Source organism: Aurantimonas sp. A3-2-R12 (assembly GCF_036016755.1).
Lineage (GTDB): Bacteria > Pseudomonadota > Alphaproteobacteria > Rhizobiales > Rhizobiaceae > Aurantimonas > Aurantimonas coralicida_A.
Window position 1 is genome coordinate 1 of sequence record NZ_JAYXIH010000022.1, and the last position, 57671, is coordinate 57671.

Annotated in this window: 50 protein-coding genes (1 of these 50 running past the window's edge); 28 read left to right on the forward strand and 22 right to left on the reverse strand. The window is 63.7% G+C overall.

Translation table 11 applies throughout. The features are described 5' to 3' along the window. Window positions 1-162 precede the first annotated feature (162 nt). Complete coding sequence (locus VSX60_RS12705) at window positions 163-2274, reverse strand: molybdopterin oxidoreductase family protein (protein WP_327624579.1); 2112 nt, start codon at window positions 2272-2274, stop codon at window positions 163-165. Window positions 2275-2437: 163 nt separating this feature from the next. After that, a complete protein-coding gene (locus VSX60_RS12710) occupies window positions 2438-3550 on the reverse strand; it encodes an alkene reductase (protein WP_327624580.1) in 1113 nt (370 codons plus the stop codon). A gap of 164 nt (window positions 3551-3714) precedes the next feature. On the opposite strand from VSX60_RS12710, the gene VSX60_RS12715 reads away from it, so the two are divergent. The 3 genes from VSX60_RS12715 (at window position 3715) to VSX60_RS12725 (ending at window position 5810) form a co-directional block, all read left to right on the forward strand. Beyond that, window positions 3715-4593, forward strand: a complete 879-nt coding sequence (locus tag VSX60_RS12715; RefSeq protein ID WP_327624581.1) for a 23S rRNA (adenine(2030)-N(6))-methyltransferase RlmJ — start codon at window positions 3715-3717, stop codon at window positions 4591-4593. Window positions 4594-4658: 65 nt separating this feature from the next. Beyond that, complete coding sequence (locus VSX60_RS12720) at window positions 4659-5195, forward strand: hypothetical protein (RefSeq protein ID WP_327624582.1); 537 nt, start codon at window positions 4659-4661, stop codon at window positions 5193-5195. A 15-nt stretch (window positions 5196-5210) separates the two neighbouring features. Continuing rightward, on the forward strand, window positions 5211-5810 hold the full coding sequence (locus tag VSX60_RS12725; RefSeq protein WP_327624583.1) for a glutathione S-transferase family protein: 600 nt from the start codon (window positions 5211-5213) through the stop codon (window positions 5808-5810). A 37-nt stretch (window positions 5811-5847) separates the two neighbouring features. Here the strand turns inward: VSX60_RS12725 and VSX60_RS12730 are convergent, their stop codons facing one another. Continuing rightward, window positions 5848-6510 carry an outer membrane protein gene (locus tag VSX60_RS12730; protein ID WP_327624584.1) on the reverse strand — a complete coding sequence of 221 codons (663 nt, stop codon included), beginning with the start codon at window positions 6508-6510 and terminating at the stop codon, window positions 5848-5850. A gap of 392 nt (window positions 6511-6902) precedes the next feature. Between VSX60_RS12730 and uvrC the strand changes: the two genes are divergently transcribed. From uvrC to VSX60_RS12750, 4 genes are all read left to right on the forward strand, one after another. After that, the gene (gene uvrC, locus VSX60_RS12735; RefSeq protein WP_327624585.1) at window positions 6903-8948 is read left to right on the forward strand and encodes an excinuclease ABC subunit UvrC; all 2046 of its coding nucleotides are present in this window, start codon (window positions 6903-6905) and stop codon (window positions 8946-8948) included. A gap of 92 nt (window positions 8949-9040) precedes the next feature. Next, on the forward strand, window positions 9041-9622 hold the full coding sequence (pgsA, locus tag VSX60_RS12740; protein WP_327624586.1) for a CDP-diacylglycerol--glycerol-3-phosphate 3-phosphatidyltransferase: 582 nt from the start codon (window positions 9041-9043) through the stop codon (window positions 9620-9622). 72 nt (window positions 9623-9694) lie between these two features. Next, complete coding sequence (moaD, locus tag VSX60_RS12745) at window positions 9695-9946, forward strand: molybdopterin converting factor subunit 1 (protein ID WP_327624587.1); 252 nt, start codon at window positions 9695-9697, stop codon at window positions 9944-9946. 2 nt (window positions 9947-9948) lie between these two features. Next, on the forward strand, window positions 9949-10461 hold the full coding sequence (locus tag VSX60_RS12750; protein ID WP_327624588.1) for a molybdenum cofactor biosynthesis protein MoaE: 513 nt from the start codon (window positions 9949-9951) through the stop codon (window positions 10459-10461). Between the two features lie 126 nt (window positions 10462-10587). Here VSX60_RS12750 and ndk read toward each other — a convergent pair whose 3' ends face one another. After that, on the reverse strand, window positions 10588-11010 hold the full coding sequence (gene ndk / locus VSX60_RS12755; protein WP_327624589.1) for a nucleoside-diphosphate kinase: 423 nt from the start codon (window positions 11008-11010) through the stop codon (window positions 10588-10590). Window positions 11011-11205: 195 nt separating this feature from the next. On the opposite strand from ndk, the gene VSX60_RS12760 reads away from it, so the two are divergent. Continuing rightward, a complete protein-coding gene (locus VSX60_RS12760) occupies window positions 11206-13113 on the forward strand; it encodes an ABC-F family ATP-binding cassette domain-containing protein (RefSeq protein ID WP_327624590.1) in 1908 nt (635 codons plus the stop codon). Between the two features lie 51 nt (window positions 13114-13164). Here VSX60_RS12760 and VSX60_RS12765 read toward each other — a convergent pair whose 3' ends face one another. After that, window positions 13165-13617, reverse strand: a complete 453-nt coding sequence (locus tag VSX60_RS12765) for a DNA polymerase III subunit chi (protein ID WP_327624591.1) — start codon at window positions 13615-13617, stop codon at window positions 13165-13167. 15 nt (window positions 13618-13632) lie between these two features. Continuing rightward, the gene (locus VSX60_RS12770; RefSeq protein ID WP_327624592.1) at window positions 13633-15138 is read right to left on the reverse strand and encodes a leucyl aminopeptidase; all 1506 of its coding nucleotides are present in this window, start codon (window positions 15136-15138) and stop codon (window positions 13633-13635) included. A gap of 255 nt (window positions 15139-15393) precedes the next feature. On the opposite strand from VSX60_RS12770, the gene VSX60_RS12775 reads away from it, so the two are divergent. The 6 genes from VSX60_RS12775 (at window position 15394) to rsmA (ending at window position 23112) form a co-directional block, all read left to right on the forward strand. After that, window positions 15394-16587 (forward strand): LptF/LptG family permease, encoded by a 1194-nt coding sequence (locus VSX60_RS12775; RefSeq protein WP_327624593.1) that lies wholly within the window; start codon window positions 15394-15396, stop codon window positions 16585-16587. Continuing rightward, the gene (gene lptG, locus VSX60_RS12780; RefSeq protein WP_327624594.1) at window positions 16584-17666 is read left to right on the forward strand and encodes an LPS export ABC transporter permease LptG; all 1083 of its coding nucleotides are present in this window, start codon (window positions 16584-16586) and stop codon (window positions 17664-17666) included. Before VSX60_RS12775 ends, lptG begins: the two co-directional genes overlap by 4 nt. A 168-nt stretch (window positions 17667-17834) precedes the next feature. Next, complete coding sequence (locus VSX60_RS12785) at window positions 17835-20087, forward strand: LPS-assembly protein LptD (protein WP_327624595.1); 2253 nt, start codon at window positions 17835-17837, stop codon at window positions 20085-20087. Between the two features lie 147 nt (window positions 20088-20234). Further along, a complete protein-coding gene (locus VSX60_RS12790) occupies window positions 20235-21179 on the forward strand; it encodes a peptidylprolyl isomerase (RefSeq protein WP_327624596.1) in 945 nt (314 codons plus the stop codon). Beyond that, on the forward strand, window positions 21176-22234 hold the full coding sequence (pdxA, locus tag VSX60_RS12795) for a 4-hydroxythreonine-4-phosphate dehydrogenase PdxA (RefSeq protein WP_327624597.1): 1059 nt from the start codon (window positions 21176-21178) through the stop codon (window positions 22232-22234). The genes VSX60_RS12790 and pdxA overlap by 4 nt, the downstream gene beginning before the upstream one ends. 35 nt (window positions 22235-22269) lie before the next feature. Continuing rightward, window positions 22270-23112: a 16S rRNA (adenine(1518)-N(6)/adenine(1519)-N(6))-dimethyltransferase RsmA gene (rsmA, locus tag VSX60_RS12800; RefSeq protein WP_442873095.1), complete on the forward strand. Its 843-nt coding sequence runs from the start codon at window positions 22270-22272 to the stop codon at window positions 23110-23112. A 50-nt stretch (window positions 23113-23162) separates the two neighbouring features. Here rsmA and gmk read toward each other — a convergent pair whose 3' ends face one another. The 7 genes from gmk to fabD form a co-directional block, all read right to left on the reverse strand. Then, window positions 23163-23828, reverse strand: coding sequence for a guanylate kinase (gmk, locus tag VSX60_RS12805; RefSeq protein ID WP_327624599.1), 666 nt, complete (start codon window positions 23826-23828; stop codon window positions 23163-23165). Further along, entirely contained in the window at window positions 23825-24712 is an 888-nt protein-coding gene (locus tag VSX60_RS12810; protein WP_327624600.1) for a YicC/YloC family endoribonuclease, read from the reverse strand. Before VSX60_RS12810 ends, gmk begins: the two co-directional genes overlap by 4 nt. Before the next feature lie 37 nt (window positions 24713-24749). Then, window positions 24750-25865 (reverse strand): endolytic transglycosylase MltG, encoded by a 1116-nt coding sequence (mltG, locus tag VSX60_RS12815; RefSeq protein WP_327624601.1) that lies wholly within the window; start codon window positions 25863-25865, stop codon window positions 24750-24752. 103 nt (window positions 25866-25968) lie between these two features. After that, window positions 25969-27234: a beta-ketoacyl-ACP synthase II gene (fabF, locus tag VSX60_RS12820; RefSeq protein WP_327624602.1), complete on the reverse strand. Its 1266-nt coding sequence runs from the start codon at window positions 27232-27234 to the stop codon at window positions 25969-25971. Window positions 27235-27274: 40 nt separating this feature from the next. Then, complete coding sequence (locus VSX60_RS12825; protein WP_026358398.1) at window positions 27275-27511, reverse strand: acyl carrier protein; 237 nt, start codon at window positions 27509-27511, stop codon at window positions 27275-27277. A gap of 178 nt (window positions 27512-27689) precedes the next feature. Further along, on the reverse strand, window positions 27690-28427 hold the full coding sequence (gene fabG / locus VSX60_RS12830) for a 3-oxoacyl-[acyl-carrier-protein] reductase (RefSeq protein ID WP_327624604.1): 738 nt from the start codon (window positions 28425-28427) through the stop codon (window positions 27690-27692). Window positions 28428-28468: 41 nt separating this feature from the next. Beyond that, entirely contained in the window at window positions 28469-29404 is a 936-nt protein-coding gene (fabD, locus tag VSX60_RS12835) for an ACP S-malonyltransferase (RefSeq protein WP_327624605.1), read from the reverse strand. A 234-nt stretch (window positions 29405-29638) separates the two neighbouring features. Here fabD and VSX60_RS12840 point away from each other — a divergent pair, with 234 nt between their 5' ends. The 8 genes from VSX60_RS12840 (at window position 29639) to alr (ending at window position 38942) form a co-directional block, all read left to right on the forward strand. After that, window positions 29639-31732, forward strand: a complete 2094-nt coding sequence (locus VSX60_RS12840; protein ID WP_327624606.1) for a putative bifunctional diguanylate cyclase/phosphodiesterase — start codon at window positions 29639-29641, stop codon at window positions 31730-31732. A 390-nt stretch (window positions 31733-32122) separates the two neighbouring features. After that, window positions 32123-32560 (forward strand): 30S ribosomal protein S6, encoded by a 438-nt coding sequence (gene rpsF, locus VSX60_RS12845; protein ID WP_327624607.1) that lies wholly within the window; start codon window positions 32123-32125, stop codon window positions 32558-32560. A gap of 6 nt (window positions 32561-32566) precedes the next feature. Further along, the gene (gene rpsR / locus VSX60_RS12850; RefSeq protein ID WP_206455025.1) at window positions 32567-32815 is read left to right on the forward strand and encodes a 30S ribosomal protein S18; all 249 of its coding nucleotides are present in this window, start codon (window positions 32567-32569) and stop codon (window positions 32813-32815) included. Between the two features lie 136 nt (window positions 32816-32951). Next, entirely contained in the window at window positions 32952-33923 is a 972-nt protein-coding gene (locus tag VSX60_RS12855; RefSeq protein WP_327624608.1) for a hypothetical protein, read from the forward strand. A 32-nt stretch (window positions 33924-33955) separates the two neighbouring features. Continuing rightward, window positions 33956-34585 carry a 50S ribosomal protein L9 gene (gene rplI / locus VSX60_RS12860; RefSeq protein ID WP_327624609.1) on the forward strand — a complete coding sequence of 210 codons (630 nt, stop codon included), beginning with the start codon at window positions 33956-33958 and terminating at the stop codon, window positions 34583-34585. 198 nt (window positions 34586-34783) lie between these two features. Continuing rightward, a complete protein-coding gene (locus VSX60_RS12865) occupies window positions 34784-36070 on the forward strand; it encodes a cyclopropane-fatty-acyl-phospholipid synthase family protein (protein ID WP_327624610.1) in 1287 nt (428 codons plus the stop codon). 186 nt (window positions 36071-36256) lie between these two features. Beyond that, window positions 36257-37741 carry a replicative DNA helicase gene (locus VSX60_RS12870; RefSeq protein ID WP_327624611.1) on the forward strand — a complete coding sequence of 495 codons (1485 nt, stop codon included), beginning with the start codon at window positions 36257-36259 and terminating at the stop codon, window positions 37739-37741. Between the two features lie 10 nt (window positions 37742-37751). Beyond that, window positions 37752-38942 (forward strand): alanine racemase, encoded by a 1191-nt coding sequence (gene alr / locus VSX60_RS12875; RefSeq protein ID WP_327624612.1) that lies wholly within the window; start codon window positions 37752-37754, stop codon window positions 38940-38942. Here alr and VSX60_RS12880 read toward each other — a convergent pair. Further along, window positions 38935-39255: a DUF1294 domain-containing protein gene (locus VSX60_RS12880; protein WP_327624613.1), complete on the reverse strand. Its 321-nt coding sequence runs from the start codon at window positions 39253-39255 to the stop codon at window positions 38935-38937. The genes alr and VSX60_RS12880 overlap by 8 nt on opposite strands. A gap of 210 nt (window positions 39256-39465) precedes the next feature. Between VSX60_RS12880 and radA the strand changes: the two genes are divergently transcribed. The 4 genes from radA to VSX60_RS12900 all read left to right on the forward strand — a co-directional run bounded on the left by radA (window position 39466) and on the right by VSX60_RS12900 (window position 44039). Then, complete coding sequence (radA, locus tag VSX60_RS12885; protein WP_327624614.1) at window positions 39466-40854, forward strand: DNA repair protein RadA; 1389 nt, start codon at window positions 39466-39468, stop codon at window positions 40852-40854. A 119-nt stretch (window positions 40855-40973) separates the two neighbouring features. Then, the gene (locus VSX60_RS12890) at window positions 40974-41588 is read left to right on the forward strand and encodes a CvpA family protein (protein WP_327624616.1); all 615 of its coding nucleotides are present in this window, start codon (window positions 40974-40976) and stop codon (window positions 41586-41588) included. A gap of 120 nt (window positions 41589-41708) precedes the next feature. Further along, window positions 41709-43163, forward strand: a complete 1455-nt coding sequence (gene purF / locus VSX60_RS12895; protein WP_327624617.1) for an amidophosphoribosyltransferase — start codon at window positions 41709-41711, stop codon at window positions 43161-43163. Between the two features lie 135 nt (window positions 43164-43298). Next, window positions 43299-44039, forward strand: a complete 741-nt coding sequence (locus VSX60_RS12900) for an SDR family NAD(P)-dependent oxidoreductase (RefSeq protein ID WP_327624618.1) — start codon at window positions 43299-43301, stop codon at window positions 44037-44039. Here the strand turns inward: VSX60_RS12900 and VSX60_RS12905 are convergent. The 4 genes from VSX60_RS12905 to VSX60_RS12920 form a co-directional block, all read right to left on the reverse strand. Continuing rightward, entirely contained in the window at window positions 44021-44857 is an 837-nt protein-coding gene (locus tag VSX60_RS12905; RefSeq protein WP_327624641.1) for a CDP-alcohol phosphatidyltransferase family protein, read from the reverse strand. The two genes, VSX60_RS12900 and VSX60_RS12905, sit on opposite strands and share 19 nt — an antisense overlap. A 5-nt stretch (window positions 44858-44862) precedes the next feature. Continuing rightward, entirely contained in the window at window positions 44863-45561 is a 699-nt protein-coding gene (locus VSX60_RS12910; RefSeq protein WP_327624620.1) for a phosphatidylserine decarboxylase, read from the reverse strand. A 196-nt stretch (window positions 45562-45757) separates the two neighbouring features. Then, entirely contained in the window at window positions 45758-47650 is a 1893-nt protein-coding gene (locus tag VSX60_RS12915; RefSeq protein ID WP_327624621.1) for an ABCB family ABC transporter ATP-binding protein/permease, read from the reverse strand. 239 nt (window positions 47651-47889) lie between these two features. Beyond that, complete coding sequence (locus VSX60_RS12920; RefSeq protein ID WP_327624622.1) at window positions 47890-50013, reverse strand: LysM peptidoglycan-binding domain-containing protein; 2124 nt, start codon at window positions 50011-50013, stop codon at window positions 47890-47892. Window positions 50014-50383: 370 nt separating this feature from the next. Between VSX60_RS12920 and VSX60_RS12925 the strand changes: the two genes are divergently transcribed. Further along, window positions 50384-50605 carry an acetyl-CoA carboxylase biotin carboxyl carrier protein subunit gene (locus tag VSX60_RS12925; RefSeq protein ID WP_327624623.1) on the forward strand — a complete coding sequence of 74 codons (222 nt, stop codon included), beginning with the start codon at window positions 50384-50386 and terminating at the stop codon, window positions 50603-50605. A gap of 2 nt (window positions 50606-50607) precedes the next feature. Continuing rightward, window positions 50608-51978 (forward strand): acetyl-CoA carboxylase biotin carboxylase subunit, encoded by a 1371-nt coding sequence (locus VSX60_RS12930; protein WP_327624624.1) that lies wholly within the window; start codon window positions 50608-50610, stop codon window positions 51976-51978. A gap of 76 nt (window positions 51979-52054) precedes the next feature. On the opposite strand, the gene VSX60_RS12935 is transcribed toward VSX60_RS12930, so the two are convergent. The 4 genes from VSX60_RS12935 to VSX60_RS12950 form a co-directional block, all read right to left on the reverse strand. Beyond that, window positions 52055-54265 (reverse strand): acetate--CoA ligase family protein, encoded by a 2211-nt coding sequence (locus tag VSX60_RS12935; RefSeq protein ID WP_327624625.1) that lies wholly within the window; start codon window positions 54263-54265, stop codon window positions 52055-52057. A 13-nt stretch (window positions 54266-54278) separates the two neighbouring features. Further along, window positions 54279-55811, reverse strand: coding sequence for an acyl-CoA carboxylase subunit beta (locus VSX60_RS12940; protein WP_327624626.1), 1533 nt, complete (start codon window positions 55809-55811; stop codon window positions 54279-54281). A 26-nt stretch (window positions 55812-55837) separates the two neighbouring features. Next, a complete protein-coding gene (locus tag VSX60_RS12945; protein WP_327624627.1) occupies window positions 55838-56911 on the reverse strand; it encodes a mandelate racemase/muconate lactonizing enzyme family protein in 1074 nt (357 codons plus the stop codon). A gap of 286 nt (window positions 56912-57197) precedes the next feature. Beyond that, a protein-coding gene (locus tag VSX60_RS12950; protein WP_327624628.1) for a TrmB family transcriptional regulator crosses the window boundary here: on the reverse strand, window positions 57198-57671 show its 3' portion. 345 nt of this gene lie beyond the right edge of the window; only the last 474 of its 819 coding nucleotides appear in the window; the start codon falls outside the window, past its right edge — the gene reads right to left on this strand; the stop codon is at window positions 57198-57200.

Genomic DNA, 57671 nt, shown 5'->3' on the forward strand with positions numbered 1-57671 from the left:
GTGTGAAGGGGAACCGGTGCTGCCATGACAAACCTCCGTTTGTCACAGTGATTCAGAATTCTGTCAGCTTGGGAATCCCCGAAGAGTCGGCCTTCGCTCCCGTTGGTATGACGCATTGGTTTTAAGACCCTTTTCCCGTCGCAAGCGGCATAAGATCACCCTTTACGCGCTGGTTTTCAACCACACCCGATTGTCATGAAACGCCGCGCCGCCGAAGGGCGCCACCGGATCGGCACCGGTGAGCGTGTTGATCCCCTCCTCGTCGAGGAAATCGGTATTCGCCCAGAGCCCTTCATGGACGAGCACGCCCGGCTTGACGGTCTCGGTGATGGTCAGCGCCAGCCGAACCTCGCCCCGCTCATTGCCGATCGTCACGATATCGCCCGCGACCAGCCCCTCACGCGCCGCGTCTTCGGGATGAATCATCAGGTCCGGCGCCCCTTCCCGCGACCGCGAACCGGTCGTTTCGGCGAAAGTGGAATTCAGGAACTGCCGCGCCGGCGACGTCGCGAGCCGGTAAGGATGCGACGCGTCGGCCGCCTCGATCAGCTCGGCGTGATCCGGAAAGACCGGCAGACCCGTGACCGGCCCCTGTGGCCCTAGGCTGTCCGGCGGTCGGTTCGGCGCATGGCCGCCGATCCAGTCGGGCTTGAACCGGAACTTGCCGTCGGGCCAGGCAAAACCGTTCAGGAAATGCGCGTCCTCGAAGGGCGGCTGACAGTCGATCCAACGGTCGCGTTTCAGCCCGTCGTAACCCTCGGTGTGGCCAGCGGCCTTCACCATGTTGTCGACGAGCTGGCGTTCGCTGAGGCCGAAACCCGGCCGGTCGGCGACACCGAGGCGTTTGGCCAGCTCCTCGAAGACGAAATGGTTTGTCCGCACGGTTTGCGGCGGCTCGACCAGCTTCGGCCCCAGGACAATGTGGTTCTGGCCGCCGCCCCGATAGATGTCGTCGTGCTCCAGGAACATCGTCGCCGGCAGCACCAGGTCGGCGAGCTTGGCCGTGTCGGTCATGAACTGCTCGTGGACGCAGGTGAACAGGTCGTCCCGCGCGAAACCCCGTCGCACCAGTCGCTGCTCCGGGCAGACATTGGCCGGGTTGGTGTTCTGGATCAGCATCGCGGTGACAGGCGGCCCACCGGACAGCGCCTCCGCATCGCCGGTCAGCGCAGCCCCGATCCGGCACTGGTCGATAAAGCGGATCGACGGGTCGCGATAGGCGGTGCCCATGATCTCGCTCTTGTCGAGGCCGAAGATGTCCGAGTTCGAGTGGAATGCGCCGCCACCCTCGTATTGCCAATGGCCGTAGACGGCGGGGATCGACATCGCCGCGTGCATCGCCACGGCGCCGTTGCGCTGGCGGGTAAAGCCGTAGCCGAGGCGGAAATAGCTGCGCTGCGTGCGGCCGATCAGTGCCGCGAAGGCCTCGATCTCCTCGACGCCGAGCCCCGTGATCGCCGCCGCCCATTGCGGCGTGCGGGTCGAAAGATGCGCTTCCAGTCCGGCCGGGTCGTCGGTGTAGCGGGCGAGATAATCGCGGTCCGCCGTCCCATCGCGAAAGGCGATGTGCATCAGCGCGCAGGCCAGCGCGCCGTCGGTACCGGGCCGAAGCTTCAGCGCCAAATCGGCCTGCTTCACGGTCGCGTTGTCGTAGACGTCGATGACGACGATCTTGGCTCCGCGCTCCTTGCGGGCTTTGGCCGCGTGGGTCATCACGTTGACCTGCGTCGCCACCGCGTTGGTGCCCCAGATGATCACGCAGTCGGACTTGGCCATCTCGCGCGGGTCGGCGCCGCGCATGGCGCCGGCACCGACGAACCAGCCGGTCCAAGCCATGTTGGTGCAGATCGTGTCGAACTGGCCGGAATAGCGCTTGGCGTGGCGCAGCCGGTGGATGCCGTCGCGCTGTACCAGGCCCATCGTCCCGGCATATTGATAGGGCCAGACCGTCTCGGACCCATGCCTGGCCTCGGCCTTGATGAATTCCTCGGCCACCAGATCAAGCGCGTCGTCCCAGCCGATCTCGCGCCAGCCGCCCTCGCCTTTCGCGCCGACCCGCTGCAGCGGTTTCAGCAACCGGTCCTTGTGATGGATCCGCTCGGCATAGCGGGCGACCTTGGCGCAGATGACGCCGGCCGTGTAGTCGTTCGCCGCCGCACCACGCACGCGGCCGATCGTGCGGCTATCGAGCACCTCGACGTCGAGAGCGCAGGTGGATGGGCAATCATGCGGGCAGGCTGAGTGCCCGATGGTGACGGGGAGCGGCTTGTTCATGCCTGATCCATACCGCAGCCGGCCGCGCCGCCAAAATTCATTTTGGCGATAGCATCCATTCGCGGCGCGGTCGAAGCCGCCGGTGCTGATTTGCGCACCGGGCAAGAAAAAGGGCCGGAACGCGCGTTCCGACCCTCGTCATGCGGATTTCGCCGTCGCTCGATCAGGCGGCCTCGGCGTAGCGGGCGCGTTCTTCATCGCTCAGCGCGGGATAGTCCAGGTAGCCCTCCCTGGCGCCGCCATAGAAGGTGGCCTCGTTCCACTCGGCCAGCGGCGCGCCGATTTCGAGCCGCGCGACCAGATCCGGATTGGAGATGAAGGGCCGGCCGAAGCAGATGAGATCGGCCTCATCCGCCTCGATACGCTCGATGGCGAGCTCGCGGTCGTAGCGGTTGTTGCCCATGTAGAGACCGTCGAAATGGTCCTTCAGCGTCCATGCCTTGAAGGCGTGCGGATCGCGCTCGGTCCGCGTCGCGCCCTCGATGACATGGAGATAGACGAGCTTACGCTTCGACAATTCCTCGACATAGCGGGTGAACAGCGGCTCCGGATCGCTGTCGCGAAGATCGTTGGCCGGGCTCACCGGCGAGATGCGGATGCCGACCCGGTCGGCGCCCCAGACCTTGACCACGGCGTCGACGACTTCCAGCGGGAAGCGCATGCGGTTTTCGATCGAGCCGCCGTAATCGTCGGTCCGCTGGTTGGCGCCGTCGCGCAGGAACTGGTCGAGCAGATAGCCATTGGCCGAGTGGATCTCGACGCCGTCGAAGCCCGCCGCCTTAGCGTTTTCCGCCGCCTTCACATAGTCGGCGACGATGCGCGGCAGTTCGTCCCGGTCAAGCGCCCGCGGGGTCTCTGCGTCCTTGAGGCCATTGGCGGTAAAGGCCTGCATCTGCGGTTTGATCGCCGACGGGGCGACGGGGAGCGCGCCGCCCGGCTGCAAATCGGGATGCGAAACCCGCCCGACATGCCAGAGCTGCAGGACCATCTTGCCGCCCTCTGCATGGACGGCATCCGTCACCTTCTTCCAGGCCGCGACCTGCGCGTCGGAAAAAATGCCCGGCGTCCAGGCATAGCCACGTCCTTCGGGCGAAATGTTCGTCGCCTCGGCAATGATCAGCCCGGCGCTCGCGCGCTGGCGATAATATTCCACGTGAAGGTCGTTCGGCACGCCTGCTTCATTGGCGCGGCTGCGGGTCAACGGCGCCATGACGACGCGGTTGGCGAGCTTTATCGGGCCGAGATCGACGGGCTGAAACAGTTTCGACTGAACCATTGCGGTGTCCTTTCGTGAATGCCAAGACGGGCGAAGATGGGCGTCATGTCGCAGCCCGAGATGGGACTTTGCCGCAGCGCGGTAAGGGCTATGAACGCAGCGTTCGCCGCGAAAGCTCCTGTTCAGGCGCTGGCGTGCCCCCTGAACCCTAAGGGGGTACGGCCATGTGGCCCCCTGCAGCGCAAGAGAACGGCAGCAGGATGAACTACCGTCATGCCTATCACGCGGGAAACTTCGCGGACGTCGTGAAGCATGTGCTGATGAGCCGGCTGATCGAATACCTGAAGCGCAAGGACAAACCGTTTCGCGTCTTCGACACCCACGCCGGACGCGGTCTTTACGCCCTATCCGCCAACGAAGCGGTTCGAACCGGCGAGCATGCCGAGGGCATTGGCCGCCTGCGCGCTGCCGCCGAATTGACGACAAACCCGCTCTTCGAGCCTTATTTCACCGCGTTGCAGCCGGACTTGGAACAGGAACGTTATCCTGGCTCGCCGTTGATCGCGCGACGCCTCTTGCGCCCAAAGGATCGTTTGTCCGCCTACGAGCTTCATCCCGAGGAGGCGACGGTACTGAAAGCGGTGTTCGCAGGCGACATCCAGACCAAAGCGATCGAACTCGACGGATGGCTCGCTCTCGGCTCGCATGTGCCACCAAAGGAAAAGCGCGGACTCGTTCTGATCGACCCCCCCTTCGAAAAGCCGAGCGAGGTCGAAGATATCGTCACGGGGCTCAAGAATGCACTGCGCCGCTGGCCTGGCGGCATTTACGCCATCTGGTACCCGTTGAAACACCGGGAGACGGTGGATGCGCTGCATGACGGACTGCGAACGCTCGGCATCGCCGACATGGTAACGGCTGAATTTTTCCGCGAGCCATATTCGGCGGACCAGCGCTTCGTCGGCACCGGGATGGCGGTGATCAACCCACCCTTCGTGTTTGCCGAGGAAGCCGAAGCGATCATGAAAGCCCTGCTGCCGGTGCTGGGGCGCGACCCCGGCGCAACATATGAGGTTTTTGCGCCTTCTCCCGCCAAGCCCTGACGGCGCCTGGGCCGTTTTCATGCTAATTGTCGACAAGATCAGTCCTATCGCAGCGAGTTCCCGTCATGCGCCGTCTCCTTACCGCTCTTCTCTCTGCGTCCTTCGCCAGCTTGGCGATGACCGGCCCAACGGCCGCCGCGGACATGCAACGCTTGCAGGCGCCCGCCGTCGCGAATGCCAATGTTCCGGCCTGCGACGACGCCGATGTGCTGGCCGAGGTCGAAGACCAGTTCGAATATGGCGCCCCACGCATGCTCGAAACCAAGCTTGAGATCCTCGAATTCAGCGGCATGATCGAGACCGGCTATTTCCCGCAACGGCTGGACGAGCCACTCCCCAGCAGTCCGATCGAGCGCCGCTACTGCCAGGCGACGGCGTTGATTTCCGACGGCAAGCACCGGACGGTCTACTATGTCATCGAGCACCCGATGGGCTTTGCCGCGGCGGGCGGCCATCTCGGCAGGTTCTCGCCGGTGAAATCCTGGCGGGCCGAGGGCTGCGTGCTGGGACTTGACGAGTGGCATATCTATGGCGCCGATTGCCAGTCGCTTCGCCGGTTCCCGGCGGCGGGACGCACCAGTCCCGGCTATGTCACGAAATAAGGTCGATCCATCACCATGCGTCTATACTATTCCTCCGCCTCGCCCTTCGCGGCCAAGGCCCGCATGGCCGCGCGCCATTGTGGGATCGAGATCGAAAGCGTTGCTGTCGACACGTCGGCCGAGCCGGTCGAACTCACCTCCGCCAATCCGCTCGGCAAGATCCCCGTGCTGGTCCTCGACGACGGCACGTCGGTCTACGACAGCCGCGTCATCTGCGACCTGTTCGACCGGATGAGCGGCAACCAGCTCGTCCCGCAGGAGCTGGACGCCTGGCGGTCGGTGAACACCTTCGAGGCCGCGGCCGACGGCGTCGGCGACGCGCTGATTCTCACGGTCTACGAAGTGCGTTACCGGCCGGAAGAAAAGCGCCATCAGGCTTGGGTGGACAAACAGATGCGCAAGGCCGATCGCGGCCTGGCGTTCCTCGAAGACCATATCAACGAACTCTCCGACGAGCCGACGACCGCCCATTTCGCGCTCGCCGGCCTGCTCGGCTGGATGGCATTCCGCTTCGCTGGAAAGATCGAGAGCGAGCGGCCGAAGCTCGCGCAGTGGCTCAAGCAATTCCCCGAGCGCTTCCCTGCTTACGAGGAACTGCAGCCCCGCGCGGCGTAAGGGTCAGACGCCGGGGCGCCCGACGGTCCGGCCGGCATCAGAATTTCAGCGCGATGCCGGCGCGGATCGAGTGCTCGTCGAAGCCCGACGAGATGCTGGTATTGCCAAGGTCGTAGGTCTCGCTGCCGAAATCCGAATAGCGATATTCGAGTCGCGACGTGACGCTGTCGGAAATCTTGGCCTCGATGCCCGCGCCGAGCGTATAGCCGATGCTGGTCTGGCTGTCGGATGCACCGTTCAACGACAATTCGTTGCGAGACGCGGCGATGCCGCCGGTCGCGAAAACGAGGAACGGGTCGACCGCAACGCCGGCCCTCGCCCGCAGCGATCCAAAAATATTCGTTTCAGCGTCGATCGGCGCGCCGATGGCGCCGTTGAAGCCGCGGCCGTCCACACCCGAGCCGCCGATATCGGCCTCGATTCCGTAGACGATGCGATCGGTTTGCAGATTGTAGCCGGTGTAGACGCCCCCGACGAAGCCGTCGCCGTCGAAGGTGGCACCGCCGGACTGATCGAAATTGGAGGTGTTGTAGCCAACAAAGGCTCCCGCATAAGGGCCGGACCACACGTAAACCGGAACGGACGGGGCCAGCGGGGCCGGCACGGGTGGCTGCGGGCTGTCGAAGACCGTATCGGCCGCATGGGCCGACGTTGCCAACAGCGCAACGGCCAAGCTGACCACCAAATGTCGAAGCGGCATCACCATAGGGCTTCTCCTATCTTCAACCGACCGCATTCTGCTCTCGTGGAGCCGAGCGAGGTCCGGAACGCTCTCGTCAAAATGACATCGCATTCATGATCAGTAGATGGGGTGCGGTGTGTCAGGCGAACAGGACCTGCCTCGGGTCACCGCGTTGCCATCGATGAATTTTTTGTCGGCGTTGCCGATTTGCAACTTGCGTATCGTCAACCTGCCAGCGGCGCATCCCGGCGGGTGGGTTGTCCACTGAAAGCCCCGTGAATTTCCTCTTTCGCGCAATCATATAAGAAGCCGGATGATAGAAACGGACGGACATAAGCCGATCGTGTCCGCAACGCCTTTTCTAGAGAGTCCGGCTGAGCGCTGAACCGCGCGTGCCGGCCCAGGATGACATGACCGCCCAAACCGAAGACTTAGACGACGAGCTTGTGCCCGAGACCGGGGCCGCCACCACCGATACGGCGGCCGCTATCGGCGCCTCGCTGATCGCCGCGATAGACTGGGACGATGCCGGCAAGTTCGTCGCCGGTGATCTCGTCGGGGTTGAGCTGATCGCGGCGCTGGCAAAGCGCCTGCCCAACCAATCCGGCGTCTACCGCATGTTCGGCAAGGACGGCGAGGTTCTCTACGTCGGCAAGGCCCGCTCCTTGAAGAAGCGGGTGACGAGTTACACGCGGATGGGCGGTCACACCCAGCGCATCGCCCGCATGATCCGCGAAACGCGGCAGATGGAATTCGTCACCACGCGCACCGAGACCGAGGCGCTGCTGCTCGAAGCCAATCTGATCAAACGCCTCAGACCTCGCTTCAACGTCCTGATGCGGGACGACAAGTCGTTTCCCTATATCCTCGTCAGCGAGGACCACGAAGCGCCAGCGATCATGAAGCATCGCGGCGGGCGTTCGCGAAAAGGCAGCTATTTCGGCCCCTTCGCCTCGGCCGGCGCAGTCGGTCGCACGATCAACTCGCTGCAACGGGCCTTCCTGCTCAGAACCTGCACCGATTCGGTCTATGAGAGCCGGACGCGCCCGTGCCTGCTCCATCAGATCAAGCGCTGCTCGGCCCCCTGCACCGGCGAGATCGGAATCGACGATTATCGAGGTCTCGTGAACGAGGCCAAGGCGTTCCTGTCCGGCCGCTCCAACCAGATCAAGAACGGCATGGCCGCCGCGATGCAGGACGCGTCGGACGACCTCGATTTCGAGCGCGCCGCCATCTACCGCGACCGTCTTGCCGCGCTGTCGCACGTCCAGAGCCATCAGGGCATCAATCCGGCCGGGATCGAGGAGGCGGACGTCTTCGCCATCCATCAGGAGGGCGGCCTTACCTCGATCCAGGTGTTCTTCTTCCGCACCGGCCAGAACTGGGGCAACCGGGCCTATTTTCCCAAGGCCGACCCCTCGCTGGAGGCAGCCGAGGTGCTGGGAGCCTTCCTGGCGCAATTTTATGACGACAAACCGGCTCCGCGGCTGATCCTGCTGCCGATCCAAGTCGAGGATGAAGCGCTGCTCGCGGAAGCCCTCAGCGTCAGGGCCGAACGGCGCGTCGAGATCGCTGTGCCCTCGCGCGGGCTGAAGAAGGATCTGGTCAACCATGCCGCCGCTAACGCCCGCGAGGCGCTCGGGCGTCGGCTGGCCGAAACCTCGTCCCAGGCGCGGCTGCTCAAGGGCTTGCGGGAAACCTTTGCCCTGCCCCATCCGCCCCGACGAATCGAGGTCTACGACAACTCCCACATCATGGGCACCAACGCTGTCGGCGCGATGATCGTCGCCGGGCCGGAGGGGTTTGCCAAGAATCAGTACCGCAAGTTCAACATCAAGGGCGCGGACATCACGCCGGGTGACGATTTCGGCATGATGAAAGAGGTCATGACGCGGCGGTTCTCGCGGCTGCTCAAGGAGCACGCAGAAGGCCCGCAGGCTCCTGAACCCGTCGTCGAGGAAGACGAGGATGACGCCGCACTGTCCGACACAGCGATGCCGGCCTGGCCCGACCTTGTTCTGATCGACGGCGGCAAGGGTCAGATTTCCGCAGTGCGCGGGATTCTCGCCGAGCTGGGCATCGCCGACAAGGTCACCACGATCGGCGTCGCCAAGGGCGTCGACCGTGACGCCGGGCGTGAGCGATTCGTCACCGAGGGCCGCGAGCCGTTCTCACTGCCACCGCGCGACCCGGTTCTGTATTTCCTGCAACGGCTGCGCGACGAGGCGCACCGTTTCGCCATCGGGTCGCATCGCGCCCGCCGCAAGAAGGATCTGGTCAAGAATCCGCTCGACGAGATCGCCGGCATCGGACCGAGCCGCAAGCGTGCGCTGCTCCATCATTTCGGCACGGCGAAGGCCGTTTCACGGGCGGCCTTGAGCGACCTGCGGGAGGTCGAAGGCGTCTCCGCCACGATGGCGAAATCGATCTACGACCATTTCCACGAGCAAGGATGAGACAATCGTCGCGTTTCGTTGCGATGATGACGGTTGACGTGAGGCCGACGGACGGGCTTGTACTGTCGCGCACAGCCGAAGCGGACGATCTCATGGCATCTCAGGCCCTCAGCCTACCCAACATCCTCACCTATGCACGCATTGTCTGCGTGCCGCTGGTCGTCGCCTGCTTTTTTGTGGAGGGCGAATTCAACGCCTCGGAAGCGGCGCGGTGGTGGGCGCTGTTCATCTTCGTGGCCGCAAGCATCACCGACTTCTTCGACGGCTACCTGGCGCGCGCCTGGCAGCAGACCTCGACGATCGGGCGCATGCTCGACCCGATCGCCGACAAGCTTCTGGTCGCGGCAGCGCTGCTCCTGCTCGCGGCCGCGAATACCATCGTTGGCTGGAGCCTTTGGGCGGCGATCGTGATTTTATGCCGCGAGATTCTCGTCTCCGGGCTCCGGGAATATCTGGCGGAGCTCAAAGTGTCCGTTCCGGTCACCCGCCTCGCCAAGTGGAAAACGACGATGCAGATGATCGCCATCGGCTTTCTGCTCGCCGGCCCGGCGGCCGACAAGATCATTAGCTTCACCACTGAAACCGGGATCGGGCTCTTGTGGATTTCGGCGATCATCACGCTCTATACGGGCTATGATTATTTCCGGGCCGGGCTTCGGCACATCGACGTTTGACCGTCACGCCTCTGGATCGCGGCGGCGCGAAAACCCATCTGTTCTTCTGAACGATTGACGAGGTCCACGGCCATGAAACTTGCTTATTTCGCATGGGTCCGCGAGCGGATCGGCGTCGCCGAGGAAGAGGTGGAACTGCCGGCCGGCATCACCACCGTTGCGGATCTGCTGCATTGGCTGAAGGGCCGTGGCGAGACCTACGACATGGCGCTGCAGGCGCCCGAGATCATCCGCGTCGCGATCGACCACGAGCATGTCGATCATTCCGAGCCGATCGCCGGCGCCAGGGAGATTGCACTGTTTCCGCCGATGACGGGCGGCTGACCATGGCCGCGAAATCCGATCGATCGGCCGTCAGCGATCCTTCTGGCATATCGCCGGTGGTGCGAATTCAGGCCGATCGCATCGACATCACCGCCGAGATCGCAGCCATGACGGGTGGCGCGGCCGAGGGCGCGGTCGGCGGCCTCGTCAGCTTTTCCGGCTATTGCCGCGACGAAGGCGGGCGTCTCCGCGCCCTCGAGCTCGAACACTATCCGGGCATGGCCGAGCGCGAAATCGAGAGGATAGCGCGCGAGACAATCTCTCGCTGGCCCCTCCTCTCCTGCCGTGCCATCCATCGCTTCGGCCTGATCGTGCCCGGCGAAGAGATCGTCTTTGTCGCCTGTGCCTCGGAGCACCGCCAGGCGGCCTTCGAGGCGGCCTCCTATCTGATGGACTTCCTCAAGACGCAGGCGCCATTCTGGAAGCGGGAGCATCTGAAGGACGGTGCGACGGGCGGCTGGGTTGAGGCGAAGGACACCGACGACAGCGCCGCCGATCGCTGGCACCGGCTCTGACGCAAGGATCGATTGCCGCGTTCGACGGCTCGCACGATCGCCGCCATCGTCGTCGAATACAAAAAAGGGAGGCACGTGGCCTCCCTCCAAACCCCTTTATCGAGGGCCGCATTCAGACTGATAGCCTTAGCCGACGATCTCGGTCTCGGAGAACCAGTAGGCGATTTCTTGCTGCGCGGTCTCTGGCGCATCCGATCCATGCACGGAGTTCTCGCCGATCGACTGGGCGTGCGCCTTGCGGATGGTGCCCACAGCGGCGTCGGCCGGGTTGGTCGCGCCCATGATTTCGCGATTGCGCGCGATGGCGTTCTCGCCCTGGAGAACCTGCACGATCGTCGGACCCGACGACATCGACTCGACGAGTTCGCCGAAGAACGGCCGCTCCTTGTGGACCGCGTAGAAGCCCTCGGCTTCGCGGCGGCTCATCCAGACCCGCTTGGACGCGACGACCGTCAGACCGGCCTCCTCCAGCATCTTGGTGATGGCGCCCGTGAGGTTGCGACGGGTGGCATCGGGTTTGATCATCGAGAACGTGCGTTCGACCGCCATGGCGTGGTCCTTCTTTCGGAATGGTTCGGGAAAAATGTGGGCGACCTATACCCGCCGGCCCGAGGACGGGCAAGGCATGGACTGAAGCTGGAGACCAGAAGACCCTAACCGGGATTGCCATGACAACCTCGCTGGAGGTCCCGCCGATACCGATGCCCCCTTTCGCACTGCCGCATACCGTGGCAAAAGCCGCCCATGCTCCAGATAACCGACCTTTCCGCGCGCGTCGCCGGGCGCCTTCTCATCGATCATGCCAGCCTGACGCTGCCGAGCGGCACCAAGGCGGGTTTGGTCGGACGCAACGGCGCCGGCAAATCGACCTTGTTTCGCATCATCACCGGCGATCTCGCTGCCGAGACCGGCTCAGCCTCCTATCCGAAGAACATGCGCCTCGGCCAGGTGGCTCAGGAGGCCCCGGGCACGGAAGAGTCGCTGATCGAGATCGTCCTGAAGGCCGATACGGAACGCCTCGCCCTCCTCGACGAAGCCGAGACCGCAAGCGATCCGCACCGCATCGCCGACATTCATTTACGCCTCGCCGACATCGACGCCCACTCGGCCGAAGCCCGTGCCTCGGCGATCCTGTCCGGCCTCGGTTTCGACATGGCCGCGCAGGCCCGTCCCGCCTCGTCCTTTTCCGGCGGCTGGCGAATGCGCGTCGCACTCGCGGCGGTGCTGTTCTCGCGGCCCGATGTGCTGCTGCTCGATGAGCCGACCAACTATCTCGACCTCGAGGGCACCCTGTGGCTCGAGAATTTCGTCGCCCGCTATCCCTATACCGTGATCGTGATCAGCCATGATCGCGACGTCCTCAACAATGCCGTCAACTCGATCATTCATCTCGATCAGAAGAAGCTGGTCTTCTATCGCGGCGACTACGACCAGTTCGAGCGTCAGCGCGCCGAGAAGCTGCTGTTGCTGCAAAAGGCGATCGTCAAGCAGACCGCCGAGCGCAATCACATGGAAGCCTTCGTCGAACGCTTCCGGGCCAAGGCGTCCAAGGCACGGCAGGCACAGTCGCGTCTCAAGGCACTCGAGCGGATGCAGCCGCTGCAAGGGATCGTCGAGGAGCACGTCACGCCCTTCATCTTCGACGCTCCCGAAAAGGCGGCAGCGTCGCCGATCATCCGTATGGAAGGCGTCTCCGTCGGCTATCAGCCCGGGCGTCCGATCCTGTCGAAGCTCGACCTGCGGATCGACACCGACGACCGCATCGCCCTCTTGGGTCAGAACGGCAACGGCAAATCGACCTTCGCCAAACTCCTGGCCGAGAGGCTGCGGGAGCAATCCGGCACGGTCACCCGCGCGCCGGGGCTCAAGATAGCCTTTTTCGCCCAACACCAGATCGACGATCTGCGGCCGGCGGAAAGTGCGGTCCAGCACGTGCGCCGCCTGATGCCGGACGCGCCGGAAGCCAAGGTCCGTGCCAAGGTCGCGCGCATGGGCTTGCCGACCCAGAAGATGGACACGGCCGCCGAAAAGCTCTCGGGCGGCGAAAAGGCGCGGCTTTTGATGGGGCTGGCGACGATCGACGCGCCAAACCTCCTCATTCTCGATGAGCCGACCAACCACCTCGACATCGAGGCGCGCGAGAGTCTGGTGCGCGCCCTCAACGATTATCCGGGCGCGGTCATCCTGATCAGCCATGACCGCCACATGGTCGAGGCGACGATGGATCGGCTGTGGATCGTCGCCGAAGGCACGGTATCGCGGTACGACGGCGATCTGGAGGACTACAAGAAGCTTGTCCTGTCCGGCGGGACCAAGGGCAGTGGCGTGCAGGATCCGGGCGACAATCCACAGGCATCAGAACCCGCCCCTTTGTCCAAGATCGACCAACGCCGTATCGCCGCCGAGAAGCGCGAATCGCTCAAGCCGCTCAAGCAGAAGATCAGCCAGCTGGAAATCCAGATCTCGCGGCTACAGAAGACCCTTGAGGGACTCGACGAGTCGCTCGGTGACCCGGCGCTCTACACGCGCGATCCGGCGCGGGCGAGCGCCCTCAACAAGCAGCGGTCGGATGCCGCGAAGACGCTCGCTGGCTGCGAGGAAAACTGGCTGGCACTCACCGAAGAGCATGATTCCGCAATGGCGGCAGAGTAGGCGCGGCGAGCGCAAAGCAGCGCAGGAGCGGTATCAGTCACGCGGTGGACGCTACACCTTCTTGACCCACCTGCCCCCATCGGTCTGCTGCCAATAGGTGACGTCGTGGCCGGCGGCTTTCTCGACCGTCCAGCGCTCCCGCGCCCGGCCGATCTGGTCCTCGTCATGGCCATCGAAGAGATAGACCGCGCGGACATAGCGATCGAGCGCGGCGGGCGCCGCGCCTTCGACCAGGAACCGCACATGCGGATCGTTACCCTCCTGACCCGCCTCGACGGTCAGCAAGATCGGCTGCAGCGCGCCGGAGCCGTCGGCATCGCTGCCGTGCGGCAGAAAGCTCTCGTCCTTGTAGACCCAGAGATGATGGTCGAGAGCGTCGCGACGCTCCTCGCTGGCAAATTGCACGACGACGCGCCAGCCCTTGGCCAAGCTTCGCTCAAGAAGGCCCGGCAGGGCGTCCTCGAGCCGACTTTCCGTCAGATGGTAGAACAGGACCTCGGTCATGAAGCCCGGCCCGTCCTAGTGTGACTGATAGTGGTCGGCGACGAGCTGGTTAAGCAGACGCACACCATAACCCGACGCCCAGGACTGATTGTATTCGTTGGACGGCGAGCCCATCGCGGTACCGGCGATGTCGAGATGCGCCCAGGGAACGTCGTTGACGAAGCGCTGCAAGAACTGCGCCGCGGTGACCGATCCGGCCGCACGACCGCCGCCGATATTCTTGATGTCGGCGAATTTGCCTTCGATCATCTTGTCATATTCGGGAGCGAGCGGCAGCCGCCAGACCTTCTCGCCTGACGTCTTACCGGCAGCCGTCAGGCGCTCGGCGAGTTCGTCATTGTTGGAGAAGAGCCCGGCATGATGATTGCCGAGCGCCACGATGATCGCCCCGGTCAGGGTGGCGAGATCGATCATGAACTTAGGCTTGAACCGGTCCTGACAGTACCAAAGCGCGTCGGCCAGCACCAAGCGTCCCTCGGCGTCGGTGTTGAGGACCTCGATCGTGGTACCGGACATCGCCTTGACGATGTCACCTGGGCGCTGAGCGTTGCCGTCGACGGCGTTCTCCACCAATCCGACGATGCCGATCGCGTTGACCTTGGCCTTGCGGCCGGCGAGTGCCCGCATCAGGCCGGCGACTGCCGCCGCGCCGCCCATGTCGCCCTTCATGTCTTCCATCGACGCGGACGGCTTGATCGAAATGCCACCGGTGTCGAAGACGACGCCCTTCCCTACGAAGGCGATCGGCGCCTCGCCCTCGGGACCGCCGTTCCAGCGCATGATCGCCATCCGAGGCGGGCGGGGCGAGCCCTGCGCAACGCCGAGAAGCGCATCCATCTTCAGATCGCGCATTTCCTTTTCGGTCAGGATCTCGACCTCGAGTCCGTGTTCACCAAGCGCCGCGATGCGATCGGCGAACTCGACCGGCCCGAGAGTATTGGCCGGCTCGTTGACGAGATCGCGGGCGAGCATCGTCCCCGCGGCAACTGCTTCCGCGACCTGGTAGGCGGCCCTGGCCGCATCCGGATTCTCGACGGCGATCGCGATCCGCGTCACCACGTCGGGCTCCTCAGGCTCTTCGTCTTTCTTCGGCTTCTTGGTCTTGTAGAGATCAAAATCGTACGATCGCAATGTCGCGCCGACCGCCAGGGTCGCGGCGTTCTCCGCGCTGACAGATTCTCCAGCGGGCCGTTCGCAGCGCACGGTGACGGCTTCGGCGCCCTTGGTTTTCGCGGCAATCACCCCGCCAATCTTCAGCCAATCCTCTTCCACCAGCGCCTTGTCGGAATGGGTGCCGACGACCAACAGGCGATCGACAGCCACCTCGCCTGGCGCCAGAAGATCCAGCGTGGCCAGCGACTTACCTTTAAATTTTGCGACCTTCGCGGCCTTCTCCACCAGCGCCTTCACCCGGGCATCAATGCCATCGGCCAGCGCTCCCGCTTTCCCGGCCAGCACAACCATGACGCCTTTGGGCGTTGCATCGCGCGAGACGAATTCGATCGTTGGAAGAGTGGCCATGAAAACTCCTGGAAGATTGTCCTGACTGGACCGGGTCGGCAGCAGCGGTTGTATCGCTCGCCCCTATGATGGTCCCGACCATAGGCTTTGCAAGAGCGATCGCAGCCGTTACACGACGTTAACCACAGTCCTTCGCCCTTCTTTAGCCAAGCTGCTACTGCTATTCGCGGGGCATCGTCCGGCTTTCGGTCAGCCTCGGACGCTAAAAGGCCAAGAGTGATGCCATCGGGCGGCACCTTGTAACGCGCGAGTCTCATGACGCTCCTCGAACGATATCTCTTCAAACGCGCCATTACCTATGCCGCAGCTTCTCTGGCGTCGTTGGTGTTGATCGTCTGGATCGTGCAGGCGCTGGCCCGCATCGATATCATCAAGACCAGCGCATCGGCGGCGGGCAACATTTTCTGGATCGCCCTGATGCTGCTTCCAGATTTGACAGCCGGGGTGGTCCCATTCGCGGTCCTCATCGGCGCGATCCAGGCACTGAACTCGCTGAACACCGACTCCGAACGTCCGGTCATTGCCGCGTCTGGCGCCTCACAATCGGTGATCGCCAAACCCATTATCGCGCTCGGCTTGATCGGCGGACTGCTTATTTTGTTTATCGCCCACATCATCGGCCCAGCCTCGGCGAGCGCCTTTCAAAACGGAATCCGCTCGATCAATGCCGACACCATTACGCTGTTTCTGCAGCCGGGCCGGTTCGAACGGGTGCAACCCGGGCTCGTGGTCAGCATCGGCGCCGCGCGGGGCTCGACCGTCGAAAGTCTCGTCATTGCCGATACGCGCGACGAGACGACCGATCTGACCTATTTCGCCCGCGAGGCAAAAATCCTCAAGCAGGACGACCAATCGCTGCTCCTGCTCTACGACGGCCAACTGCATCGTCGGAGCAAATCCGATGGCGGGATCTCCGTGATCGAGTTTCAGACCTATGCTTTTGACCTTGCAGAGCTGAAACCCGCCACGCAAGGCGACTGGATCCGGGCGTCCGAGCGGAGCACTTTCGCGCTGATTTGGCCCGACCCGAACGATACGCTCTCCCAGACTCGGCCCTCCGTCCTGACGGAGGAATTGACGGACCGGATGACGAACTGGCTTTACGCTTTGGCCTTCGCGTTATGGGCGGTGGTGGTCGCCGGCCAGCCGCGCACCAATCGGCAAGGTACCGGGCCGGCGATGGCCCTTGGGCTGATTGGCGGCCTGGGTCTGAAGGCGATCGGCTTCGTGACGCTATCGCTGATCGAAGAGAGCTACGCCTGGGTCCTGGTGACATATGCGCTACCGCTCGGCGCCATCGCCCTGAACGCCGTCCTGATCATGCGCGATTTCAATCTGTCCCGCTGGTCGCTCTTCGAAAAGTTCGCCAACGCGTCATATCGAATCGGTGCGGCGATCGGGCCTTGGATGCCGTTTCGCCAGTCAGCGCGGGGCGCCGCCGGACGATGACCAACTGGACTTTGAACCGTTATTTCTTCCGACTTTACGTGGTCAGCTTCCTGTCGACGCTGCTTGCCGTCTTCGCGCTGATCTATCTGATCGATATGATCGAGATCAGTCGGCGGGGCGGCCTCCCGGATGTGGGCGTCGGAGCGGTGGCCCTGTTTTCGGCGTTGCGCGTCCCCTCATTTATCGGCCAGGCATTTCCTTTCATTATCCTGTTCTCATCGGTGTACACGCTGCTGACACTCAATCGCCGGCTTGAGCTCGTCGTCGCCCGCGCCTCGGGCGTGTCGATCTGGCAGATTCTGATCCCTTTCGCAGCCGGCTCCCTGCTCATCGGCCTCGCGGCCACCTTCGTCTACAATCCACTGTCGGCCTATACGAAGTCTCTCGCCCAGGACATGCAGGCCATGTCCGACGGCACGGCGCTCGCCGACGATTCCGACCGCGTCCCGTGGCTGAGGCAGAGCAGCGAAGGAATCAGCTCGATACTCGGCGCGACGACGGTGGCGCGTAACGGCGCGCTCCTGGGCGGCGTGACGGCGTTCGTGCTGGGCGATGACGGAATTGTGCGCGATCGCATCGATGCTCCCCGCGCCACCCTGACCGACGGAGCATGGATCCTCGAAGAACCGCGCATCACGCGCATCGGCCGCACACCGGAGTATCCAGCAAGCTATCGGCTTCCGACCAGTCTCAAGCCCGAATATATCGAGCAACGTCTTGCCGACCCGGAGGCGATCTCGATCTGGGAGCTCGGATCGAAGATAAACGTGGCGGCGAGCCTTGGCTTTAACTCCATGGCATTTTCGATGCAGTACAATACCCTGATCGCCCAGCCGGCGCTGTTCATCGCTATGACCTTGCTCGCCGCGACCGTGGCAACGAGGTTTTCGCGGACCGGCCAATCTGGTAGGACGATAGCAGGTGGCGTATTGGCCGGTTTCGTGCTGTACGTCGTGACGTTTCTGGCGAAAGCCCTGGGTAGCAACTCGGTGGTTCCGCCTGTAATTGCCGCCTGGTTTCCGGTCCTGGCGGCAGGACTGGTTGGGGTAACGATCCTGCTCCATCAAGAGGATGGCTGAGTCATGAGTGCGAGGGGGACCGATCGCGGACGACTGGGGGGGACCCGGTCGCATCTGAAAGCCTTTCTTCTGGTGGGAACGGCCGCTTGCGGCCTCGGTTTCGCTGGCACGCTCGCGTATGCTCAATCGACACTTCCGACGGACATTGCTGCTCCCGATGGGGCGCAGATGTTTCTCGAAGCCGATACGGTTACCTATGACAGCGACAGCTCGGTCGTAACGGCTTCCGGCGGCGTCCAGATCGACTACGGATCCTACAAGCTGGTCGCCCGCCAAGTCGTCTACGACCAGAAGACCCGTCGGCTGGTCGCGTCCGGCGATGTCGAATTGCAACAGCCTGACGGCAATAAGCTCTACGCGGACACGATCGACATCACCGACGATTTCCGCGATGGCTTCGTCAAGGCGCTGCGGATCGAGGCGCCCGACAACACGCGCTTCGCCGCAACCGAGGCGGTCCGGCGCGACGGCAGCGTCACGACATTCCAGCAAGGCGTCTATACGGCGTGCGAGGCATGCCGGGCGCATCCGGATCGGGCGCCGCTCTGGCAGGTGAAGGCGCGCAAGATTGTCTGGGACCAGACCGAGAAAGAGATCCGCTATTATGGCGCGCGCTTCGAATTCTTCGGCGCCCCGATCGCTTACCTGCCCTATTTCCAGTCCCCGGACCCGACGGTCAAACGCAAATCCGGGTTTCTGACGCCGGCTTTCCGTTCGTCCGAGGAACTGGGCTACGGGCTGCGCGTGCCGTATTTCATCGCACTGTCCGACGACAAGGACGTCACGGTCGCGGGCACCTACTACACAAAGCAGGGCTTCCTGGCCGAGGCCGAATATCGCCAGGCGGTCAGCAACGGCTTTTTCACTCTGCAGACGGCGGGAATCATCCAGCAGGATCCTGGTGCTTTTGCCGACAAGAATACCGCCTCCTACACCACCCCCGATTTCGCCAACACCGACCGCGGCATGATTGGCACGACGGGGCGCTTCGCGCTGAACGAGCGTTGGACCGTCGGTTGGGACATTCTCCTGCAATCGGATGAGAACTTCTCGGCCACCTACGACATCGCGAATTTCGGTTCGACCTTGCATACGTCGGAAATCTACCTGACCGGCCTCGGCGACCAGAGCTACTTCGACCTGCGCGGCCAAAAGTTCGAATATCAGTCGGTGAATCCCAATCAGGACGACACGCAGCCGCTCGTCGCCCCGGCCTTCGACTACGAACGGATCGAACAGGAGACCGTCCTCGGCGGCGAAGTGAAGCTGGACCTCAATGTCGCTTCGCTCTACCGGGATGAGGATTCGCTCTCCAGGATTTGTGAACCGTCGGCAATTCTCGAGATCGACAGCCGAACGGTTTGCCGCAAGTACCGGACCGACATCCTACGTTACAATGGCCTCGAAGGCGACTACTCCCGCGGCACCGCGCAAGCAGCCTGGAGCGACACCTATACGCTGTCATCGGGGCTTGTCCTCAGTCCAACCGCATCCTTGCGCGGCGACCTCTTCGCCACGGACATGGAATCCGATGGGATTGGCAGTTCCATCGGCGCACTCACTCGTGACGAGTCCGGTGCACGCGGCATGGCGACGGCTGCGATCGAGGCGCGCTATCCCTATCTGATCGAAACCGCGAACGCCTCCCATGTAATCGAGCCGATCGGCCAAATCGTCGTTCGGCCGGATGAGACCCAAATCGGTTTCGTTCCGAACGAGGACGCGCAGAGCCTCGTCTTCAACACCGGCAATCTGTTCCAGCTCGACAAATTCTCCGGCTACGACAGGATCGAGGGCGGAACCCGCGCCAATGTCGGCCTGCGCTACGCCGGAGCGCTGGACAGCGGCTATACGATCGATGCCGTCGTCGGCCAGTCCTACCAGCTGGGCGGAATCAATTCGTTCGCCCAAACCGATTTGGCGCTCGTGGGCTTCGATTCCGGCCTCGAGACCGACCGCTCCGACTATGTGACCTCTTTGGCCTTCGGGACGCCGATCGGGTTCGAATTCGGTGCCCAGGGACGGTTCGACGAGGTCGACTACGCTTTGCGCCGAAGCGATGTCTACGGCTCCTATTCTTCAGCTCTGGCCAGCGCGCAGATCACCTACACGAACATCGCGGCCCAGCCGACCTATGGCTCGATCTCCGATCGCAGCCAGGTCACGGCCTCAGGCAGCCTGAAATTCGCTGAAAACTGGACGGCTTCCGGTGCTTTGGGCTACGACATTGAAAACAGCGCGGTAGTCGAAAAGAAGTTCGGCATCGGGTATGCCGACGAATGTTTCAGCCTGCTTGTTTCCTACAGCGATACGATCGATCGTTATACGCAGGAGTCGAATTCGAAGACGCTGATGTTCCAGGTCGGCCTGCGAACGATCTCCGATTTCAGTCAATCCTACGATCTGAGTGAAGAGAAGTAGTCCCGCACCCGGCCTTCGTAGGTTCGGAGCCGCCCTTCGTCGCTGGGGTACGCGAGGCACTTGCCATCACCATCCTTTCGCCAAAGCCTCGCTATAGGTGACGTACCAATGTACCTGCACGCCATCATCAAGGGAGTTGGTCGGACCATGACCGTTCGCGATTTCATCAACCACACAGCGGTTGCCCTTGCCCTTGTTGCCGCGTCCGCGACAATGGTTGCCACCACGGGGGCTCCCGCCCAGGCGGCGTCCGAGGTTAGCATCGTCGTCAACAATCAACCGATCACGACCTATCAGATCCGCCAGCGCGCGGCCTTCCTCAAACTGCGCCGGGTCGGTGGCAACGCCACGCAAAAGGCGACCGACGAGTTGATCGACGAGGAACTGAAGAAACAGGAAATCCGGCGACGCGGGATCAACATCCCCGATGCTGCCGTCGAGGAGGCCTTCGGAAAATTCGCGGCGGATAACAAAATGAACCAGACGCAATTGAGCGAAGTGCTCACGCGCGCCGGTTTTTCCGCAAGCGCCTTCAAGGATTACATCCGCGTCCAGATGGGCTGGGGTCAGGCCATCCAGTCCAAGCTGCGGACCAGCGACAAGCTCAGCGAGCAGGAGGTCGTTCAGCGCATGCTCGCTCAGGGCGGCAAGAAACCGACGACCACCGAATACACGCTGCAGCAAGTCATTTTCGTCGTACCCGACGGGCAGCGTAAATCGCTCCTCGGCAAGCGGACGAGCGAGGCCAACAGCATGCGCTCGCGCTTCCGCTCGTGCGAGTCGACCTACGACGTCGCCAAGTCGCTGCGGGATGTGACCGTGCGCGATCTCGGCCGCGTTGCCCAGCCGGAACTGCCGCCACGTTGGAAGGACGACATCATCAACACGTCGGTCGGCAGGACGACGCCGGTGAAGGAAACCGACCGCGGCGTCGAGTTCATCGCCGTCTGCAACAGCCGCAACATTTCGGACGATATCGCCGCGGCCATGGTGTTCCAGTCGCGCGACTTGGAAAAGCTGGGCGAAGGTGGCGAGCCAGATGCGGCCTTCCTCAAGGAACTCAAGAGTAAGGCCCGGATCGTCCGCCGATGAGTTCACCGGCCACACAGGCCTCGACCAATCTCGCGCCGATCGCGGTCACTGTGGGCGAACCGTCGGGGGTGGGACCCGACATCGCCCTGGCGATCCATGTCCATCACCGGAACGATCTGCAGTTGTTTTTTCTCCTCGCCGATCCGGTGATGCTGGCCAAGCGGGCAAACCGCCTCGGTTACGACGTCGACATCCACACCATCGCGACGCCGTCTGAGATGGCAGCGATCCGGCCAGGCGCGCTGGCGGTGCTCCCGTTGGTGAACCGTCATCTCGAAGCCCCCGGCGTCGTCGATCCCGTCAACGCGGCCGGCACGATCGAGGCGATCGACCGGGCGACGGCGCTGGTTCTTGAAGGTCAGGCCTCCGCGCTGGTCACGGGCCCGATCGACAAGAAAGCGCTATACGACTTCGGGTTTCGACATCCCGGCCATACCGAGTATCTCGCCGATCTCTGCGGGAGACGACTCGGTGCATCGTTCACCCCGGTGATGCTCCTGACCGGGCCGGAACTGTCCTGCGTTCCCGTGACGATCCATATTCCCATCGCCGCGGTTCCCGGCAGCCTGACAGCCGAACTCATCGAAACGACATGCCGGATTGTCGCGGCCGACTATCGCGAGCGCTTGGGAATCCCGGCGCCGCGCCTGGCGGTATCCGGCCTCAACCCCCATGCCGGTGAAAAGGGCGCGATCGGCAGCGAAGACGAGGCGGTCATACGGCCGGCAATCGCGCATCTGCGCGCCGCCGGGATCGACGCATTCGGGCCGCTGCCCGCCGATACGATGTTCCATCCTGAGGCGCGGCGCGGCTATGACGTCGCCATTTGCATGTATCACGATCAGGCATTGATCCCGGCGAAGACGCTCGCCTTCGACCAGACCGTCAATGCGACGCTCGGCCTGCCGATCATCCGAACGTCTCCCGACCACGGCACTGCCTCTGACATCGCCGGAACAGGGAAAGCGCGCGCCGACAGCTTCATCGCTGCTCTGCGTCTCGCCGACAGAATGGCGACAGCAGCCGCCGTTGCAAGCACGGCCACCGGCGCGTGAGCCCGTCTGATACGCTGCCGCCCTTGCGCGCCGTGATGACCGAGCATGGCCTCGATCCAAAGCGCGGTCTCGGCCAGAACTTTCTGCTCGACCTCAATCTGACGGCGCGGATCGCGCGGCAGGCGCATCCGCTTGTTGGAGCAACGATCGTCGAGGTCGGTCCTGGGCCCGGCGGACTCACGCGCGCCCTACTGGCCGAGGGTGCCGATCGGGTCATCGCAATCGAAAAGGACGGGCGCTGTCTGCCGGCGCTCAGGGCGATCGCGGCTCACTACCCTGGCCGTCTTGAGATCATTGAAGCCGACGCGCTGACAATCGATCCGGCGACGATCGCGCATGCCGGGCCGCTGAAGATCGTGGCCAACCTGCCCTACAATGTCGGAACCCAACTGCTTTTGAATTGGGTCGCGACGGCGCACTGGCCGCCCGTGTGGTCAAGCCTGACGCTGATGTTCCAACGCGAGGTGGCCGAACGCATCGTCGCGGTCCCAGGCTCGGATCATTACGGCCGCCTCGGTGTGCTTACTGGCTGGCGGACACGCGCGCGCATCCTGTTCGACGTCTCACGAGAGGCGTTCACGCCCCCCCCAAAGGTGACCTCGTCCGTGGTCCATCTGCTGCCGATAGCCGATCCCGAACCGGCTTCGCTCGACGCGCTCGAGCGCGTCACCGCTGCCGCATTCGGTCAGCGTCGCAAGATGTTGCGCCAGAGCCTCAAATCCCTGGGCGGCGAAGCGTTGCTCGAAGCGGCGGACATCGACCCGCGGCGCCGCGCCGAGACGCTGACCGTCTCGGAGTTCGTCCGCCTCGCCAATCAAATCCGTAGCGCNTGCTCGAAGCGGCGGACATCGACCCGCGGCGCCGCGCCGAGACGCTGACCGTCTCGGAGTTCGTCCGCCTCGCCAATCAAATCCGTAGCGCGTAGCTTCTAATCGATCTCTTCGGCGAGCAGCGTGGCGGTAAAGTCGAACAATCCCGGTCGCCGGTCGCGGCGAAGCCGCTCGGCGTTGATGATCGATCGCACCGCCGAAAAGGCGCGGTCCAGATCATCATTGACGACCACATAGTCGTAATCGCGCCAGCGCTCGATCTCGACGCGCGCATTCTTCAGCCGTACCGCGATGGTCTCGCCCGAATCCTCGGCGCGGCGCAAGAGCCGGGCTTTCAGCTCGGCCATCGTCGGGGGAAGAATGAAGATCGAGACGATGTCCGCCTTGGCCTGCTCCTGCAGTTGCAGAGCGCCCTGGTAATCGATGTCGAAGAGCATGTCCCTGCCCTCCCGCATCGCTTTCTCGGCGGCATCGCGCGGCGTGCCGTAGAAGTTGCCGTGCACCTCGGCCCATTCGAGCAACGCGTCGCCGGCTCGCATCCGCTCGAATTCCGCCCGGTCGATGAAGCGGTAATGAACGCCGTCGATCTCGCTCGCCCGGCGCTTGCGCGTGGTGACGCTGACCGACAGCGAAAAACGCGGATCGGAATCGAGGAGATTGCGCGCGATCGTGGATTTCCCGGCTCCCGACGGCGAGGACAGCACGAGCATCAGACCGCGGCGTGCGATCGCGAGCGCGGATTCGGTATCGAATATCGACGTCATTCTATGTTCTGCACCTGCTCGCGGAATTGATCGATCACCACCTTCAGTTCCAGGCCGATGGCGGTCAGCGACGTCGAATTCGACTTGGAACAGATCGTATTCGATTCGCGATTGAATTCCTGCGACAAAAAGTCGAGTCGCCTGCCTATCGGACCGCCTGTGGCCAAAAGCGCCCTGGCCGCTTCCACATGGGCCCGGAGGCGGTCGATCTCCTCCCGGATATCAGCCCGCGCCGCAAGGATCGCCGCCTCCTGATGCAGACGCCCTTCATCGAGCCGCTCATCCGCGTTGAGAAGCTCACCTATCTGGCCTCGCAGTCGCTGGCGGATGGTTTCTGGCGACCGACTGGGATCGTCCTCTGCGCGCTCGATCAACGCCGCGATCTCGCCGAGGCGAAGCGCAAGGATCTCGGAAAGGGCGAGGCCTTCGGCTTCCCTGGCTGCGACCAGTTTTTCCACGGCCGCGAGGAAGCCTTGGGCAACGCCCTTCTGGCGCATTTCGCGGGCCTCTGGCGCCAGCGTCCGCTCGGCCACCTCCACAATGCCCTTGATCGCCAGGATTCCGTCTGAGGACGGCGGGCCGGCATGGCCGTCGGCGACAAGGCGGCTCGACAGCGACAACACCTGATCCAGCATCGCTTCGTTGACGGTGAAGACCGGCAGTTCGTCGTCACGCCGAAGCTGCAGGCTGGCCTGGATGTTCCCACGGGTGAGCCGTGCGGCCGCAAGCCGGCGAGTGTCCGCCTCGATCGCCTCGAAGCCCGGCGGCAGGCGCAAGCGCAGGTCGAGCCCCTTGCCGTTGACCGAGCGCAATTCCCAGGCGAAGTCGACGCCGTCGGTGGCCCCTTCGTGGCGGGCAAAGCCCGTCATGCTCTGGACGGACATCGCCTCACCCCTCGTCTGCTATCCGGTGCCAGGTCGCCTATTGCGGCGCTTCCGCGTCGACCCGTTGCTGTCGCTCGATAGCCCGGTATTTCTGCACATTGCGATTATGCTCATCGAGCGTCGATGAAAAGACATGCCCGCCGGTGCCGTCGGCGACGAAATAGAAATCATCGGTTTCGATCGGATTGGCCACGGCTTCCAACGCGGCGCGTCCGGGATTGGCGATCGGACCCGGCGGCAGTCCTTTGATCTTATAGGTGTTGTAGGGCGTGTCGCTGTCGATGTCGGATTGCGTAACCGGCTTGTCGCTCGGCTTGCCGCCGCCGCCATAGACGCCGTAGAGAAAGGTCGGGTCGGACTGCAACCGCATGCCCTTGTTCAGACGATTGATGAACACGGACGCAACATGAGGCCGCTCGCTGGCGATCCCGGTCTCCCGTTCGACGATCGAAGCGAGCGTAATGAACTCACCAACATCCTTGACCGGAATGTCGGGATCGCGCTTCGCCCAAATCTCCGCGACCAGATTGTCCTGAGCCTCTTTCATGCGCTGCACGAGTTCCTTGCGCGTCGCGCCGCGCTGCACGAGATAGGTGTCTGGGCGCAACGTGCCCTCGGGGAGCATGTCCGGCATCTCGCCCGTGAGCACCTCCGCTTCGGCGATCCTCTCGTATGCTTTCTCGACGGTCCAGCCCTCCGGCACCGATACCGAATGGGTGATCGAAGCGCCTACGCGAAGCTTTTCCATGACCTGACGCATGGAGGTTCCCGGAGTGAAACCATACTCGCCGGCCTTCAGGGCGCCGCCGGCGCCCGCGAAACGAACGCCATATTCGAAGATTTGGGCATCGCTGATGATCCCCTCACGTTCGAGCCCACTTGCGATCGTCTGCACGCTGGTGTTGCGCGGCACGACATAGGTCGTTTCCTCGCGCAGCGGTCCCTGGCCCTCGAACTGACTTTTGCCCCAATAGACGACCGCGCCGACGCCGAGCATCAGAAACAGCAAGGCTGAAAGGCAGAAGTTCAGGAAAATAACGAGCTGGTTGCGGGAATGGCGCGAGCGACGCGCCGATTTTGGCGCGCGGGACCCGTCCCCGCCGCCGCTTCGATGCGAGCCGCGATCCCGTTCAGCACCTGGTTGGTCGATCACCGGATCACTCCTGAATGAAATTCCTCGTGGCCGCCGAAGCACACCGGAATGTGGCGAAAGCCCGGATGGCGCTAGGTCCGCGCCCTGCTCGTCCGCCACTCACTCAGTCGGCGAAACGACGCAGAACCAGCGATGCGTTCGTTCCACCGAAGCCGAATGAGTTCGACAGCGCGACGTCGATCGGCTTCTCGCGTTTCACATGCGGCACGAGGTCGATCTTCGTCTCAACCGACGGATTGTCGAGATTGAGCGTGGGCGGCGCAACATTGTCGCGGATCGCCAGCACCGAGAAGATCGCCTCGACGGATCCGGCCGCACCGAGAAGGTGACCGATCGCCGACTTGGTCGACGACATGGTGATGCCGTCGGCCGCATCGCCGACAAGGCGCTCGATGGCGCGAAGCTCGATCTCGTCACCGAGCGGCGTCGACGTGCCGTGAGCGTTGACGTAATCCAGGTCCGACGCGGAGACGCCAGCCCGCTTCATCGCGGCCGCCATGCACCGATAGGCGCCGTCGCCATCCTCCGCCGGCGCGGTGATATGATACGCATCGCCCGAAAGACCGTAGCCGATGACCTCGGCATAGATTCGGGCACCGCGGGCTTTGGCGTGCTCCAACTCTTCCAGAACGACGATACCGGCACCCTCACCCATGACGAAACCGTCGCGGTCGCGGTCATAGGGACGTGAGCCCCTGGTCGGCTCGTCATTGAAGTGGGTGGAGAGAGCCTTGCACGCGGCGAATCCCGCCAGCGACAATCTGCCGACCGGAGATTCGGCTCCACCGGCCACCATCACGTCCGCATCGCCAAAGGCGATCAGCCGTGATGCGTCGCCAATCGCATGGGCTCCGGTAGAGCACGCGGTCACCACCGAATGGTTCGGCCCCTTGAGACCATTGCGGATGGAGACGTGGCCGGATGCCAGATTGATCAGGCTGCCGGGAATAAAGAACGGGCTGACACGGCGCGGCCCTTTCTCGGCAAGGATCAGCGCAGTCTTCTCGATGCCGCGCAAACCGCCGATGCCGGACCCGATCAGAACACCAGTGGTAATCTGGTCCTCATAGGCTTCCGGATGCCAGTTCGCGTCATCCAGCGCCTCCGATGCCGCCGCGACGGCATAAAGGATGAAATCGTCGACCTTGCGCTGCTCCTTCGGCTCCATCCAGTGGTCTGGATCGAAGGTGCCGTTCTGGCCATCGCCGCGCGGAATCTGGCCCGCGATCCGACAAGGCAGATCGTCGACCTCGAAGCCCTCGATCCGCCCCAAGCCGCTTTCGCCGTTCAGCAGACGCTTCCATGTGACGCCGGCACCCGCCCCGAGGGGGGTCACCATACCGACGCCCGTGATGACTACTCGTCTCATCAATCGCTCAATCGCCCCGGCGGACGCTCCGCCAGAAACGTCAGGCCTGGTTCTTTTCGATGAACTTCACCGCGTCGCCGACCGTCAGGATCGTTTCGGCGGCGTCATCGGGAATCTCCACGCCGAACTCTTCCTCGAAGGCCATGACGAGCTCGACCGTGTCGAGGCTGTCGGCACCCAGATCGTCGATGAAGCTCGCGTTCTCGGTGACCTTTTCCTGCTCGACGCCCAGATGCTCGACGACGATCTTCTTCACTCGCTCAGCGGTATCGCTCATGTTCAGTCCTCTATTGCGATTGGTGCTGCCGCTTTCGTTAGACGCGGGGCGGCGCTTTATCAAGCTTGGTGGTCCACAGTGTCGCGGTCCACCACAACGAAAACGGCAAAATCTCTTCTTGGTGGCGGGCGCTTAGCATGCTCCGTCGCGCGGGCCAAGCGTCGCGCACAGGGTCGTGTCAGATCATGGCCATGCCGCCGTTGACGTGCAGCGTCTGCCCAGTGACATAGGCCGCCTCGTTCGACGCCAGGAATACGGCCGCTGCGGCGATTTCGTCCGCTTCGCCCATCCGCTTCATCGGGATTGCCCCCATGATCGCGTCTTTCTGCTTGTCGTTGAGCTTGTCCGTCATGGCGCTGGCGATAAAGCCGGGTGCGATGCAGTTCACCGTGACCGAACGCGACGCGATCTCCTGGGCGAGCGATTTGGAAAACCCGATCATCCCGGCTTTCGCGGCGCAGTAATTTGCCTGGCCCGGATTGCCGGTGACGCCGACGATCGAGGTGATGTTGATGATTCGACCGAATCGGCGGCGCATCATCGGATGCGTCAGACCACGGGTGAGACGGAAGGCCGCGGTCAGGTCGATCTCGATGACGCTGTCCCAGTCTTCGTCAGACATGCGCACGAACAGCCCGTCGCGCGTCACCCCGGCATTATTGACCAGGATATCGACCCCTTGCATCTGGCTCTCGACCGTTTCGGCCAGTGCCTTCTGCTCGTCCCGGTCCGCCAGATTGGCGGGAAAAACCGTCGCGCGATCTCCGAGTGACGCGGCGACCTCTTCCAGCTTCTCCCGACGGGTGCCGTGGAGACCGACGGAGGCGCCGGCGCCGTGAAGCGCCCTGGCGATCGCCTCGCCGATTCCGCCGCTGGCTCCCGTAACGAGCGCCTTGCGCCCGGTCAGATCGAACATCTGTGTCCCCTCTCTCGTTTTCGGTTCTTGCCGTCTGTGGATCAGCCGCCTTCGACAAAGGCCCGCACGTCCTCGGCGGTTCCAATGGCCTTCGCCTCGAGGCTGCGGTCGATGCGGCGGGCAAGCCCGGTCAGTACCTTGCCGCTGCCGATCTCGACGAGGCTGGTGACGCCCGCGCCCGCCAGCCACTCGACGCTTTCGCGCCAGCGGACCTGACCGGTCACCTGGCGAACGAGGCGGCCCCGTATTTCGTCCGGCTCGGATGTCGGGGTCGCGGTGATGTTGGAGACGACCGGCACGACCGGTGCGTCGATCCTGGCCTCGGCAAGGGCCTCGGCCATGCGATCCGCGGCCGGCTGCATCAGCCGGCAATGGAAGGGCGCGGAGACCGTGAGCGGGATCGCGCGCTTGGCGCCCCGCTCGGGCGCCAGCGCCACAGCCCGGTCGACGGCCGCCTTGTCGCCGGAAATGACGATCTGCCCGCCGCCATTGTCGTTCGCCGGTTCGCACACGCCGTCCTCGGCCGCGTCCTGGCAAAGCCGCGCAACTTCGCCCGCTTCGAGCCCTAAAATCGCAGCCATTGCCCCCCGCCCCGGCGGGACAGCCTGCTGCATGGCCAGACCGCGAATGCGCAAGAGCTTGGCTGTGTCGGCAAGCGTCAGTGCGCCGGCCGCCGTCAGCGCCGAATATTCGCCGAGCGAATGCCCGGCGACGAATTTCGCCTGACCGATCCCGAAGCCTTCCGACTCAAGCGCGCGGACTGCGGCCATGGAGACGGCCATCAAGGCCGGCTGCGCGTTCTGCGTCAGGGTCAGCCCGTCTTCGGGGCCCTCGAAGATCAGAGACGACAGTTTTTCGCCAAGCGCTTCGTCGACCTCCTCGAAGACCTTGCGACTATCCGGATAGGCGTCGAACAACGAGCGTCCCATGCCGACGCTCTGACTGCCCTGCCCTGGGAAGACCAATGCCATAGTCATGCGAGTACTCCCGATCATCCTCGTAACTGACGCTCGCAATGGTTTGGGGAAGGCGTCCCTGTCAAGGGCAGCGGCATTGGCGGCGAAGTATCGCAATAAAACGGTGGTGTGCGGGTTTGTACGATCAACTTAAGATTGTCTCAACGGAATCCGAAGAAAATATCAGTCGACCAACTTTGACGACACGATCACAGGTTTATCGATGGCGGAATCGACATTGAAAATACGCTTCAGATGAAGAAGGCGGATTGCGACCAGAGGCGCATCACGGCCGAGCACGCCATGATGCGCGAGATGCTGGATAACACGGACCACGGCGTCGTGCTCTATGATCACGATGCCGCCGAGGGCCAGGTCGTGGCCTTCTTCAACGCCAAGGCAGCGAGCTATATGGAGCTTCCTGCGGGTATGTTGCGGGTCGGTCTGCCGCGGCATGCCATCACCGCGTATTGCCAGCAACGCGGCGACCATCCCGACGACTTCATCTCGGCCGACCATCTTGCACGCGTGGAAAGCGGCACCGCAGTGGAGGTTCTCGCATGTCGCCCTTCCGGACGCCGGATTCTCGCGCGCTCCTTTCCCAGAACCGCCGAGGCTGGTTCGCTCACTCTCTATATCGACGTGACCCGCAGTATCGTCAGCGCGCAACGATTGCGCGAAAGCCGAGCGGAATACCGCGCCATGGCCGAGACCGCGCCAATCGGCTTCATTAAAATAGATGCGACGGGAAATGTGCTGTTCGCCAATTCCGCCGCGGGCGAGATGTTCGAGGGGGCCCCCTCCGGCACAGATCTCTTCGCGCGCATCAGGCCGACCGACGGCGAGTCTTTCGCAGACAAGATTCGCATGTCCCAAAGTTTCCAGGCCGAACTCAAAATGCCGTACCATTCGCGGCACCTGATCGTGGCGATGTCACCGTGGAACGGTGCTCACGTCGTCCCCGAACGCATGTTGGCGTTGACCGACGTCACGTCGCTGACCGTTGCCCGCAAGCAGATCGAGCATATGGCCCGACATGACCCCTTGACCGGGCTCGGCAATCGCACGCTTTTCGCGGAGACTTGGGCGAGATTGATGAACGGTGACGAGTGCCACCAAACCGTCGGCGCCATGATCACTGTAGATCTCGATCATTTCAAGCTTGTCAACGACGACTACGGACACGGGGTCGGCGATCTGCTGCTGCGAAACGTCGCCGAGCGCATCCAGTCGGGCTTGGAACGAAATGCAACGGCCTTCCGCCTTGGCGGTGACGAATTCGCGGTCGTCATCGAGAAGCCCAATCCGGGCGAATGCCTGGCGGTGGCGAAAGCGTTGGTGGGTCTCATTTCACAACCCTTTCCGATCGCCGATCTGACGCTGACCATCGGCTGCTCGGCGGGCATCGCCTCGATGCCCGAAGACGGCAGAACCGTCGACGATCTGCAACGAGCGGCCGACGTCGCGCTCTATCAGGTCAAGCGTAACGGCCGCGGCGGCGTCGCTCATTTCGACCCCGCTCAAGAACGGAAGATGGGCGAGCGACGGCGCCTGGAACTGGATTTGCGCCGGGCCGTCTCGGAGGAATCATTCACCCTCGTCTATCAGCCGCAACTGGACCTCCGGACGGGACGGATCACCGGCATGGAAGCTCTGATCCGATGGGAAAACAAGCGCTTGGGACGGATGGTGCCGCCGTCGCAGTTTATTCCCATCGCCGAGAGCTGCGGACTGATCACGCTGATCGATCTGTGGGTGATCCGGAGCGCGGTCGAATGCATGCGTGCGTTCATCGATGCCGGCATCGAGCATCCCTTTACCTCGATCAACCTTTCGCCGATCTCGTTGGCACGTGAGGAAATCGTCAGCCAGTTAACCCACGCCCTTGAGATCCACCGGGTTCCCCCGAACCTTCTGGAGATCGAGATCACGGAAAGCGTGGCGATCACCGACAAAGAGCTGGTCGGGAAAACCCTGCTGGCCATCCAGAATGCAGGCATCAAAATCGCGATCGACGACTTCGGCGCCGGGCATACAAGTCTGGCATACATCCAGGCGCTTCCGATCAACCGCGTCAAGATCGACCGCTCGATCATCAATGGCATCGGACGGGACGAATCCACCCACGCCATCGTTGCCACGATCCTCGACCTTTGCGGTCGACTGGGACTGAAACTCACCGCAGAAGGAATCGAGACGGCGGAACAATGGGAAGAACTGCGCGCCCTCGGCACGATCGAGGGGCAAGGTTTTTATCTGGGGCACCCGGAAGCACCCGAGGTCCTGCTCGAGCGACTGCGGAGAGAGATGCCGAGCGGTTCGTCCCACCACCGCGCCGCGACCGCCTGACCTCCAAGCGCCCGAACTCAATCCGCGCACCTGCGTCGGATGGACCTACCGACATGGCCGCAGCTTGACGCGCGTGCCGCGACGGCGCCGATAGCGGACGCGGCGTCGCCTCCATTGCTTCGATTTCAACAAGGGCTTGAAAATTCCGCGCAAACCGGATAGGTCCGCGACCGTCAATGCTTGGGTCTCAGCTGGGGGCTGAACGGAAGGCTGCCGGATTGCCGGCAACAGGATGCCGCAGGGCATCGGCTTCCCGTGTCTCCGCTCTCGACGCTCTCGTACAGGCGCCTTTCCAAATTGACCCGATCGTCGGGTTTCGCAGGGAAGTCGCAGAGGCTTAGCCGCTGTACCCAGGCAAAATGCGAACGAAACATGGAAAGGCGATAGCGCATGGCTCTTTACGAGCACGTATTCCTCGCGCGCCAGGACATCTCCAATCAGCAGGTCGATCAGCTCGTCGAGCAGTATCGTGGCGTGTTGGAGTCCAATGGCGGGTCGGTCGGCAAGGTCGAGAATTGGGGTCTGAAGACCCTGACCTACCGGATCAACAAGAACCGCAAGGCCTACTACACCCTCATGAACATCGACGCCCCGTCGGCGGCGGTCCAGGAAATGGAGCGCCAGATGCGCTTCAACGAGGACATTCTCCGCTACATCACGATCCGCGTCGATGAGCACGAGGAAGGCCAGTCGGCCATGATGCAAAAGCGCGATGACCGGCCCCGCCGTGGCGGTCGCGACGATCGTGGCGGTCGCGAAGACCGCGGTCCCCGGCGCGATCGCGACGACGATCGCCCTCGCCGTCCCCGCGACAACGATTCGGAGTAGCCCCAGATGGTCGATATCGCTCAGCTTCCCACCCGCCGGCCGTTCCACCGCCGCCGCAAGTCCGATCCGTTCGCCGGCACCGATTCGCCGAAGATCGACTACAAGGACGTTCGCCTCCTGCAGCGCTACATTTCCGAGCGCGGCAAGATCGTCCCGTCCCGGATTACCGCTGTGTCGCAGAAGAACCAGCGGGCGCTTGCCCGTGCGATCAAGCGTGCCCGTTTCCTGGGCCTGCTGCCCTACCTGATCAAGTAAACTCGTCTACTCGATCCGGAGCGGCGTCTCGCGATGCCGCTCCGCTTCCCTCCGCGTCAGGCCGCGGACGGAATGTCATTCAGCCTAGTTGGGGCCGAGGCCTCTAACTGCCGCGAGCAGGACAGCGCAAGACGTCATGAAACCAGCCACGCTCCTCATCGCCGTCGTATCGGGCCTTGCCAGCGCGCTTCTGTTCGCGGGGCTCGTGCTGCAGTCGACCTCGGCGATCAGTTTTGCCCTGGCGGCCCCCATCCCGATCGCTATTGCCAGTCTCGGCTGGGGTTCGGTCGCTGGCTTTATTGCGTCCGCAGTCGCCGGCATGACGATTTACGCCATTGCCCTGTCCGTCCCGAGCGCGCTGACCCTGTTCGGGACCATGGCGTTGCCGATGGCGGTCGCGGGCCACCTTGCCGGATTGGCGCGTCCCACGGTCGAACCCTTGCTGGCCAACGGAGCCGCCTCGGCCGGCAAATCCAGGAGCAATCTCGACTGGTACCCCCTGGGGCGCGTGCTGTTCGCGATCTCGGCGATGGCGATTGTCGCTTGCCTGTTTCTCGGGTGGCTGCTCGGCTATGACCCGGACGGGTTCGTCCCGGCGGTTGTCGAGGCGCTCGGCCAGGGCGGCGGCCCAGGGATGGAGACGCTGAGCGAAACGCAATTGCGCGAGTTCGCGAAACTGGTCATCGCTCTCGTGCCTTACGTCCAGCCGGCGCTCCTGACCGTCACGCTCGTCAGCGGGCTTTATCTCGGCGCGGCCGTCGTGCGCGTATCCGGCCGCTTGCCGCGACCCAAGGATGATATCCCCTCGGCGACCCACTTGCCGAAAACAACCCTTCTCATCTTCGGCGTGGCGCTTGCGGTCGCCTTCATCGGCGGAACCATCGGCCTCGTCGCCGCCGTTGTCGTCGGTGCGTTGGGGGCCGCCTTCACCCTGGTGGGGCTGGCGAGCCTCCATCGTCGCACCCGGGGGCGTCCGGGCCGAGGCCTGGTGCTGTTTACGAGTTATGCGGCGATCCTGCTGCTGTCTTTCCCGATCGTGCTGTTCATGGCGCTCGGGCTCTTCGAAACCTGGCGCGGCCGACAAGGGCCGTCGCTCAGCCAATCCTGAACAACCGATCCCGATCCAGAAAGGACAAGATCATGGACGTCATTCTTCTCGAACGCATCGCCAAGCTCGGCCAAATGGGTGACACCGTAAAGGTGCGCAACGGCTTCGCCCGCAATTTTCTCCTGCCGACTGGTCGCGCGCTGCGCGCCAACGATGCCAACCGCGCGCGCTTTGAAGCGGAGAAGAGCCAGCTGGTAGCTCGCAACGAATTGCGCAAGGGCGAAGCCAAGAGCGTCGCCGCGACGCTCGAAGGCAAGCGATTCGTCGTCGTGCGCTCGGCCGGCGAAACCGGCCAGCTCTATGGGTCGGTATCGACCCGCGACATCGCCGACATCCTCGCCGGCGAGGGCTTCAAGGTCGGCCGCAACGAGATCCAGCTCAACGAGCCGATCAAGCGGATCGGGCTGCACCCAATCACCATCGCGCTTCATGCCGAGGTCGAAGTCGAGATTTCGATCAACGTCGCCCGCTCTCCCGACGAGGCAGAGCGTCAGGCCCGCGGCGAGGAACTCACCTCCGCCGATGCCATCTACGGCCTCGACGAAGAGGAAAGCTTCGACGACGAGGAGCAGGAAGACGGCGAGGAGCGGGACGACGGCGAGGATGCTTCGGGCGAAGCGTCCGCTTCCGACGACACGGCAGAGAGCGACGAAGCTCAGTAGAACCGCGGGCTGACCGGCGCGATTTCAGCCGCGTTCGGCATGCAGTCAGCGTGAGAGTGTGAAAGGCTTCGCTTCGGCGGAGCCTTTTTTGTTGCCATTGGCGTCTTTGCACCTAAATCTAACAGCGCAGCTTATGTTTTCGCACTCCGGCGGCCATGAGTGGCCGCGGATTCTCTGGACCAAGGTCAGGGGATTTCGATGACGAACCGCGTTCTGTCTACCTATCTCTCCCACCTTTTTCGCTTCGGGAACCTGACCGTCACGGATCCGGATGGCCGTTCGTCGCGATGGGGCGACGGGACCGGCAAACCGTTGCACATTCGGTTCAATTCGAAGTCGGCGGAGTGGGGTGTCGCAATCAACCCCGGTCTTAAATTCGGCGAAGCCTACATGAATGGCGGCGTCGATATGGTCGAGGGCAGCATCTTCGACCTCCTCAGCCTGGTGTTCCGCAATGGCGGCAGCGATGCGGCGAACGAACCCTGGATGCAGGCGATCGCCCGGATGCGACTGCTCTATCGCCGCTATATCCAGAACAACACGCCGCAACGGGCACGCGCCAACGTCCATCACCATTACGACCTGTCGAGCCAGTTATACGATCTGTTCCTCGATACGGACCGGCAATACAGTTGCGCCTATTTCGAAGATCCGAATGCCAGCCTCGACCAGGCCCAGCTGGCCAAGAAGCGCCATATCGCAGCCAAGCTCTTCTTCGACCGGCCGGACCTGCGGACGCTCGACGTCGGCTGCGGCTGGGGTGGGCTCGGGCTGTATATGGCCCAGCACCTTGACGCGAAGGTGACCGGGGTCACGCTGTCCGACGAGCAGCTGGCGATCGCGCAACGTCGGGCTGCCGACTCGGGGCTTACCGGACACGCCGATTTCCGATTGGAAGACTATCGCGACACCCAAGGCCCCTTCGACCGGATCGTCTCGGTGGGCATGTTCGAGCATGTCGGTCTCGACTTCTATGAAGACTATTTCGGGCAATGCGCGCGTCTCCTCGACGACGACGGGGTCATGCTGCTGCACACGATCGGGCGAATCGAAGAGCCGGCGAACACCAACGCCTTCATCGGCAAATACATTTTCCCGGGCGGCTACCTGCCCTCCCTGTCGCAGGTGACGAAAGCCACCGAGCGCAGCGGCCTGATCGTCACCGACGTCGAAGTTCTCCGGCTGCATTATGCCGACACACTGCGGCATTGGCGGGAACGCTTCGAAGCCCGGCGCGAGGAGGCCAAGGCGATCTATGATGAGCGATTCTGCCGCATGTGGGAATTTTACCTCGCGGTGTCCGAAACGGCGTTTCGCTGGCAGGATCTCGTCGTGTTCCAGGTCCAGCTGACGAAGAAGCTCGATACCCTCCCGACCGCGCGCGACTACATCTACGAAACCGAGACCCGGTTGCGGCAGAAGGAACAGGCTGCGGACCACGCTAGGCGTTCCGAATCATGGGGCGGCCGCAACGCGGCGGAGTAACCAGCGCGGTTTTGCGCGCAATCTGGTGTCAACGTGCGGCGGATTTTATCCCCGGAGTTATGCACAGCGCTTCACAGGTTTCAGCGAACCCATTCATATCGTCGCAAGAGTGCCAATTTGCTAGGATCACGGCGGTCCATGGTGTAGTCCGAGCACATCCTGAAACGGCGGTAGAGGTCACGCGGCATGGCGGATGCGGCGCGTAAAATCGATGACGAAACGGCGTTGTATCGTGAGGCTCCGAGCAACATCGAGGCCGAGCAGGCGTTGCTCGGCGCCATGCTGGTCAACAACGACGCCTATTATGTCGTCCACGACTTTCTGAAACCCGACCACTTCTTCGAGCCGCTGCACCGGGAGATCTTCGGCAAGACGTCCGAGATGATTCGGATGGGCAAGATCGCCAATCCGGTGACGATCAAGACGTTCCTCGCGGCCAACGACAAGGTGGGCGATTTCACCGTCGCACAATATCTCGCGCGGCTTGCCGCCGAGGCGACGACCATCATCAACGCCACCGACTACGGTCGGGCGATCTACGATCTGGCGATTCGCCGCTCGCTGATCCGGATCGGCGAGGATGTGGTCAACATCGCCTTCGACGCGCCGCTCGACATGGAGCCGAAGAGCCAGATCGAGGACGCGGAGCGCCGCCTGTTCGAGTTGGCCGAGACCGGCCGCTACGACGGCGGCTTCCAGTCCTTCACCGACGCGGTGACGCTGGCCGTCCAGATGGCCACCGCCGCCAAGGACCGCGATGGCGGCCTCTCCGGCGTTTCCTCGGGCATTATCGGGCTCGACGGGCGCATGGGCGGGCTGCAGGCCTCCGATCTGATCATCCTCGCGGGCCGTCCGGCCATGGGCAAGACCTCGCTCGCGACCAATATCGCCTTCAACATCGCGGCCGCCTACGAGCCGGCCGAGCAGGCGGACGGCAGCTTCAAGGCGAAGAATGGCGGCGTCGTCGGTTTCTTCAGCCTGGAAATGTCGGCCGAACAGCTCGCCACCCGCATCATCTCCGAACAGACCGAGATCTCCTCGTCGAAAATCCGGCGCGGCAACATCAACGATCAGGAACTCACCAAGCTGATCGGCTGCTCGGAGATGATGCAGAAGCTGCCGCTTTATATCGACCAGACCGGCGGTATCTCGATCGCGCAGCTTTCGGCCCGCGCCCGGCGTCTAAAGCGGCAGCGCGGGCTCGACGTAATGATCATCGACTATGTCCAGCTGATGCAGGGCTCCAGCCGGACCCAAGGCAACCGCGTCCAGGAAATCACCGAGATCACCACCGGCCTCAAAGCCCTGGCCAAGGAACTGAACGTGCCGATCATCGCCTTGTCGCAGCTCTCGCGACAGGTGGAAAGCCGCGACGACAAACGGCCGCAGCTCTCCGATCTGCGCGAATCCGGTTCGATTGAGCAGGACGCCGACGTGGTGATGTTCGTCTATCGCGACGAATATTACCTCGCCAACCGGGAGCCGAAGCCGGGCACCGACGAACATTTGAAATGGGAGCAGGCCCTGAACGACGCGCGCGGCAAGGCCGAGGTGATTATCGCCAAGCAGCGTCACGGCCCGACCGGAACCGTTCCCCTCGCCTTCCAGGCCGAATACACGCGCTTCACCGATCTCGCGGACGACAGCTATCTTCCCGAGCGGTTCGAGTAGTCTCCTGACGATGCCGCTTTTCCCGATCCCGGCCAGCGTGAGGCCGGACCGCATGCCGGTCGTCGAGATCGACCGCGCCGCGCTGATCGCCAACTGGCGGATGCTGGATTCCCGCAATCCCGGCGCCCGCACTGGCGCGGCGGTCAAGGCGAACGGCTATGGCCTTGGCGCTGCCGAGGTTGCAGCGGCGTTGTCGGAAGCCGGCTGCCGCGATTTCTTCGTCGCCTGGGCCGAGGAAGGCGCCGCTTTGCGCGACTCGCTGGACCGGCTGCCGGCCAACGCGTCGACCACGTCTGCAGCGCCTCGCATCTACGTGCTTCAGGGCCTGGAGCCCGCTACGGTTCCGTTCCATCTGGCGCGAAACCTGACGCCGGTGCTCTCGACGCCGGACGACATCGCCGTCTGGCGCGAGGGGATGCGCGCGACCGCACGCAAAGCGCCCGCCGCGGTACAGCTCGAAACCGGCATGAACCGGCTCGGCCTCGGAACCGAAGATGCCCGCTTGGCCGCCGACTTCGCCGCCTCCGGCGAGCTCGACCTGTGCCTGGTCATGAGCCATCTGGCCTCCGCCGACGAGGCGACATCGCAGAGCGCCGAGCAACTCGAACGGTTTCGGGCGCTCGCCGGGCTGTTTCCGTCGGTTCCCCGGTCCTTTGCCAATTCCGCTGGTGTCTTTCTTGGCCCCGACTACGCATTCGATCTGACACGGCCCGGCATCGCGCTGTATGGCGGCGAGGCAGGCCCCGGCTCGTCGGAAGCGGTCAGGACCGTCGCGCGGCTGACCGCCTCGGTTCTCCAGGTGCGAGTCGCCAAAACCGGCGAGGCAGTCGGCTATGGCGCGGCGGCAAGGCTGAGCAGAGATACCCGAATCGCCACCGTCGGCATCGGCTATGCCGACGGCTACCACCGTGCCGCGTCGGGCGCCGGCGTGGGGATGCGTCAGCTGCGGCCCGGAGCGGACGCCATACTCGCCGGCCGGCGGGTCCCGGTGCTCGGTCGAGTGTCGATGGACCTCACCCTCCTGGATGTCACCGACCTTCCCGAAGATGCCGTCCGCCCCGGCGCGCGGGCGGAATTCTTCGGCCCGGACATGCCGATCGACGCGGTGGCGACAGCCGCTGGCACCATTGCCTATGAATTGCTGACTGGCCTCGGGCCACGGGTGAAGCGGTGCTGGTCGAGCGACGGCCCACTCAACTGAATTGCTGACTCGCCCAGTGGAGGATCTTGTTAGGTCCCAAAAGCAGCATGGCGACCGCTAAGCCCGCCATCACGACAAGTTGCAGGCACGCGATCGCGTTCAGCCATGTGCGGAAAGGCTCTTTGTGGGTCTTGTGGCGAATGATTCGTTGCGCGGAAATGGCGCCGATGCTGCCACCGAGAAGGGCAAGGCGCAGGAGGCTTTTCTCCGGTATGCGTCTTGCACCGGCTCTCGCCTTGGCCTTGTCGGAAACGAAGGCGAAATAGGCAGCGATGTTGATCGCCAGGAAATATAGTCCAATCCACAACGCCATCTGATCGTCTTTCGAAGAATGTCAGATTGGCGAAAAGCACCTTCCAAGCGCTGTCTCACGCCGGCTGATCGGCAATTTAACATCGGGCAGCGGTCCCGCTCGCACGATTGCCGCACACATGGCTCCGTCCTGCGTCGCCGTTAGGAGTTGCGGTCGGGCGGGGTTTGTTTATGTTTCGTTCCAGTCGACGCCCCAGTTTCCAAGGTTTCAATGGCCAAACCCAAACTCAGCTTCATATGCCAGAACTGCGGCGCGGTCACCACGCGCTGGCAGGGCAAATGCGACGCCTGCGGTGAGTGGAACACGATCGTCGAGGAAAACACGTCCGGCGGGATCGGCGGTGGACCGCAACGTGGCCGGCGCAAGGGCAGCCCGTCGGCGCTTCTGCCGCTCTCGGGCGAGATGGAAGAAGCCCCGCGCATCGTCTCCGGCATCGACGAATTCGACCGGGCGACCGGCGGCGGCATCGTGCGTGGATCGGCTCTGCTCATCGGCGGCGATCCCGGCATCGGCAAATCGACCCTGCTGATGCAAGCGGCCGCGGCACTGTCACGCGGCGGAAACAGTGTCGTCTATGTCTCCGGGGAAGAGGCCGTGGCGCAGGTGCGCCTTCGCGCCCAGCGCCTGAAAGCCGCCGATACGTCGGTACAACTCATGGCCGAGACCAACGTCGAGGACATCCTCGCGACTCTCGCCGAGGCCCGCCGGCCAGACCTCGTCATCATCGATTCGATCCAGACGCTGTGGAGCGACATGGCCGAATCGGCGCCGGGAACCGTGACGCAGGTCCGCACCGGCGTGCAGGCGCTCGTGCGCTATGCCAAGGCCAGCGGCGCGGCGGTGATTCTCGTCGGCCACGTCACCAAGGACGGCCAGATCGCCGGCCCCCGGGTTGTCGAGCACATGGTCGACGCGGTCCTCTACTTCGAGGGCGAAGGCGGCCACCACTACCGCATCCTGCGCACCGTCAAGAACCGCTTCGGACCCACCGACGAGATCGGCGTCTTCGAGATGAGCGACATCGGCCTGCGGGAAGTGCGCAACCCGTCGGAACTGTTTCTCGGCGAGCGCAACGAAAAGGCGCCCGGCGCCGCGGTTTTCGCCGGCATGGAAGGAACCCGCCCGGTCCTCGTGGAGATCCAGGCCCTGGTGGCGCCGTCGGCGCTCGGGACGCCCCGTCGCGCGGTCGTCGGCTGGGACCAGCCGCGACTCGCCATGGTCCTGGCGGTGCTCGAAGCCCATTGCGGTGTGCGACTCGGCCAGCATGACGTCTATCTCAACGTTGCCGGCGGCTTCCGGATTTCCGAACCGGCGGCGGACCTCGCGGTTGCGGCAGCGCTCGTGTCCTCGCTCAGCGGCGCCGCCCTGCCCTCCGATTGCGTCTATTTCGGCGAAGTCTCTCTCTCCGGCGCGGTGAGGCCCGTCGCCCATGCGGGACAGCGCCTCAAGGAAGCCGAAAAGCTCGGTTTTCGGCAATCGGTCTTGCCGACGGCCAGCGCCGATCTGCCGCGATCGGGCGAGATGGTGCCGCATGAAGTGGAGACCCTGCCCGACCTCGTCGGCCGGGTCGCGTCAGGCGGTCTTCCATCCGACGGTTGATTTTCACGCCGCCCCCTAGTGTAAAATGGATACCAAAGAGGTAAGGCGTCATTCGCAGGCATGTCATACTGGCATCTGCCACCCGCGCCTGATCCGAACGTCCACGGGACCGATCATCCATGACCGTTACTCTTCTCGACGCGATCCTATTCGCACTCATGCTGGTTTCGGCGCTTCTTGCCATGGTGCGCGGCTTCTCCCGCGAAATCCTTTCGGTGATCTCCTGGCTGGTGGCGGCGGTTGCCGCCTTTCTCTTCTACAAGCCGCTGACGCCCTATTTCGCCGAGTACATCTCATCCGACACAGTGGCGATGGCGGCCTCGGCAGCCGCGATCTTCCTCGTCACGCTGATCATCGTGTCCTACATCACGCTGCGGATTGCCGACTTCATCATCGATAGTCGCATCGGCGCGCTCGACCGCGTTCTCGGCTTCGTCTTCGGCGCCGTGCGCGGCCTCCTTCTCGTCGTGGTGGCCATGCTGTTCTTCAATTGGCTGGCGCCGGAAAACCAGCCGGAATGGGTCGCCAACGCCTGGTCCAAGCCGTATTTGGACAATTTTGGCAAGCAATTGGTCGCGGCGCTGCCGGAGAACCCCGAGCAGATCATCCTCGAGAAGATCCAGGGCACCAGCGGCGAGCCGGCCACGGATACGCCTCCCGCTCCGGAAGAGCCCGCGTCCATCGAGGGCGCGATCGGGGAGTCCGGCGAGGCACCGCCGGCCGATCAACACTAGACGCAGCGGTCGGAACTGCCATTGCAGGACGAGCGAGCCCTCGCGTCACGCCCGATACGGGCCTATATGGTGAAGACCTCATCGCAAGCCGACAGACATCGGCAAACGGCGGATAATCTCATGGACGAAACGCCATTCGACGACGACGACGAACTGCACGAAGAGTGCGGCGTCTTCGGCATTTTCAAACGAACCGATGCCGCCGCGGTGGTGACGCTCGGCCTTCACGCGCTTCAGCACCGCGGCCAGGAAGCGGCGGGGATCGTTTCCTATGACGGCTCGCAATTTCATGTCGAGCGCCATGCCGGTCTGATCGGCGATACCTTCACCAAGCAGGCCGTTCTCGAGCGTCTGCCGGGAACCTCCGCGATCGGCCATACCCGCTACGCCACCACCGGCGGCGGCGGCTTGCGCAACGTCCAACCCTTCTTCGCCGAATTGTCTGCCGGCGGCTTCGCGGTCGCCCACAACGGCAACATCACCAACGCCCTGACCATTCAGCGCGAGCTGCAACGCCGCGGCTCCATCTTTTCCTCGACCTCCGACACCGAAACCATCCTGCATCTCGTGGCCACGAGCGCAGCACGGCATTTCGTCGAAAAGCTGATCGACGCCCTATCGCGGCTCGAAGGCGCTTTCTCGCTGGTCGGGCTCTCGTCGAAGAAGATGGTCGGCGTGCGCGACCCTCTCGGGATTCGGCCGCTCGTGCTCGGCGATCTCGAGGGATCGCCGATCCTCGCATCGGAGACCTGCGCCCTCGACATCATCGGCGCCGACTTCGTTCGCGACATCGAGCCCGGCGAACTCGTCGTGATCAGCGAGGACGGAATCGAGAGCATCTTCCCATTCCAGGCGCGCCGCCCCCGGTTCTGCATCTTCGAATATGTCTATTTCGCCCGCCCGGATTCGACCGTGGAGGGCCGCAACGTCTACGAGATTCGTAAGAAGATCGGCGGCGAACTGGCGCGTGAGAGCCATGTGGAAGCCGACATCGTCGTGCCGGTTCCCGACTCCGGTGTGCCCGCGGCGATCGGTTATGCTCAGGAGGCCGGTCTGCCCTTCGAGCTCGGGATCATACGCAACCATTATGTCGGCCGGACCTTTATCCAACCGACCGACTCCATTCGCCACATGGGCGTGAAGCTGAAACACAATGCGAACCGCCGGATGATCGAAGGCAAGCGCGTCATCCTCGTCGACGATTCGATCGTTCGTGGCACGACCAGCCAGAAGATCGTGCAGATGGTGCGCGAGGCCGGCGCGACCGAGGTCCACATGCGAATCGCCTCGCCGCCGACCCGCGCCAGCTGCTTCTACGGTGTCGACACGCCCGAAAAGGCCAAGCTGCTCGCCTCGCGCATGACGATCGAGGAGATGGCCGACTTCATCAAGGTCGATTCGCTGTCGTTTCTGTCGATCGACGGGCTGTACCGCGCCACCGACGAGCCCTCCCGCAACAAGCTGACGCCGCAATTCTGCGATGCTTGCTTTACCGGCGACTATCCGACCTCGCTGACCGATCAGGACGGCACGGAAAATGTCCGGCCGCTCTCGCTGCTGGGTGGTGCGGGCTGAACACGGAACGCTCCTTGAATATCGCGATCTTCGCGGGGAGGCAGTACCGTGGGGAAACATAGGACCTGAGCCGTTCGCCCAAGCCTTTGCCGGCAGGGCTCAAAGCTACGGATGGCGCCTTTCCGGCGAATTGATATGACGCAAATGCTGACAGACAAGATCGCGCTGGTCACCGGGGCCTCACGCGGTATCGGCTACCACATCGCCAAGGGCCTCGCCGCCGAGGGCGCGCATGTCATCGCGCTGGCGCGTACCGTCGGCGGCCTCGAAGAACTCGACGATGAGATCAAATCGGCCGGCGGATCGGCGACGCTCGTCCCGCTTGATCTGACCGACATGGCAGGGATCGACCGCCTCGGTGGCGCCATCAACGAGCGCTGGGGCCGACTCGACGTCCTGGTCGCCAATGCCGGGCTGCTCGGCGTCCTTGCGCCGATCGGCCACATCGAGGCGAAGACCTTCGATAAGACCATGACGGTCAACGTGAACGCGACCTGGCGACTGATCCGCACCGTCGATCCGTTGCTGCGCAAATCCCTGGCCGGACGCGCCATTGTGATGTCGTCCGGGGCCGCCCATTCGGCCAAGGCGTTCTGGTCGCTCTACGCAGCCTCCAAGGCGGCCTGCGAGGCGATGGTGCGCTCCTGGGCGAACGAGACGATGAACCTGCCGCTAAGGGTCAATTCGGTCAACCCGGGCGCGACGCGCACCGCCATGCGGGCGCAAGCGATGCCGGGCGAGGACCCGAAGACCCTGCCGACCGCGCGCGAGGTGGCGGCGAAGATCGTGCCCCTCGCCTTCTCGGACGTGGTCGAGACCGGCAAGCTCTTCGACGTGCGCGAAAACCGCTTCCTGGATTACCGCGACCCCGCCTGATCCGCGGCCGCTGAACGGGTCTCGCGTTTCGCGCGTTTGCCGAAGGCCCGCACCGAAAAGCCAACCGAAATAAAATAGGCGATCGCGGTTAGCGTTAGCGTCTCCCAGAAGAAGCTGAGCAACAGGGCGACGTAGAGAACGAAGCCCAGGATGATCGGGATGGCGTAGTCGCGCGGCACCCGGATGCCCGCTCCCTTGCCCGACCATGTCGGCAGGCGGCTCGACATCAAAAGGCCGATAAACACGAGATAGACCGACGCGATCGTCGCGGTGATCTCAGGGAATCCGAGATTAAGACCGGAAAAGCCCACATACATCGGGAACAGGGCCAAGCCCGCGCCGGCCGGTGCCGGCACGCCGACGAAGAACGCCGAATGCCATTTTGGGCGTTTCGGATCGTCGAGCATGGTGTTGAAACGGGCGAGCCTGAGTGCGCAGGCGCTCGCATAGAGCAACGCTGCGATCCAGCCGAAGGCTCCCGCCTCGTTGAGCATATAAGTGTACAACACGAGACCCGGCGCGACCCCGAAATTGACGATGTCGGCGAGCGAATCCATTTCCGCGCCGAAGCGGCTCTGGCCCTTCAATAGCCGCGCAACGCGGCCATCGATCCCGTCGAGGAACGCCGCGCCGAGCACCATGCCGACGGCGAACTCGAACTGACCCTCGAAAGCCAGCCGGATGCCGGTCATCCCTGCGCAGATCGACAGGATGGTGATGAGGTTCGGGACGATGTGGCGGAACGGAATGCGCCGGCGTACCGGGCCGTCTTCCACGTCGGGCTTACCGGGATCGAACGGAGGAAAGGGAGATTCGATCGGCATCAGTCGCGCCTCGACGGCCAGGTTGGCAAATTGTCGCCGAACTCGGCGATGACGGTTTCACCCGCAATCGCGATCTGTCCCTCGGCGACGCGCGGCCGTGCTCCGTCGGGCAGATAGATGTCGAGGCGCGAGCCGAAGCGGATCAGGCCGAAGCGCTCACCCGCCTCGATCCGATCCTCGACCTTGGCCCAGCAGATGATCCGCCGTGCGACGAGCCCGGCGATCTGCACCACGCCGATCTCGCCCTTCGGCCCGTCGATGACCATCGAACTGCGCTCGTTAACCTCGCTCGCCTTGTCAAGCTCGGCGTTGCGGAATTCGCCTTCGCGATAGGCGATATGCCGGATTCGGCCCCGCATCGGCGCCCGATTCACATGACAATTGAAGACGTTCATGAACACCGAGATGCGCAGCATCGGATCGGTACCGAGATCGAGTTCTGCCGGCGGGACAACATGGCCGACGAGCGACACGCGGCCGTCCGCCGGGCTGATGGCCAGATGATCGGCGATCGGCGTCACACGCTCGGGGTCACGAAAGAAATAAGCGCACCACGCCGTCAGGATAAGGCCGATCCAGAACAGCGGCTCCCATAAAAAGCCGAGGACGACGGCTGCCACGAAGAACGCGGCGATAAACGGGTAGCCCGCCTTATGGATGGGTACGAATGCGTTTCGGATCGAGGCGATGATATCCACGGTCTGTCTTCTTCCTTCGTGATCCTGGGATGATCCCGACCCTTGCGATAGGGATAGACGAGAGTTGAGGCAAGCAGGCACGCGATGAACGCCGTCGATCGGCGACGATGGCGGTCACCCGCGTTCGAAATCCGGGCGCGCCTCGAAAGATGTGGCACGACAGGACCGTCGACAAGGCGATGCGGCGTGGTCGGCGTTACACTTCCTCGGTCCGGCGCCGTTCGATGACGCCGAACTCATCCGCTTCGCGAGCCCGCCGAAGCGCTTCCTCGGCTTCCGTCGCCTCGCGCTGCATCGCCCACATCTCGGCATACAGTCCGCCGGCTTCAAGTAGTTCGCGGTGCGACCCGCGTTCGACGATCTCACCCGATTTCAGGACGATGATTTCGTCGGCGTCGATGATCGTTGAAAGGCGATGCGCGATGGTCAAGGTCGTGCGCTCCTTCGACACCAGGTCGAGCGCCGCCTGTATCTCCTGCTCGGTGTGCGTATCCAGCGCCGAGGTCGCCTCGTCTAGCACCAGGATCGGTGGGGCTTTGAGGATCGTGCGGGCGATCGCCACACGCTGCTTCTCACCCCCGGACAATTTCAGCCCGCGCTCACCGACCATCGAATCAAAGCCATCCGGCAATTCCTGGATGAATCCGGCAATCTGCGCGAGTTCGGCAGCGCGGCGCACTTCCTCTTCGCTCGCTCCGATGCGGCCATAGCGGATGTTGTAGGTGATCGTATCGTTGAACAGCACCGTGTCCTGCGGCACGATTCCGATCGCGGCGCGCACCGATTCCTGGCGCACGCGGGCGATATCCTGACCATCAATCAGGATGCGGCCGGATTGGATATCGTAGAACCGGAAAAGCAACCGCGAGATGGTCGATTTGCCGGCTCCGGAAGGGCCGACGATCGCCACTGACTTGCCAGGCGGAACGTCGAAGGAAATGCCTTTCAGGATTACGCGCGCCGGATCGTAGCCGAAGCGCACATCTTCGAAGCGGATTGCTCCTTCGCTGACCTTCAGAGCCGGGGCATCGGCCGGATCTTTCACCTCCGCCTCGACGTCGAGCAGGTCGAACATCGCCTCTATGTCGGTCAGCCCCTGACGGATTTCGCGATAGATGAAGCCGATGAAGTTGAGCGGAATCGACAACTGCATCAGCATCGCGTTGATGAAGACGAAATCGCCGAGCGTCTGGGTTCCGGCTCGCACCTCAAGCGCCGACATCACCATTGCCACGGCCATTCCGGCGCCGAAAATCAGCCCCTGACCGAAATTCAGCCAGCCGAGCGACGTCCAGATCCGCGTCGCTGCGATCTCATAACGAGACATCGCCTTGTCGAAGCGTTCCGCTTCCATGGACTCGTTGCCGAAATATTTGACCGTCTCGAAATTCAACAGCGAGTCGATCGCCTTGGTGCTGGCGTCGGTGTCGGAATCGTTCATGTCGCGGCGAATGCCGATCCGCCAGTCGCTCGCCTTGATCGTGAACCAGCTGTAGAGCCCCACCGTGGTGGCGATGACGGCCAGATAGCTGACGCCGTAGGCAAAGCCGAAGATGATCGCCACGAGGGCGAATTCCAGGATGGTCGGCAGCGTGTTGAGGATCGTAAACCGCACGATCGACTCGATGCCCTTGGTGCCGCGTTCAATGATGCGCGACAGGCCGCCCGTCCGTCGCTCCAGATGAAACCGCATCGACAACTGGTGCATGTGGACGAAGGTCCGATAGGCCAGCCGGCGCACGGCATATTGGCCGACCCGCGCGAACAGCGCGTCGCGAAGCTGGTTCAGCCCGACCGAGAACACACGCGCGACATTGTAGGATACCACCAGCGTGATAGCCCCGGTCAGCGCCAGCGGCAGCCATGCGCGCGCCGAATCAGCCCCGTCCAGCGCGTCCGTGGCCCATTTATAGAAATACGGAACCAGAACCGTAAGCAGCTTGGCCAGTACCAGGAAGAAAGTCGCATAGGCGACCCGCATCCTGAGATCCGGCCGGTCCGACGGCCACATGTAAGGCCAGAGATTGGCCAGCGTCGTCAGGGTCGATCCGCTGTCGCCCGATATTCGTTTCCCGGCTTTTTGCGCCAAGATGGTCCTTTCCAACGAAGCGGCGCGACGGGAGGAGCCGGCGCGCCGTCGACGTTCTGAAGTTGGTTCGGGACGGTCAGGGCCCCGGCGAGAGCGAGGCAGCCGCCGCCGCGCCCCTATTCGATGCGTCCACGTCGGCCGCAATCACATCGTCGAACTGGACGAATAGCCGAAGCGCAAAACACTTTCATGGGGGAACATCGGTCGAAGGCGTCCCGATTCAAGCGGACGGGAACAGCCTAATTGCGTTGTGCCGGCTCGGCGTCCGCTTCCCGCGCGTCGTCTTGCGCCGCAGGCAATCGGAAGACCTGTCCTGGATAGATCAGGTCCGGGTTGCGAATGCGATTGCCGTTGGCGAAGTAGATCACGGTGTAGCGGCTGCCCCGTCCGTAGGTGTCGCGGGAGATTCTCCACAACGTGTCGCCTTTGCGGATGATCACCCGCCCGGTCGCCGTCGCAAGGGGGGCTTGGCGGTTGATCGGAACATCGAGTGCCGCGGCGCTCACCTCGCTTTCGGTCGCGACGACGGAGCGCTGCTCCTGCAAGATTGCCGACGCTGGCCTCTCGCCAACAGTACCGGACCCCGGCTGGAGTGGTATCGTTGGCTCGGAAACCTTGGTTTCGGTGCGCGACGCCATCAATGGGGGCGACGAGTCCGTGTCGGTCGCGTCGGGCGCTGCCGATGCTTCGGCGCGCGCGCCTTCCTGCCCGATTTCCGGTGTCTTGGGACCCGTCGGCGAACGCGGCTCTCCTATTTGGACCGGTGGGTTCACCGAGGGTCGATCCGTCGGCGGGGTCGCATTGGCCTCCTGCCGAGCGGGCGCAGCCGACTGGGTTTGCGAGGCTGGGAGCGTGCCCTCCGGCGGGGAAACCGGGGGCTCGTTTGTCGTTGCCTCATCGCCCTGGAAAGAGCCTGCCGCCTTTGTATCCGGCGGCGGACTGCGTTCCGGTATCTCGGCCGCCGCTTTTTTCGGCTCGGCAGTGCGGCCTTCCACCGAATCGCTGTCCACGACCGGCGCCGAAGCTGCGGCGATTCGTGTTTCAGCCTCCGACCGGTCGGCCATTGCCACGCCTGGAGACGGACTGACCGCCGCCGCACCGTTGGCAGGGGGCGGCGCGATCGCCGCGACAGCCTGCCCCTCGGGCCGCGTGAAGGGCACCTCCGCCCGCGCCGTCACATTCCCGTCGACCGTCACCTGATCGGCCCGCACGAGGTGGTCGCCAACCGCGACCGGACGCTCGGCAGTCACCAGAAATCGATTGTCGGCGGTCGCCCTGTTCTCCGCCACCAGGACGTTGTCGAGATAGATGCGGACCGATGTGCCCGCGTCCGCGGACCCCGCAACGAAAATCTGCTCACCCTCGACTTCGACGGCTTCGATCCGCAACCTCGGCGACGTCGCCGGCTCCGGTGCCTTGTCCTTCTCACCCGCCTGACTCGTATTCGACAGGAACGCGGCGTCCGTATCGATCGGCTTTTCCGATCCGGCAGCAGGGGCGGATGTCGGAGCCTCGTCTTGCGAAATCGCTGTCGCGGATCTGCCGGCAGCCGCCGTTCCGACGTCTGTGCTATCCGCTCCCGCCGCTTGTCTTGGTGGCGACACCGGGACTGTCATCAGGCGCGACGCCTCGTCAGGCGCTTCCACCATCGCGAGCACGTCTTCTCCCCGTCCCGGCTGCGGCACGCTGACGATTGCGGTCTCACGTGATCCGGTGGCCGTGCCCTCGGGCGTTATCGCGGTGAGCGAAATCGCGTGCTCACCCGGCGTCAGCGGCTCAAGCAGGACGATGACGAACTCGCCCGCTTCATTGGCGGTGTCCTCACCGACCACCGTCGCGCCCGCGTGCAGCGTGACCCGGCTTCCTGGCGCGGATCGTCCGGCAATGAGGGTCGAACCATCCGGCTCGACGCGCAGAAGGTCAAATAGCGGTCGATCGCCGGCTGTCGCTTCGCCTTCTGTCGGAGGAACTGAACTCGCGGATTCCAACGGCGATGCGGGCTGCTTCTCCGCAGTCGTCGCGTCGGCGGCTTCGACCTTTGCAGAAACTTCCGGGCGCGGCGCAGTATCGGTCGGATCTGGCACGATCCGCGCCGCTTCGTCCGGCGCTGGAGATTGCTCAGACGATGTCGCGCGCGCGTTGGCCGTTTCCGTCTCGCCGGCATCACTGGTCGATGGTCGATTCGGATCGGATTGCGAGACCGACGCGCTGTCCTGCCGCGTCGCGACGTCCTCGGAAGCCGGCAAATCCTCCGTTTGCGCGATGCGCAATTTCTCGCTGCTCAGCATGTCCCAGTATCCGAGCACGATCGCGACAAGGAGAACCAGGCACAGGAAGACGATTCCGAGGGCTTTTCGCTGCATGATCGCACCATCTTCGCCGGTTCAACGTCGCCGGATCGAAGAATTCGAGAGATGTTACACGACCTTTATCGAAGCACCGCCCGGCTCACAAGGTCGCGCCTTGCGGCAGACAGCTCCGCCGCATCGAACGGCGCAACCCCTTGCGAACACTCATGAAGGGAGGCGAAGTCCGTCAGTTCCCGCAATCGCCGGAAAACCGCTCTCTCGATCAACGAACTGGTCGCGACTTTGCCCGCGTTGGGCAAGCCGGGGACGGCTGCTCCACCGCATGCCCTCTCCGATTCGGCGTTGCGTTCGCAACAACTATCTGGCATTCCTGTAACGCGGCCTTTCGCAAGGCGCGACATCGAACGGGAGGGCTTTAGCGGCGATGACCATCATTGACGTCAAGACGGAAATTACCGGCAATCTCTGGAAGATCGTCGCCGAGATCGGCCAGGACCTCAATGAGGATGACCCGATCATGATCCTGGAATCGATGAAAATGGAGATCCCGATCACAGCGCCCGAGGATGGCCGCCTGGTCGAAATTCTCACCGCCGAAGGCGAGACCGTCACCGAAGGCACGGTTGTGGCCCGCATCGAGGCCTGACCATGGGCGCGATCAACAAGGTTCTCGTCGCGAACCGGGGCGAGATCGCCTGTCGTGTTTTCCGCAGCGCTCGAGCGCTCGGCCTCTCGACGGTTGCCGTGTATTCGGAGGCCGACGCAGCGAGCCTTCACGTCGCAGCGGCGGACGAGGCGGTCGCCATCGGGCCATCCTCACCCCGCGAAAGCTATCTGGACGCCAAGAAGATTCTCGAAGCCGCGCGCCAGGTCGGCGCCGACGCGATCCATCCGGGGTACGGCTTTCTCGCGGAGAATGCCGCGTTCGCCGACCTTGTGACCGCCGAGGGGCTGCACTGGATCGGCCCGACCGCCGACATCATTCGGCGAATGGGTGACAAACAACGCGCCCGCGAGATTGCGCAGTCTGCCGGCGTTCCCGTCGTGCCGGGCAGCCGGACATACGGTGTGGGCGACACCGACGGTCTCGAAGCAGCCGGGCGAGACGTCGGTTATCCTCTGCTGGTCAAGGCGGTCGGCGGCGGCGGCGGCATCGGGATGCGCCGGGTGGACGAGGAATCCCAACTCGCGTCGACCGTTACCGCCACCCAGTCGATGGCGGAGAAATCCTTTGGCAACGGAGCGATCTTTCTCGAGCGGTTCGTTCCCCGTGCGCGTCACATCGAAATCCAGGTTTTCGGTTTCGGCAATGGCGAGGCGATCCATCTCTTCGAGCGGGATTGTTCCGTCCAGCGGCGGTTTCAAAAGGTCATCGAGGAAAGTCCCGCGCCCGGCCTTCCCGGGGCCGTGCGCCGGCGCATGGGCGAGGCGGCCGTGTCGCTTTGCGCTCACACCCGCTATGGCGGCGCCGGAACGGTCGAATTCATCGTCGACGCCACCAGCTTCGAGTTCTTCTTCCTCGAGATGAACACACGCATTCAGGTCGAGCATCCGGTGACGGAAATGGTGGCCGGCGTCGACCTCGTCGCCATGCAGATCGACTTTGCCCGCGGTCGGTTCACCGGCGCGGACCAGGAGAGCATTCGGTCTTGTGGACACGCCATCGAATGCCGGCTCTATGCCGAAAATCCGGCGAAGATGTTCATGCCGGCGCCTGGCCCCTTGACCGTTTTCCGGCCACCTGCCGAAACCGAACATGTGCGGGTCGACAGCGGCTACCGCGAAGGCGACGTGATGACGCCGTTTTACGATCCGCTGATAGCCAAGCTGATCGCCCATGGCGGCGACCGCCGGCAAGCCTGTGAGCGCGCCGAGCAGGCTTTACGAAACTGGCCGATCGAGGGGCTTCGCACCAATCGGGATTTTCTGATCGGGTGCCTTCGCAACGACGCGTTCCGCGCGGGCGATTTGTATACCGGCTTTCTCGATGAGCACGCCAAGGCAATCCTGGCGGCGTGATCCAGCCACGGCAAGATCCGACGCCATAGCGGTTGCCTGGGCTATGGTGCCGTGGGCCATGGTGCCGGTCGCCACGTCACCCGAGCGGCGAGGGCGTGCGGCGTGACCGAAATTGTCGCTCCAGATGCGCGACCGTGGCGAGGGCGCGGGCCATTGCCGGAATTTCGTCGAAGACCGGAACGCCGATCTTGCGCGCCTTCTCCCGGTAATGGCGTCGGCTTTCATCGAGTTCGGGCGAACCATCCGTGCGCAGCGCCAGCGCGAAATGCGCGATGCCCGGCCACGTCGCCTGTGTCTCCTCGATCACCTTGAACAAATTGCCGACCGGATCGATTGCCCCCCGACCGACGAAGGCGGCAAGGTTCAGATGCATCGCCACGACGTCGGGCTTTGCATGACGGTAGACGATGTCGAGAATTTCACCCGCCACCCAACCGTCCTTTTCCTGCAGGGTTCGCACCGGCGTGTCGATCGGATTGACGACGCTGGTGCCCGGCGGCAATCCCAGCGCCTCCAGCGGTACGCGCGCCGCGTCGCCGAACGGCGCGACATCGAGCCCCATGCTGGCGAAGATGTCCGTGCCCAGCACGCTGGAGCCGCCGCCATTGCCGAACAGCGCGACGTTCCTCGTCGGCTTTTCCGGCCGAAGATCGAGATGCTGCAGGGCCAGCAGGACGTCGATGAATTCGTCCACCGTGTCGACGAGCGCGACCGGCAGTTGCGCGGCAAGCGCCTCCCACGCCTTCCCGTCGCCAGCGAGGGCGCCGGTATGCGACGCGGCTGCGAGGCGCCCCTGTGCGGAGCGTCCGCCCCTCAAGATCACCACTGGCTTTGTCGGCTGGGCGGAGCGAAGCAGGTCGAAGAAGGCCCTGCCCCGCTTGATGTCTTCGATATAGACACCGATCGCCTTTGTCTGTTCGTCCGCGAGATAATACGCGACGAGCTCATGCGGCTCGACGTCGGCGCTGTTGCCGATGGTCACCAGACCGCTGAAGCGCAAGCCGCGCCATTGGCCCCGCTTGATGATGTCGGTCGACAAACCGCCCGACTGGGAGACGACACCGATGCGCCCCAGTTCGCGCGGCGCGTCGCTCGGAAACGTGAGGCCGCCGCGCGGCGAATAGGTGCCTAGACAATTCGGCCCCAGGACACGCACGCCGCCGGCTTTGGCGCCCGCCACGAGATCTGCCTGAAGCGCCCTGCCCTCGGCGACTTCACCGAAGCCCGACGAAATCACCTGGGCGATACGACAGCGCCCCCTGGCGGCCGCGAGCCCATCGGGAATTCGGCCCGCGCCGACGGCGACATAGGCGTAGTCGACCGCCTCCGGTGTCTCGCCGAGCGACGGGTAGGCCTTCAGCCCCTCGATCTCTTCCGCCGAAGGATGGATCGGGTAGATGGCGCCGGAAAAGCCGAAATCCTTCAACCGGCGGATGAAGGTATTGGCTAGCGCGACGTCCTTGGAGGAGGCACCGAGGACCGCGACGGTTCTTGGCTCGAACAACGGTTTGAATTCGATCAGCGGATCGCCGGATTCCGCCTTCTCAGGTTTCGAGACGGGCCGGTTCTCCCGCTCGGTGAGAATGACACGGGCATCGGCCGCCATCAGCCCCGAGGCCGAAACGATGACGGGATTGAGATCGAGTTCGGCGACATCGTCGCCGAGCGCCATCAAGAGGCCGCCCGAACCGCCGATCCTCACCATCGCCTGGACCAAAGCCTCCTCGTCGACCGCCGCTTCGCCCCGGATGCCACCAAGCAGGGCAAAGCCCCTCAGTTCGCGGAGCATGGCGCGGGCGTCGGCCGCATCGATCGGACATAGCCGGAACGCCACGTCCTTCAGAACCTCGACGAAGATACCGCCAAGGCCGACCATCAGCATCGGTCCGAATTGTGGGTCTTGAATGCCGCCGATGACGATCTCGCGGCCCGGCGGAATCATCTCCTCGACCAGCCAGCCGTCGATCGTCGCGGCGGCAATCACCGGCCTCAGCGCCATCGCCTCGACGGCGGCCCGAACTGCGTCGGCACCGTCCAGCCCGAGCGCGACCCCCCCGGCATCCGATTTGTGGAGGATGTCCGGCGACACGACCTTGACGACGAAGGGCGCGCGCATCCCCCTCGCCCTGGCTTCGGCATCGGCGGCGTCGCGGGCCAGCGCGGAGCGGGGCGAACGCACCCCGTAACGCGCGAGTAATTCCTTGCCGGCGGCTTCGTCGAGTGATCGCCGGCCGCGCGCGCGCGCCGCGGCAATGATGTCCCGGCCAAGCGGCTCCTGAATGGTCATCGCAATCGCTCCGTCAGTAGCTGGTCGGCCAGGCACGCATCAAATGCTCGCCGACGCCACCGGAGCGGCGCCGCGTCTGGATGTCGAACATGCGGATGAGAAAATCGCGCGTTTCCTGGGGTTTGATGACGTCATGTGCCGAGAAAATGCGCGCCATGTCCCATATTTCGAGATCCTTCTGGATCTCGGCCAGCGCGGCCTCGAACCCCTCCTGCCCGGCTTGCAGATTGTGCACGATGCTGGTGGCGAAGACCGGGTCCATGAAGCTGACCTCGGCGGTAGGCCAGGCCACCATCGCGCTGTTGTGCGCCCCGCCGCCCATGGCGACATAAGCGCGGCCGTAGGCCTTGCGACAGATCACGGTGATCTGGGGCACGGTCGTGAGGCAGGTCGCGTTCATGAAATTCATGATGTGCCCGGGCGCTCCCCGGCGTTCGGCATCGGTCCCCACGACGAATCCGGGCGTATCGAGCATGCGCACGATCTGAATGTTGAAGCTGTCGCACAACACGGTGAAATCGATGATCTTGCGGCATGCCTCGGCCGACAGGGCGCCGCCGCCGACATGCGGGTTGTTGGCGATAATGCCGGTGACCTTGCCGGCGAGGCGGGCGAGCCCGACGACGGCGGACTTGCCGAAACGCGGTTTGATCTCGAGGAACGAATCCCTGTCGACGATCACCTCGATGATCTTCTTGATGTTGTAGACCTGCGTGCGCTTCTCGGGCAGCAGGTCCAAAATCCGGTCCTGCTCCGCGCCGGAGCCTTCGGAGATCGTCCTCTCGGGCGGCAGGATGGCATTGTGGCTCGGCATGTAGGAGAGGAACCGGCGTATGGCGGCCATCGCCTCCTCGTCCGTATCCACGAAGTGGTCGATGAGCCCCGTCTGATCGGCGTGAAGACGCCAGCCGCCGAGTTCCTCCAGATCTACCTTCTCGCCGATCGCCATCGAGACCAGCCGGGGGCTGGACACGGACATGATCGAGCCCTTCTTCATGACGGCGAAGTCGGAACAGCAGCACAGCCAGGCCGATGATCCGAAGGAGGTGTCGAGGGCAGCCGCGATCCACGGCGTATCGCGCATCCGCCGAAACTGGCTGGTGTCATTGCCGAGCATCGCGCCCATGCCCTTGGAGCCCATGGCGTCGGGCAGGCGCGCGCCGGTCGACTCGCCGACATGGATGAAGGGCATGCCCTTCTCGGTGCAGGTCTTGCGGATATAACCGATCTTCTTGGAATTGGTGGCGCTGGTCGAGGCACCCTTGGTGGTGAAGTCGTTGACGACGACGCCGACGTCGCGGCCGTCGATGCGACCGAAACCGGTTATCTTGCCGTCGCGCGGCGTGGCGGCGGCATCGGCCTCGAAAACCGACTGGCCGAGCAGGCCGACCTCCAGGAAGCTGTCCTTGTCGACGAGTGCGTCGAGACGCTCCCCCGCGTTCAGCTGCCCCCTCTCGCGCCGCTTGGCGAGTTTCGCCTCGCCGCCCATGGCACGCGCGGCCTCGCGGCGCCGATCGAGTTCGGCCAAAATCGTTTCATGCGCCATGCGTCTTTTCGCCTTCTCGCTGAGTTCTATTCGAAGTCGCGCCGCTCGAGGGTGAACCGTTCGACCGCGTCGCGATCCAGGCGGGGGCGATATCCGGCTGGAAGCCGAATGGCGCCCTCTCGAAAGGGCATCGGCTCGACGAACAGGCGATCCCGGGGTTTCAAGAACCCGTTGAACTCGCAGGCATTGCGGATCGTCGTCCTGGCGACGCAAGCCTCCAGCCACCCATGAATCTCGCTTCCCAGACCGTCGCCCAGCACCGGCTCCATGCCGTTCTGTCGAACCGCGTCCAAGCCTTGTTTCAGACGGTCGAGGCCGCCGAACCGCTTGAGCTTGAGCTTGCAGTAGCCGACGCCCGTGATCGTGGCCGCGCGATCGATGTCGGCCAGCGTGCAGATCGGCTCGTCCAGCATCAGCGGCACGCGCGATACCGCGGCAACCGCGGCATTGGCGTCCCAATCGTCGGCGTCGCAAGGTTGCTCGAAGAGCTCGATGCCCTCAGGATCCAGCCGGGACGCGAAACGCTCACCGTCTTCTCGGCTGTAGGCGCGATTGGCGTCGAGCCGTAGCGTCGCCCGTCCCCGCGTCGCTTCTTGAATGACCGCGACGCGCTGGAGATCGGCATCAACATCCTTGCCTACCTTGACCTTGAAGGTTCCGAATCCCTGCGCCAGCCAGGCTTCGATTTCCTCGGCGATCGCCGCAGGCTCAAGCGCGTTGAGAGGCGTGAGCAGCGGCAGGATCGTCGCGTCCGGCAAATCGAGCAGGGGATTGGCCTCAAGCACCTCGATCGCCGTCGCAAAGGCCGTCGCCGCGACCTTGCTGGTGGCGAACCTGTCGAGCACCGATGCCTTGACTGCGACCGTTTCAACTCCGATCGCAGCCTGCAGGCTTTCGCACAGAAAAGCCCAGCCGCCGTCCCGCGTTTCGGCGCTGGAACCCGGGGATATGTGGCCATCGGCGAAACCGGAGCGCCCATCGTCATCCTCGACCTCCACCAGGAACGGCTCGAAGGATTCGAACGTGCGATAGGAGAGGCGATAGGGACGGATCAGCGGCAGACCGAGCCGTCGCAGCGTCGCCCGTTGAATTTTCGCCATGACCTACCTCCCCCGCATCCACCGGACATGGTCACTTGGGCCTTCTCCCGTAGGGCCTCAGAAGCGATGCAAACCGTGGGTGCTTACGTAGTTGCTATGACTACTACTTCGATGCGAGGATTGCAATGCGCTGCCGCCGCTGCTCCGGGGCAGCCGGGAGTCGCGATCGGGGCGGCGGTCCGGTCCAAATGGCTGTGACCGGCGGATGCGGCCGGGCTTCAATATGGCACGCGGATCGCGTGCGGATCAGCCGGCGCAAATTGCAAGAAGGGATCAGGGGTCAGGGTTAGCTCAGACCGGTCCGTTGCTTGAACGACGCGATTTGCTCCGGCGTGAAGCAGGCGAGCCGGAGATCGCGAAGGTGCTGGCCGAAGGCCGCGTCGATCTGATCACCGAACCGCTCGAAAATTTCCGCCATGTAGAAGTCATGCCGGACGAGCGATTCCGCCAAATTGACCACCGGCTTGTTCCGCGTATGCGCGGCTATCACCTCGCCGACGACAGCGGCCGTCACCATTTCCTCGTGGTCGGCGGCGATCGTGAACAGATTGTCGGTCGTTCCCATGCGCACGCCATTGGCCTCGTGCAGGTAGACACGGCATTTGTCGCTGAAACGAAACTCCTCGGCGTCGGTGCCGAACAGGACGATCAGCATCTCGACGCCGCGTTCCGCCGCCCTCCCGAGTGCGTCCTTGTGGCGCCGCAGAATGTCGGACGCGGCCTTGATCAGCAGGGCGTGCTGGCTGCCATTGATCAGCGC

Coding starts and splice junctions, on each gene's coding strand:
- VSX60_RS12705 (WP_327624579.1), bottom strand. CDS start 2,274: ATGAACAAGCCGCTCCCCGTCACCATCGGGCACTCAGCCTGCCCGCAT.
- VSX60_RS12710 (WP_327624580.1), bottom strand. CDS start 3,550: ATGGTTCAGTCGAAACTGTTTCAGCCCGTCGATCTCGGCCCGATAAAG.
- VSX60_RS12715 (WP_327624581.1), top strand. CDS start 3,715: ATGTGGCCCCCTGCAGCGCAAGAGAACGGCAGCAGGATGAACTACCGT.
- VSX60_RS12720 (WP_327624582.1), top strand. CDS start 4,659: ATGCGCCGTCTCCTTACCGCTCTTCTCTCTGCGTCCTTCGCCAGCTTG.
- VSX60_RS12725 (WP_327624583.1), top strand. CDS start 5,211: ATGCGTCTATACTATTCCTCCGCCTCGCCCTTCGCGGCCAAGGCCCGC.
- VSX60_RS12730 (WP_327624584.1), bottom strand. CDS start 6,510: ATGCCGCTTCGACATTTGGTGGTCAGCTTGGCCGTTGCGCTGTTGGCA.
- uvrC (WP_327624585.1), top strand. CDS start 6,903: ATGACCGCCCAAACCGAAGACTTAGACGACGAGCTTGTGCCCGAGACC.
- pgsA (WP_327624586.1), top strand. CDS start 9,041: ATGGCATCTCAGGCCCTCAGCCTACCCAACATCCTCACCTATGCACGC.
- moaD (WP_327624587.1), top strand. CDS start 9,695: ATGAAACTTGCTTATTTCGCATGGGTCCGCGAGCGGATCGGCGTCGCC.
- VSX60_RS12750 (WP_327624588.1), top strand. CDS start 9,949: ATGGCCGCGAAATCCGATCGATCGGCCGTCAGCGATCCTTCTGGCATA.
- ndk (WP_327624589.1), bottom strand. CDS start 11,010: ATGGCGGTCGAACGCACGTTCTCGATGATCAAACCCGATGCCACCCGT.
- VSX60_RS12760 (WP_327624590.1), top strand. CDS start 11,206: ATGCTCCAGATAACCGACCTTTCCGCGCGCGTCGCCGGGCGCCTTCTC.
- VSX60_RS12765 (WP_327624591.1), bottom strand. CDS start 13,617: ATGACCGAGGTCCTGTTCTACCATCTGACGGAAAGTCGGCTCGAGGAC.
- VSX60_RS12770 (WP_327624592.1), bottom strand. CDS start 15,138: ATGGCCACTCTTCCAACGATCGAATTCGTCTCGCGCGATGCAACGCCC.
- VSX60_RS12775 (WP_327624593.1), top strand. CDS start 15,394: ATGACGCTCCTCGAACGATATCTCTTCAAACGCGCCATTACCTATGCC.
- lptG (WP_327624594.1), top strand. CDS start 16,584: ATGACCAACTGGACTTTGAACCGTTATTTCTTCCGACTTTACGTGGTC.
- VSX60_RS12785 (WP_327624595.1), top strand. CDS start 17,835: ATGTTTCTCGAAGCCGATACGGTTACCTATGACAGCGACAGCTCGGTC.
- VSX60_RS12790 (WP_327624596.1), top strand. CDS start 20,235: ATGACCGTTCGCGATTTCATCAACCACACAGCGGTTGCCCTTGCCCTT.
- pdxA (WP_327624597.1), top strand. CDS start 21,176: ATGAGTTCACCGGCCACACAGGCCTCGACCAATCTCGCGCCGATCGCG.
- gmk (WP_327624599.1), bottom strand. CDS start 23,828: ATGACGTCGATATTCGATACCGAATCCGCGCTCGCGATCGCACGCCGC.
- VSX60_RS12810 (WP_327624600.1), bottom strand. CDS start 24,712: ATGTCCGTCCAGAGCATGACGGGCTTTGCCCGCCACGAAGGGGCCACC.
- fabF (WP_327624602.1), bottom strand. CDS start 27,234: ATGAGACGAGTAGTCATCACGGGCGTCGGTATGGTGACCCCCCTCGGG.
- VSX60_RS12825 (WP_026358398.1), bottom strand. CDS start 27,511: ATGAGCGATACCGCTGAGCGAGTGAAGAAGATCGTCGTCGAGCATCTG.
- fabG (WP_327624604.1), bottom strand. CDS start 28,427: ATGTTCGATCTGACCGGGCGCAAGGCGCTCGTTACGGGAGCCAGCGGC.
- fabD (WP_327624605.1), bottom strand. CDS start 29,404: ATGACTATGGCATTGGTCTTCCCAGGGCAGGGCAGTCAGAGCGTCGGC.
- VSX60_RS12840 (WP_327624606.1), top strand. CDS start 29,639: ATGAAGAAGGCGGATTGCGACCAGAGGCGCATCACGGCCGAGCACGCC.
- rpsF (WP_327624607.1), top strand. CDS start 32,123: ATGGCTCTTTACGAGCACGTATTCCTCGCGCGCCAGGACATCTCCAAT.
- rpsR (WP_206455025.1), top strand. CDS start 32,567: ATGGTCGATATCGCTCAGCTTCCCACCCGCCGGCCGTTCCACCGCCGC.
- VSX60_RS12855 (WP_327624608.1), top strand. CDS start 32,952: ATGAAACCAGCCACGCTCCTCATCGCCGTCGTATCGGGCCTTGCCAGC.
- rplI (WP_327624609.1), top strand. CDS start 33,956: ATGGACGTCATTCTTCTCGAACGCATCGCCAAGCTCGGCCAAATGGGT.
- VSX60_RS12865 (WP_327624610.1), top strand. CDS start 34,784: ATGACGAACCGCGTTCTGTCTACCTATCTCTCCCACCTTTTTCGCTTC.
- VSX60_RS12870 (WP_327624611.1), top strand. CDS start 36,257: ATGGCGGATGCGGCGCGTAAAATCGATGACGAAACGGCGTTGTATCGT.
- alr (WP_327624612.1), top strand. CDS start 37,752: ATGCCGCTTTTCCCGATCCCGGCCAGCGTGAGGCCGGACCGCATGCCG.
- VSX60_RS12880 (WP_327624613.1), bottom strand. CDS start 39,255: ATGGCGTTGTGGATTGGACTATATTTCCTGGCGATCAACATCGCTGCC.
- radA (WP_327624614.1), top strand. CDS start 39,466: ATGGCCAAACCCAAACTCAGCTTCATATGCCAGAACTGCGGCGCGGTC.
- VSX60_RS12890 (WP_327624616.1), top strand. CDS start 40,974: ATGACCGTTACTCTTCTCGACGCGATCCTATTCGCACTCATGCTGGTT.
- purF (WP_327624617.1), top strand. CDS start 41,709: ATGGACGAAACGCCATTCGACGACGACGACGAACTGCACGAAGAGTGC.
- VSX60_RS12900 (WP_327624618.1), top strand. CDS start 43,299: ATGACGCAAATGCTGACAGACAAGATCGCGCTGGTCACCGGGGCCTCA.
- VSX60_RS12920 (WP_327624622.1), bottom strand. CDS start 50,013: ATGCAGCGAAAAGCCCTCGGAATCGTCTTCCTGTGCCTGGTTCTCCTT.
- VSX60_RS12925 (WP_327624623.1), top strand. CDS start 50,384: ATGACCATCATTGACGTCAAGACGGAAATTACCGGCAATCTCTGGAAG.
- VSX60_RS12930 (WP_327624624.1), top strand. CDS start 50,608: ATGGGCGCGATCAACAAGGTTCTCGTCGCGAACCGGGGCGAGATCGCC.
- VSX60_RS12935 (WP_327624625.1), bottom strand. CDS start 54,265: ATGACCATTCAGGAGCCGCTTGGCCGGGACATCATTGCCGCGGCGCGC.
- VSX60_RS12940 (WP_327624626.1), bottom strand. CDS start 55,811: ATGGCGCATGAAACGATTTTGGCCGAACTCGATCGGCGCCGCGAGGCC.
- VSX60_RS12945 (WP_327624627.1), bottom strand. CDS start 56,911: ATGGCGAAAATTCAACGGGCGACGCTGCGACGGCTCGGTCTGCCGCTG.